The organism is Pseudomonas agarici (assembly GCF_001543125.1).
In the GTDB taxonomy this organism is placed as follows: Bacteria; Pseudomonadota; Gammaproteobacteria; order Pseudomonadales; family Pseudomonadaceae; genus Aquipseudomonas; species Aquipseudomonas agarici.
The window spans coordinates 825,391-883,061 of sequence record NZ_CP014135.1 but is presented as its reverse complement, the minus strand read 5'-3'; the positions used below and the strand labels follow the sequence as shown (position 1 = coordinate 883,061).

At 61.1% G+C, this 57,671-nt stretch carries 49 protein-coding genes (2 of these 49 only partly in view); 20 read left to right on the top strand and 29 right to left on the bottom strand.

Annotation, left to right across the window (positions count from 1 at the left end; all coding sequences use genetic code 11):
- From AWM79_RS04005 to AWM79_RS03980, 5 genes are all read right to left on the bottom strand, one after another.
- Nucleotides 1-313, bottom strand: the 5' end (the start) of a protein-coding gene (locus tag AWM79_RS04005) for a flavohemoglobin expression-modulating QEGLA motif protein (RefSeq protein WP_060782195.1). It extends 965 nt beyond the left edge of the window; 313 of the gene's 1,278 nt are visible here — the first part of the coding sequence; its start codon is at nt 311-313; the stop codon falls past the left edge of the window.
- Nucleotides 314-347: 34 nt separating this feature from the next.
- Nucleotides 348-1,064 (bottom strand): TetR/AcrR family transcriptional regulator, encoded by a 717-nt coding sequence (locus AWM79_RS04000; protein WP_060782194.1) that lies wholly within the window; start codon nt 1,062-1,064, stop codon nt 348-350.
- Nucleotides 1,065-1,167: 103 nt separating this feature from the next.
- Entirely contained in the window at nt 1,168-2,670 is a 1,503-nt protein-coding gene (gene lysS / locus AWM79_RS03995; RefSeq protein ID WP_017130827.1) for a lysine--tRNA ligase, read from the bottom strand.
- 105 nt (nt 2,671-2,775) lie between these two features.
- Nucleotides 2,776-3,871, bottom strand: a protein-coding gene (gene prfB, locus AWM79_RS03990) for a peptide chain release factor 2 (RefSeq protein WP_143063213.1) whose coding sequence is annotated in 2 segments (ribosomal slippage) — nt 2,776-3,798 and nt 3,800-3,871 — 1,095 coding nt in all. Because the reading frame shifts where the segments join, the coding sequence is not laid out codon by codon here.
- Between the two features lie 142 nt (nt 3,872-4,013).
- Complete coding sequence (locus tag AWM79_RS03980; protein ID WP_017130824.1) at nt 4,014-4,733, bottom strand: tellurite resistance TerB family protein; 720 nt, start codon at nt 4,731-4,733, stop codon at nt 4,014-4,016.
- A gap of 291 nt (nt 4,734-5,024) precedes the next feature.
- On the opposite strand from AWM79_RS03980, the gene ydcS reads away from it, so the two are divergent.
- From ydcS to AWM79_RS03955, 5 genes are all read left to right on the top strand, one after another.
- Nucleotides 5,025-6,176 carry a putative ABC transporter substrate-binding protein YdcS gene (gene ydcS, locus AWM79_RS03975; RefSeq protein ID WP_017130823.1) on the top strand — a complete coding sequence of 384 codons (1,152 nt, stop codon included), beginning with the start codon at nt 5,025-5,027 and terminating at the stop codon, nt 6,174-6,176.
- Nucleotides 6,177-6,377: 201 nt separating this feature from the next.
- Nucleotides 6,378-7,403, top strand: coding sequence for an ABC transporter ATP-binding protein (locus AWM79_RS03970; protein ID WP_026013052.1), 1,026 nt, complete (start codon nt 6,378-6,380; stop codon nt 7,401-7,403).
- Nucleotide 7,404: 1 nt separating this feature from the next.
- A complete protein-coding gene (locus AWM79_RS03965) occupies nt 7,405-8,352 on the top strand; it encodes an ABC transporter permease (protein ID WP_060782193.1) in 948 nt (315 codons plus the stop codon).
- Nucleotides 8,342-9,169, top strand: coding sequence for an ABC transporter permease (locus AWM79_RS03960; protein WP_060782192.1), 828 nt, complete (start codon nt 8,342-8,344; stop codon nt 9,167-9,169). The genes AWM79_RS03965 and AWM79_RS03960 overlap by 11 nt, the downstream gene beginning before the upstream one ends.
- A 166-nt stretch (nt 9,170-9,335) precedes the next feature.
- A complete protein-coding gene (locus AWM79_RS03955; RefSeq protein WP_017130819.1) occupies nt 9,336-10,760 on the top strand; it encodes a gamma-aminobutyraldehyde dehydrogenase in 1,425 nt (474 codons plus the stop codon).
- A gap of 99 nt (nt 10,761-10,859) precedes the next feature.
- On the opposite strand, the gene AWM79_RS03950 is transcribed toward AWM79_RS03955, so the two are convergent.
- From AWM79_RS03950 to AWM79_RS03935, 4 genes are all read right to left on the bottom strand, one after another.
- Nucleotides 10,860-11,051 (bottom strand): hypothetical protein, encoded by a 192-nt coding sequence (locus AWM79_RS03950; RefSeq protein WP_017130818.1) that lies wholly within the window; start codon nt 11,049-11,051, stop codon nt 10,860-10,862.
- A 185-nt stretch (nt 11,052-11,236) separates the two neighbouring features.
- A complete protein-coding gene (locus AWM79_RS03945; protein WP_017130817.1) occupies nt 11,237-12,343 on the bottom strand; it encodes an NADH:flavin oxidoreductase/NADH oxidase in 1,107 nt (368 codons plus the stop codon).
- A gap of 185 nt (nt 12,344-12,528) precedes the next feature.
- Nucleotides 12,529-14,238, bottom strand: coding sequence for a single-stranded-DNA-specific exonuclease RecJ (gene recJ / locus AWM79_RS03940; protein WP_017130816.1), 1,710 nt, complete (start codon nt 14,236-14,238; stop codon nt 12,529-12,531).
- Between the two features lie 54 nt (nt 14,239-14,292).
- Nucleotides 14,293-14,835, bottom strand: a complete 543-nt coding sequence (locus AWM79_RS03935) for a YaeQ family protein (RefSeq protein ID WP_017130815.1) — start codon at nt 14,833-14,835, stop codon at nt 14,293-14,295.
- 139 nt (nt 14,836-14,974) lie between these two features.
- Between AWM79_RS03935 and AWM79_RS03930 the strand changes: the two genes are divergently transcribed.
- Complete coding sequence (locus AWM79_RS03930; RefSeq protein WP_017130814.1) at nt 14,975-16,174, top strand: CaiB/BaiF CoA transferase family protein; 1,200 nt, start codon at nt 14,975-14,977, stop codon at nt 16,172-16,174.
- A gap of 234 nt (nt 16,175-16,408) precedes the next feature.
- Here the strand turns inward: AWM79_RS03930 and AWM79_RS03925 are convergent, their stop codons facing one another.
- Entirely contained in the window at nt 16,409-16,699 is a 291-nt protein-coding gene (locus AWM79_RS03925) for a DUF3509 domain-containing protein (protein WP_026013051.1), read from the bottom strand.
- Between the two features lie 356 nt (nt 16,700-17,055).
- On the opposite strand from AWM79_RS03925, the gene AWM79_RS03920 reads away from it, so the two are divergent.
- Entirely contained in the window at nt 17,056-17,718 is a 663-nt protein-coding gene (locus AWM79_RS03920) for a response regulator (RefSeq protein ID WP_017130812.1), read from the top strand.
- Nucleotides 17,719-17,724: 6 nt separating this feature from the next.
- Here the strand turns inward: AWM79_RS03920 and AWM79_RS03915 are convergent, their stop codons facing one another.
- The 5 genes from AWM79_RS03915 to AWM79_RS03895 all read right to left on the bottom strand — a co-directional run bounded on the left by AWM79_RS03915 (nt 17,725) and on the right by AWM79_RS03895 (nt 26,390).
- Nucleotides 17,725-18,963 carry an EAL domain-containing response regulator gene (locus AWM79_RS03915; protein WP_060782191.1) on the bottom strand — a complete coding sequence of 413 codons (1,239 nt, stop codon included), beginning with the start codon at nt 18,961-18,963 and terminating at the stop codon, nt 17,725-17,727.
- A gap of 88 nt (nt 18,964-19,051) precedes the next feature.
- Nucleotides 19,052-22,579 carry an ATP-binding protein gene (locus AWM79_RS03910; protein ID WP_060783935.1) on the bottom strand — a complete coding sequence of 1,176 codons (3,528 nt, stop codon included), beginning with the start codon at nt 22,577-22,579 and terminating at the stop codon, nt 19,052-19,054.
- Between the two features lie 195 nt (nt 22,580-22,774).
- The gene (gene thrC, locus AWM79_RS03905) at nt 22,775-24,184 is read right to left on the bottom strand and encodes a threonine synthase (RefSeq protein WP_017130809.1); all 1,410 of its coding nucleotides are present in this window, start codon (nt 24,182-24,184) and stop codon (nt 22,775-22,777) included.
- A gap of 31 nt (nt 24,185-24,215) precedes the next feature.
- Nucleotides 24,216-25,520, bottom strand: coding sequence for a homoserine dehydrogenase (locus AWM79_RS03900; RefSeq protein ID WP_017130808.1), 1,305 nt, complete (start codon nt 25,518-25,520; stop codon nt 24,216-24,218).
- A gap of 138 nt (nt 25,521-25,658) precedes the next feature.
- Nucleotides 25,659-26,390: a thioredoxin fold domain-containing protein gene (locus AWM79_RS03895; RefSeq protein ID WP_017130807.1), complete on the bottom strand. Its 732-nt coding sequence runs from the start codon at nt 26,388-26,390 to the stop codon at nt 25,659-25,661.
- A 638-nt stretch (nt 26,391-27,028) separates the two neighbouring features.
- Here AWM79_RS03895 and AWM79_RS03890 point away from each other — a divergent pair.
- Nucleotides 27,029-27,286 (top strand): acyl carrier protein, encoded by a 258-nt coding sequence (locus tag AWM79_RS03890; RefSeq protein ID WP_060782190.1) that lies wholly within the window; start codon nt 27,029-27,031, stop codon nt 27,284-27,286.
- Nucleotides 27,287-27,330: 44 nt separating this feature from the next.
- Here AWM79_RS03890 and xerD read toward each other — a convergent pair whose 3' ends face one another.
- The 6 genes from xerD to ffh form a co-directional block, all read right to left on the bottom strand.
- The gene (gene xerD / locus AWM79_RS03885) at nt 27,331-28,227 is read right to left on the bottom strand and encodes a site-specific tyrosine recombinase XerD (protein ID WP_017130805.1); all 897 of its coding nucleotides are present in this window, start codon (nt 28,225-28,227) and stop codon (nt 27,331-27,333) included.
- A 122-nt stretch (nt 28,228-28,349) separates the two neighbouring features.
- Nucleotides 28,350-28,700 carry a 50S ribosomal protein L19 gene (gene rplS / locus AWM79_RS03880; RefSeq protein ID WP_003175895.1) on the bottom strand — a complete coding sequence of 117 codons (351 nt, stop codon included), beginning with the start codon at nt 28,698-28,700 and terminating at the stop codon, nt 28,350-28,352.
- 45 nt (nt 28,701-28,745) lie between these two features.
- Entirely contained in the window at nt 28,746-29,498 is a 753-nt protein-coding gene (gene trmD / locus AWM79_RS03875; RefSeq protein ID WP_017130804.1) for a tRNA (guanosine(37)-N1)-methyltransferase TrmD, read from the bottom strand.
- 3 nt (nt 29,499-29,501) lie between these two features.
- The gene (gene rimM / locus AWM79_RS03870) at nt 29,502-30,038 is read right to left on the bottom strand and encodes a ribosome maturation factor RimM (protein ID WP_017130803.1); all 537 of its coding nucleotides are present in this window, start codon (nt 30,036-30,038) and stop codon (nt 29,502-29,504) included.
- Between the two features lie 5 nt (nt 30,039-30,043).
- A complete protein-coding gene (gene rpsP, locus AWM79_RS03865; protein ID WP_017130802.1) occupies nt 30,044-30,295 on the bottom strand; it encodes a 30S ribosomal protein S16 in 252 nt (83 codons plus the stop codon).
- Nucleotides 30,296-30,545: 250 nt separating this feature from the next.
- A complete protein-coding gene (gene ffh / locus AWM79_RS03860) occupies nt 30,546-31,922 on the bottom strand; it encodes a signal recognition particle protein (RefSeq protein ID WP_017130801.1) in 1,377 nt (458 codons plus the stop codon).
- Nucleotides 31,923-32,122: 200 nt separating this feature from the next.
- On the opposite strand from ffh, the gene AWM79_RS03855 reads away from it, so the two are divergent.
- The 4 genes from AWM79_RS03855 (at nt 32,123) to AWM79_RS03840 (ending at nt 38,867) form a co-directional block, all read left to right on the top strand.
- Nucleotides 32,123-32,935, top strand: coding sequence for a cytochrome C assembly family protein (locus AWM79_RS03855; RefSeq protein WP_026013049.1), 813 nt, complete (start codon nt 32,123-32,125; stop codon nt 32,933-32,935).
- 12 nt (nt 32,936-32,947) lie between these two features.
- Complete coding sequence (locus AWM79_RS03850; protein WP_060782189.1) at nt 32,948-34,189, top strand: transporter associated domain-containing protein; 1,242 nt, start codon at nt 32,948-32,950, stop codon at nt 34,187-34,189.
- Nucleotides 34,190-34,365: 176 nt separating this feature from the next.
- Nucleotides 34,366-37,326 carry an autotransporter outer membrane beta-barrel domain-containing protein gene (locus tag AWM79_RS03845; RefSeq protein ID WP_060782188.1) on the top strand — a complete coding sequence of 987 codons (2,961 nt, stop codon included), beginning with the start codon at nt 34,366-34,368 and terminating at the stop codon, nt 37,324-37,326.
- 224 nt (nt 37,327-37,550) lie between these two features.
- Nucleotides 37,551-38,867: an MFS transporter gene (locus AWM79_RS03840; protein WP_017130797.1), complete on the top strand. Its 1,317-nt coding sequence runs from the start codon at nt 37,551-37,553 to the stop codon at nt 38,865-38,867.
- A gap of 57 nt (nt 38,868-38,924) precedes the next feature.
- Here AWM79_RS03840 and purT read toward each other — a convergent pair whose 3' ends face one another.
- The 4 genes from purT to AWM79_RS03820 form a co-directional block, all read right to left on the bottom strand.
- A complete protein-coding gene (gene purT, locus AWM79_RS03835; RefSeq protein WP_017130796.1) occupies nt 38,925-40,106 on the bottom strand; it encodes a formate-dependent phosphoribosylglycinamide formyltransferase in 1,182 nt (393 codons plus the stop codon).
- Between the two features lie 219 nt (nt 40,107-40,325).
- Entirely contained in the window at nt 40,326-40,535 is a 210-nt protein-coding gene (locus AWM79_RS03830) for a DUF1289 domain-containing protein (RefSeq protein WP_017130795.1), read from the bottom strand.
- The gene (locus AWM79_RS03825; protein ID WP_017130794.1) at nt 40,532-41,056 is read right to left on the bottom strand and encodes a gamma carbonic anhydrase family protein; all 525 of its coding nucleotides are present in this window, start codon (nt 41,054-41,056) and stop codon (nt 40,532-40,534) included. The genes AWM79_RS03830 and AWM79_RS03825 overlap by 4 nt, the downstream gene beginning before the upstream one ends.
- A gap of 57 nt (nt 41,057-41,113) precedes the next feature.
- Nucleotides 41,114-41,713: a CoA pyrophosphatase gene (locus AWM79_RS03820; protein ID WP_060782187.1), complete on the bottom strand. Its 600-nt coding sequence runs from the start codon at nt 41,711-41,713 to the stop codon at nt 41,114-41,116.
- Nucleotides 41,714-41,859: 146 nt separating this feature from the next.
- Here AWM79_RS03820 and AWM79_RS03815 point away from each other — a divergent pair, with 146 nt between their 5' ends.
- From AWM79_RS03815 to nagE, 7 genes are all read left to right on the top strand, one after another.
- Nucleotides 41,860-42,417 (top strand): NUDIX hydrolase, encoded by a 558-nt coding sequence (locus AWM79_RS03815; protein WP_060782186.1) that lies wholly within the window; start codon nt 41,860-41,862, stop codon nt 42,415-42,417.
- A 33-nt stretch (nt 42,418-42,450) separates the two neighbouring features.
- Nucleotides 42,451-42,951 (top strand): L,D-transpeptidase family protein, encoded by a 501-nt coding sequence (locus AWM79_RS03810; protein ID WP_060782185.1) that lies wholly within the window; start codon nt 42,451-42,453, stop codon nt 42,949-42,951.
- Nucleotides 42,952-43,123: 172 nt separating this feature from the next.
- The gene (locus tag AWM79_RS03805; RefSeq protein WP_017130790.1) at nt 43,124-43,855 is read left to right on the top strand and encodes a GntR family transcriptional regulator; all 732 of its coding nucleotides are present in this window, start codon (nt 43,124-43,126) and stop codon (nt 43,853-43,855) included.
- Nucleotides 43,856-43,875: 20 nt separating this feature from the next.
- Nucleotides 43,876-44,982, top strand: a complete 1,107-nt coding sequence (gene nagA / locus AWM79_RS03800; RefSeq protein ID WP_017130789.1) for an N-acetylglucosamine-6-phosphate deacetylase — start codon at nt 43,876-43,878, stop codon at nt 44,980-44,982.
- Complete coding sequence (locus AWM79_RS03795; protein ID WP_026013048.1) at nt 44,963-45,985, top strand: SIS domain-containing protein; 1,023 nt, start codon at nt 44,963-44,965, stop codon at nt 45,983-45,985. The genes nagA and AWM79_RS03795 overlap by 20 nt, the downstream gene beginning before the upstream one ends.
- A 13-nt stretch (nt 45,986-45,998) precedes the next feature.
- A complete protein-coding gene (ptsP, locus tag AWM79_RS03790) occupies nt 45,999-48,515 on the top strand; it encodes a phosphoenolpyruvate--protein phosphotransferase (protein ID WP_060782184.1) in 2,517 nt (838 codons plus the stop codon).
- A gap of 23 nt (nt 48,516-48,538) precedes the next feature.
- Nucleotides 48,539-50,251 carry an N-acetylglucosamine-specific PTS transporter subunit IIBC gene (gene nagE, locus AWM79_RS03785; protein WP_060782183.1) on the top strand — a complete coding sequence of 571 codons (1,713 nt, stop codon included), beginning with the start codon at nt 48,539-48,541 and terminating at the stop codon, nt 50,249-50,251.
- Nucleotides 50,252-50,389: 138 nt separating this feature from the next.
- Here the strand turns inward: nagE and AWM79_RS03780 are convergent, their stop codons facing one another.
- Nucleotides 50,390-50,701 carry a YqfO family protein gene (locus AWM79_RS03780; RefSeq protein ID WP_017130785.1) on the bottom strand — a complete coding sequence of 104 codons (312 nt, stop codon included), beginning with the start codon at nt 50,699-50,701 and terminating at the stop codon, nt 50,390-50,392.
- A gap of 8 nt (nt 50,702-50,709) precedes the next feature.
- Nucleotides 50,710-54,606, bottom strand: coding sequence for a phosphoribosylformylglycinamidine synthase (gene purL / locus AWM79_RS03775; protein ID WP_060782182.1), 3,897 nt, complete (start codon nt 54,604-54,606; stop codon nt 50,710-50,712).
- 288 nt (nt 54,607-54,894) lie between these two features.
- Between purL and mltF the strand changes: the two genes are divergently transcribed.
- On the top strand, nt 54,895-56,355 hold the full coding sequence (mltF, locus tag AWM79_RS03770; protein WP_017130783.1) for a membrane-bound lytic murein transglycosylase MltF: 1,461 nt from the start codon (nt 54,895-54,897) through the stop codon (nt 56,353-56,355).
- Between the two features lie 38 nt (nt 56,356-56,393).
- Here mltF and pdxJ read toward each other — a convergent pair whose 3' ends face one another.
- Together pdxJ and recO are read right to left on the bottom strand one after the other, a co-directional pair.
- Nucleotides 56,394-57,140, bottom strand: coding sequence for a pyridoxine 5'-phosphate synthase (gene pdxJ, locus AWM79_RS03765; protein ID WP_017130782.1), 747 nt, complete (start codon nt 57,138-57,140; stop codon nt 56,394-56,396).
- Nucleotides 57,141-57,191: 51 nt separating this feature from the next.
- Nucleotides 57,192-57,671, bottom strand: the 3' portion of a protein-coding gene (recO, locus tag AWM79_RS03760) for a DNA repair protein RecO (RefSeq protein WP_017130781.1). 210 nt of this gene lie beyond the right edge of the window; only the last 480 of its 690 coding nucleotides appear in the window; its start codon lies beyond the right edge, outside the window; it ends in the stop codon at nt 57,192-57,194.

Below are 57,671 nucleotides of genomic sequence, written 5' to 3'. Positions count from 1 at the left end.
GCATGCGCACGACCATGCGGTATTCCTTGCACATGCGTCGCATAATCTGCCCGACCGGGTTGAACTGCCCGAGCTGACGGGTGATGTCCCGCTCAATATTTTGGAACTCCAGCTTCACCGCGTTGGCGTCGAACGACAAAGGTCGCGAGGTGTAATATTCGCGGTCCACCGCCGGCATTTCTTTGCCCTTGGCCTTGAGAAAACCGTGGCGGATGTTCTCGTCCCACTTCACCGCATCGAGTACACGAATCGGTGTCTGTGCCAGCACAATGCGGTCGGACAGGCTGCGTATCGTCAGTTGGTAATCGTCCAAGGAAAACTCCTGATCGTTGCTTCGGTGACTGCCACTAGACGGACGCCAACACCAGATGCAGATAACGTGTGAGGATCCCGAGCCTGTCTTGTTCCGCCTCGGGCTGCGCTTCGCTGAGAAGGCCTTGATATTCCATCCGTCCGATAATCGCCGTCAACACCTTGGCATCCTGTTCTGGCTCCCTGGAGCCCAGGACCTGGAAAAACTGGCAAGTACCCTGCAGCAGAATCTGCTGATGGGAACGCACCAGCATCGCCAGGCGCGGATTGAGCAAGGCCTCCTGGCGAAACGCCTGCTCGGCCATCAGGTGTTCCCGACGGTTGTGCAATTGGCGCTGGATATAATCGGCGGTCATCTGGGCAATATCATCGGCCAATTGGCCCCGCGAAGCCAGACTGCCATCACCGTGGGCCAGCATCTGGCGCAGCACTCCTTCGGTGTTTTCCCACAGCTTGGCCATGAAAGCCGCGCTGCGTTCGACATATTGGGCGAAGGTATCGGTCAGCAGGTCATCGATATCCTTGAAGTAATAGGTGGTAGCGGACAACGGCACACACGCCTCGGCAGCCACCGCACGATGGCGCACACCCCGCACGCCCTCACGCACGACAATGCGCATGGCCGCATCGAGAATATCCTGTCGCCGTTGCTCACTGCCATGTCGGCTGGCCTTGCGCCCTTGGTATTGGACGCTTTCAGCTACCGCAGTGGCGATGCCAGCGGCGCCCTTTTGAGCTATTGCGCGGTTCACGACAGGTCTCCCTCAGCGATCAAAGAAAGATGAAATAAGAATCAGTAGCATCCTACCACTAATAAAAAGCCGCCTGGTCAAGGCGGCTTTCTGTTCGGCACAATCAGGCTTGAGGCCGCATATGCGGGAACAGGATAACGTCGCGGATCGACGGGGCGTTGGTGAGCAACATCACCAGACGGTCGATGCCGATCCCTTCGCCGGCCGTGGGCGGCATGCCATACTCCAGGGCGCGCACGAAGTCGGCGTCGTAGTGCATGGCTTCGTCGTCACCCGCATCTTTCTCAGCCACCTGGGCCTGGAAGCGCTCAGCCTGGTCTTGCGCGTCGTTCAACTCAGAATAGGCGTTGGCGATTTCACGACCACCGATAAACAGCTCGAAACGATCGGTGACATTCGGGTTTTGGTCGTTGCGCCGAGCCAGTGGCGAGACTTCGAACGGGTATTGGGTAATGAAGTGCGGCTGCTCCAGTTTGTGCTCGACCAATTCTTCGAAAATCATCACCTGCAGCTTGCCCAGGCCTTCGAAGCCGAGCACTTTGGCACCCGCTTGCTTGGCGATCGAGCGCGCCTTGTCGATGTCCAGCAGGTCTTCGGCGGTGAGTTGCGGGTTGTACTTGAGAATCGAGTCGAACACCGACAGACGCGCGAAGGGCTCGCCGAAGTGGAACACCTTATCGCCGTATGGCACATCGGTGCTGCCCAAGACAGCCTGGGCCAATTCACGGAACAGCTCTTCGGTCAGGTCCATGTTGTCTTCGTAGTCGGCGTAGGCCTGGTAGAACTCCAACATGGTGAATTCAGGGTTGTGCCGGGTCGACACGCCTTCGTTGCGGAAGTTGCGGTTGATCTCGAACACACGCTCGAAGCCTCCGACCACCAGACGCTTGAGGTACAGCTCCGGTGCGATGCGCAGGTACATGCCCATGTCCAGTGCGTTGTGGTGGGTTTCGAACGGCTTGGCCGCAGCGCCGCCAGGAATGGTCTGCAGCATCGGCGTTTCCACTTCCATGAAGTCGCGCTTGATCATGAAGTGACGGATATGGGCGATGACTTGCGAACGCACGCGGAAGGTCTGGCGGACCTCTTCGTTGACGATCAGGTCGACGTAGCGCTGGCGATAGCGGGTTTCGGTATCGGTCAGGCCATGGTGTTTGTCCGGCAGCGGGCGCAGCGATTTGGTCAACAGGCGCACATCGCTCATTTCAACGTACAGGTCGCCCTTGCCGGAACGAGCCAGGGTGCCAACGGCTGCAATGATGTCACCGAGGTCCCAGGTTTTCACCGCCGCCAGGGTTTCTTCCGACAAGGTCTTGCGGTTGACGTAGACCTGGATGCGCCCGGACATGTCCTGGATCACCATGAAGGAGCCACGGTTGAGCATGATGCGACCGGCAACCTTGACCGGGATCGCCGCCTCTGCCAGCTCTTCCTTGGTCTTGTCCGCGTACTGTTTCTGCAAGTCTTCACAGTAGGCGTCGCGGCGGAAGTCGTTCGGGAAGGCGTTGCCCTTGGCACGCTCGGCGACAAGCTTTTCCTTGCGCAGGGCGATCAGGGCGTTTTCTTCCTGTTGCAGGGCTTGCGGGTCGAGTTGTTGGTCGCTCATGTCTTCAGATTTTCCATCACAGGTTCGTTGCCCCGGGCATTCGCCGGGGTTCGCGGGCGGGTCACGCTGCACCAGCGCGACCTCCCGCCAGGCCGGTGGTCCGGCTTACAGCCCTTGCTTGAGGCTGGCCACCAGGTATTCGTCGATGTCGCCGTCCAGCACCTTGTCGCAATCGCTACGCTCGATGTTGGTCCGCAGATCCTTGATCCGCGAGGCATCGAGTACGTAGGAGCGGATCTGGTGACCCCAGCCGATGTCCGACTTGGTGTCTTCCAGGGCCTGGGAAGCGGCGTTGCGCTTCTGCACTTCTTGTTCATACAAGCGTGCCCGCAACATCTTCATCGCGGTGTCTTTGTTCGCGTGCTGGGAACGTTCGTTCTGGCAACTGACCACGGTGTTGGTCGGTACGTGGGTGATACGCACCGCCGAGTCAGTGGTGTTCACGTGCTGACCACCGGCACCGGAGGAACGATAGGTATCGATCCGCAGGTCGGCCGGATTGATGTCGATTTCGATGTTGTCATCGATTTCCGGCGACACGAATACCGCCGAGAACGAGGTGTGACGACGGTTGCCGGAGTCGAACGGACTCTTGCGCACCAGACGGTGTACGCCGATCTCGGTGCGCAGCCAACCAAAGGCATACTCGCCCTTGATATGCACGGTTGCGCCCTTGATTCCGGCCACTTCGCCGGCGGACAGTTCCATGATGGTCGCATCGAAACCTCGCTTGTCAGCCCAACGCAGGTACATGCGCAGCAGGATGTTGGCCCAGTCCTGGGCTTCGGTGCCGCCGGAACCGGCCTGGATATCCAGGTAGGCGTGATTCTGGTCCATTTCGCCGCTGAACATGCGACGAAACTCCAGCTTTTCCAAGGCTTCGCGCAGACGTTCCACTTCAGCGGCTACGTCATCGACGGCCCCCTGGTCTTCTTCCGCGGCAGCCATTTCCAGCAAGTCCCGGGCATCGGCCAGGCCAGCGGACATTTCATCCAGGGTTTCGACGATCTGGGCCAGCGCAGAGCGCTCGCGGCCCAGGTTCTGGGCGTATTCGGGGTTGTTCCAGACAGCCGGATCTTCAAGCTCGCGATTGACTTCGGTCAGGCGCTCATGCTTTTGATCGTAGTCAAAGATACCCCCGAATAGTTTCGGAGCGCTCGGACAGGTCCTTGATACTGTTAAGGATCGGGTTGATTTCCATGGCGGGCAGCACTCGTCGGTGAACTTTTGAAAGCCGGCGAGTATACCCCAACTGTCACCATCCCGGCAGCCCGCTTGGCGGGGTGGAGAGCAAAGTCTGCTTCGGCATCAGACCTGGCCGACAGCATTTTTACAAACGCCGCTTACAGCGACGCCTGCCGCACCTGCCGTTCCAGCTCCAGCTTCAATCCTGGTTCCAGTCGCAGTTGTCGCGACAACTCGTCCAGATACGCCTTCTCCATGAAGTTTTCTTGGTCCACCAGCAGCACGCTGGCGATATACATTTGCGCGGCTATCTCCGGCGTTGCCGCAGCCTGGGCCACATCGGCGGGGTCCAGGGGTTTGTTCAATTCGTCATGCAACCACTGTTGCAGCTCTCGGTCGCAGCCCAGCTTGCTGAACTCGGCTTCGATCAACTCCCGCTCGCGGGCATCGACATGCCCATCGGCCTTGGCCGCAGCCACCAGTGCCTGGAGAATCGCCTGGCTGTGCTGCTCGACCTGCGCCGGCGGCAGGCGGTCGAGAGTTTGCGGTTCGCCCTGAGGCGCACTCGCCTGTTGCGCCTGCCAGGTGCCATAGGCCTTGTAGGCCAACACCCCCAGCGCCGCCAGGCCACCGTAGGTCAGCGCCTTGCCACCGAACTTGCGGGCCTTCTTGTTGCCGAGCAGCACGCCCATGGCTCCCGCCGCCAACGCACCGCCACCCGCCCCGGAAAGCAGGCTGCCCAAACCACTTGAGCCGCCACCGAGTAGACCGCCAAGCGCGCCTTTATCAGCGGATTTGTCCTGTCTGTCGCCGGTCCGGTTCTGCAGCAGATCCTGGCCGGACTTGAGTAATTGATCGAGCAACCCACGGGTATTCATCGGTAGCCTGCGCAAACGGCGAATGGACCCACAGAGTAAAACGACCGGTCAGATGGTTGTCGGCAAGAGTGCTTCCAAATGTTGCGCGGCTTGTTGCCTGAATCCTGACTCGTCAATCAAGCCATCGATTAAAAAGATCTACACTGGCGTACATCCATAAAAACCGCGTGTCGGAAAAAACGGCAAGGTATTTCACCCATGAACCTGCCGAGCCTAAACAAGCAGCCACAACCGACATGTATCACCTGTTCGACTACTGTCCCGGCCCTAATTAAAAGAGAGGGAAACCCCATGTTCGCGCACAAGACCGCGCTACTCAGCGCACTCACCACCGCCGTGCTGGCCAGCGTCAGCCTCCAGGCCGCCGAACCGCTGAAAGCTGTCGGCGCCGCTGAAGGCCAACTCGATATCGTCGCCTGGCCGGGTTATATCGAACGTGGTGAAAGTGACAAGGCTTATGACTGGGTCACCGGTTTCGAGAAGGAAACCGGCTGCAAGGTCAGCGTGAAGACCGCCGCCACCTCCGATGAGATGGTCAGTCTGATGGCCAAAGGCGGCTATGACCTGGTCACCGCTTCAGGCGACGCCTCGTTGCGCTTGATCGCCGGCAAACGGGTGCAGCCGATCAACCCCGAGTTGATCCCGAACTGGAAGAACCTCGATTCGCGCCTCAAGAATGCCCCGTGGTACGTGGTCGACAAACAGACCTACGGCACCCCTTACCAGTGGGGCCCGAATGTGCTGATGTACAACACTCACGTGTTCAAGCAGGCGCCAACCAGTTGGGCGGTGATCTTCGACGCGCAGAACCTGCCGGACGGCAAGCCGAACAAGGGGCGCGTGCAAGCCTATGACGGCCCGATCTATATCGCCGACGCGGCGCTGTATCTCAAGTCCGCCAAGCCGGAGCTGGGAATCCAGAGCCCCTATGAATTAACCGAGACCCAATACCAGGCGGTCCTCGAATTGTTGCGCGCCCAACAACCGCTGGTGCACCGCTATTGGCACGATGCGACCGTGCAAATGAGTGACTTCAAGAACGAAGGCCTCGCCGCCTCCAGCTCCTGGGGCTACATGGTCAATGGCCTGCAAGCCGACAAACAACCCGTGGCCTCGACCATTCCAAAGGAGGGCGTCACCGGTTGGGCCGACACCACCATGTTGCACGCCGATGCCAAACACCCCAACTGCGCCTACAAATGGATGGACTGGTCGCTGCAGCCCAAGGTCCAGGGTGACGTAGCGGCATGGTTCGGTTCGCTGCCGGCCGTTCCGGCGGCGTGCAAGGGAAGCGAACTACTCGGCGCCGAAGGCTGCAAGACCAACGGTTTCGACTCCTTCGACAAGATTGCCTTCTGGAAAACCCCGCAGGCCCAGGGTGGCCAGTTTGTCCCCTACAGCCGCTGGACCCAGGACTATATTGCGATCATGGGCGGTCGCTAAGGCCGGTGACGCCGCTCGCGCCCGTGGCGAGCAGGCGGGTTCGCGCCGGGCTGCGCGGCGGCGCTGAAATCAGAGATTGCGCTGTGCCGGACAGGGCGCGGGGCGCCCCCGCCACATAGGCCCTATCGTTATTCAATTCAGACTTTCCAGAAGTCCAGGACAGGTCCCCTCGCCACACAGACTTTTTTGGAGCACCGCATGATGACGCCAGCAGTCCAATTCACTGATGTTTCCCGTCAATTCGGCGAAGTAAAAGCCGTTGACCGGGTTTCCATCGACATTCAGGACGGCGAATTCTTTTCCATGCTCGGCCCCTCCGGCTCGGGCAAGACCACCTGCCTGCGCCTGATTGCCGGCTTCGAACAACCCAGCGCCGGCTCGATTCGCCTCCACGGCGAAGAAGCCGCCGGGCAGCCTCCGTACCAGCGTGACGTGAACACCGTGTTCCAGGATTATGCGCTGTTCCCTCACATGAACGTGCGCGACAACGTCGCCTACGGCCTGAAAGTCAAAGGCGTCGGCAAGCGCGAACGCCTGAAGCGCGCCGAGGAATCCCTGGACATGGTCGCCCTCGCAGGCTACGGCGATCGCAAACCGGTGCAACTGTCCGGCGGCCAGCGCCAACGCGTGGCTCTGGCCCGAGCCCTGGTCAATCGCCCACGGGTGCTGCTGCTCGATGAACCCCTGGGCGCGCTGGATCTCAAGCTGCGCGAGCAGATGCAGGGCGAACTGAAAAAACTGCAACGACAGTTGGGCATCACGTTTATCTTCGTTACCCACGACCAGACCGAAGCGCTGTCGATGTCCGACCGCGTAGCGGTGTTCAATAAGGGTCGCATCGAACAGGTCGACACACCGCGCGATCTCTACATGAAACCGGCCACCGCCTTCGTCGCCGAATTCGTCGGCACCTCCAACGTGATTCGCGGCGAGTTGGCCAGGCAGTTGAGCGGCAGCGACCTGCCCTTCTCGATCCGCCCGGAACACGTGCGCTTCGCCGAAGGCCCGGCACAGGCTCATGAAGTCGAGGTCAGCGGCCTACTCCACGATATCCAGTACCAGGGCAGCGCCACCCGCTATGAGCTGAAACTGGAAAACGGCCAGACCCTGAATATCAGCCAGGCCAACACCCAGTGGCCGGATACCCGCTTCCAACACCAGACTGGCCAGCGCATCACCGCGCGCTGGGCGCAGGAGGCCATGACCGTGCTGGCAAGTGAGGTGTGACATGAGCACTCTGGCTCTGACACCCACGACGGCCAGCCCATCGCTGATGCGGCGGCTCTGCAACCTGCTCTACCGCCGCCCCAACTTCTACCTGACGCTGCTGCTGGTGCCGCCACTGATCTGGTTTGGCGCGATCTATCTCGGCTCGCTGCTGACCCTGCTCTGGCAAGGGTTCTACACCTTCGACGATTTCACCATGGCGGTCACTGCGGACCCGACCCTGGCAAACTTCGCCGCGCTGTTCAATCCGGCTAACTTCGACATCATCCTGCGGACCCTGACTATGGCGGTGACGGTCTCGATCGCCGCCGCGATCATCGCCTTTCCCATCGCCTACTACATGGCGCGCCACACCAGCGGCAAGACCAAAGCGTTCTTCTACATCGCGGTGATGCTGCCGATGTGGGCCAGCTACATCGTCAAGGCCTATGCCTGGACCCTGTTGCTGGCCAAGGGCGGCGTGGTCCAGTGGTTTGTCCAGCACCTTGGGCTGGAACCGCTGCTGCAAGGGGTTCTGGGCATCCCCGGGATCGGCGGCAGCACGCTGTCGACCTCGCACCTGGGCCGGTTCATGGTGTTCGTCTATATCTGGCTACCGTTTATGATCCTGCCAATCCAGGCGGCCTTGGAACGCCTGCCGCCCTCTCTGCTGCAAGCCTCCGCCGACCTCGGGGCGAAGCCACGCCAGACCTTTATGCAGGTGATCCTGCCGCTCTCGATCCCAGGCATTGCCGCCGGCTCCATCTTCACCTTCTCGCTGACCCTGGGCGACTTTATCGTGCCGCGACTGATCGGCCCACCCGGCTACTTCGTGGGCGGCATGGTCTACGCCCAGCAGGGGGCTATCGGCAATATGCCGATGGCGGCCGCCTTCACCCTGGCGCCGATCGTGCTGATTGCCGTGTACCTGTCCATCGTCAAACGCCTGGGGGCCTTCGATGCACTCTAAGTCGCAAGAGCACGGGGAGAGCGCTTCCCTGGGGCTGCGTATCGCCGCGTGGGGCGGGTTGCTGTTCCTGCACATCCCGATCATGATCATCTTCATATACGCCTTCAACACCGAGGACGCAGCGTTCAGCTTTCCGCCCCAGGGCTTCACCTTGAAATGGTTCAGCGTGGCCTTCGCACGTCCAGACGTGCTGGAAGCGATCAAGCTGTCGCTGAAGATCGCCGCCATCGCCACTCTGATCGCCATGCTGCTCGGCACCCTCGCCTCGGCCGCGTGGTATCGCCGGGAGTTCTTCGGCAAGCAGGGTATCTCGCTGATGCTGATCCTGCCGATTGCCTTGCCGGGGATCATCACCGGGATCGCCCTGCTGGCGACCTTCAAGACGCTGGGGATCGAGCCAGGGATGTTCACCATCATCGTCGGCCACGCAACCTTCTGCGTAGTGATTGTCTACAACAACGTCATTGCCCGGCTGCGGCGTATCTCCCACAGCCTGATCGAAGCCTCAATGGATCTCGGTGCCGATGGCTGGCAAACCTTGCGCTACATCGTCCTGCCCAATCTGGTCTCGGCGCTGCTGGCCGGTGGCATGCTGGCGTTCGCCCTATCGTTCGACGAGATCATTGTCACCACCTTTACCGCGGGGCATGAACGCACCTTGCCGATCTGGCTGCTCAACCAGCTCGGTCGACCACGAGATGTACCCGTCACCAACGTGATCGCCTTGCTGGTGATGATGATTACCATGTTGCCGATTCTCGGCGCCTACTACTTGACCCGTGGCGGTGAAAGTGTGGCCGGCAGCGGCGGCCCATAACCGACTACCTGAGGTAAATGGCGAATCCCGGCCTATGCTCCGACAACGCTTTTAACGCTCTTGAGGGCCTCTTCGGGGCAAGCTTCGCTGCCATAAGAAGGTTTCCTCAAACACCTGAAAACTCGCTGCCCACAGAATCACCTGATCGCTCCATGAGGACATAACCATGCAAACCAAACTGCTGATCAATGGTCAACTCGTTGCTGGCGAAGGCCCTGCCCAAGCCGTCTTCAATCCCGCGCTGGGCCGTGTGCTGGTGGAAATCAACGAAGCCAGCGAAGCCCAGGTGGACGCCGCCGTGCGCGCCGCCGATGCTGCCTTCGACAGTTGGTCGCAGACCGCGCCGAAAGACCGCTCGTTGTTGCTACTCAAGCTCGCCGATGCCATCGAGGCCCACGGCGCGGAACTGGCCAAGCTGGAGTCGGACAACTGCGGCAAACCCCTGAGCGCCGCGCTCAACGACGAAATCCCGGCCATTGCCGATGTGTTCCGTTTCTTCGCCGGCGCCAGCCGCTGCATGAACGGCTTGGCCGGCGGCGAATACCTGCCGGGCCATACCTCGATGATCCGCCGCGACCCGGTGGGCGTAATTGCCTCCATCGCCCCGTGGAACTACCCGCTGATGATGGCCGCCTGGAAAATTGCACCGGCTCTGGCCGCCGGCAACACCGTGGTGCTCAAACCTTCGGAGCAGACCCCGCTGACCGCGTTGCGCCTGGCCGAACTAGCGGCGCAAATCTTCCCGGCGGGCGTGCTCAACCTGGTGTTCGGTCGCGGCCCGACCGTCGGCAGCCCGCTGGTGAGCCATCCAAAAGTGCGCATGGTGTCACTGACCGGCGCCATTGCCACCGGCTCGATCATCATTTCCAGTACTGCCGACAGCGTCAAGCGCATGCATATGGAATTAGGCGGCAAGGCCCCGGTGATCATCTTCGACGACGCCGATATCGACGCCGCCGTGGCAGGTATCCGCACCTTCGGGTTCTACAACGCAGGCCAGGACTGCACCGCCGCCTGCCGCGTGTACGCACAGGCCGGTATCTACGAGCAGTTCGTCGAGCAACTGGGCGCCGCGGTGAGTACCATCAAGTACGGCCTGCAGGACGATCAGACCACCGAACTCGGCCCGCTAATCACCGCCAAGCACCGTGATCGTGTCGCCGGTTTTGTCGAGCGTGCCGTGGCACAGTCGCATATCCGCCTGGTGACCGGTGGCAAGGCCGTGGACGGCAACGGTTTCTTCTTCGAACCCACGGTGCTGGCGGACGCCCAACAGGACGACGAGATCGTGCGGCGCGAAGTGTTCGGCCCGGTGGTCTCGGTCACCCGCTTCAACGACGAAGCCCAGGTACTGGGCTGGGCCAATGACTCGGACTATGGCCTGGCATCCTCGGTGTGGACCGCCGATGTCGGTCGCGCCCACCGCCTGGCGGCTCGCTTGCAGTACGGCTGCACCTGGGTCAACACTCACTTTATGCTGGTCAACGAGATGCCCCATGGCGGTCAGAAGCTGTCCGGCTATGGCAAGGACATGTCCATGTACGGCCTGGAGGACTACACCACCGTGCGCCATGTGATGTTCAAGCACTGATGACGGATCCCTCACAAAACTACCGGACCGGGCCGTCATGGCCCGGTCCGGCCGATGGAAGAACAAGCGCCACTGATTCGTCAATCAAGATCAAACGGCTCAAAACCGCGAAACACTCTCCATCGCATTCAAGAGGCAGCGCAGGGCATTACGATCTTCCGCCGACAAACTCCGGTAATGCTCCACCAATTGCCGCTCTTCATCGCTGAGCTTGCACACCCGATGCGGGGGTGGCGCCCTGAATGTCCAGAGAAACAGCATGAACCCAAGAATGCCTCGTTCCTTTGACATGGGTGACTTCCTTCTGTGACTGCACAGGAACGCCTGGACAGGTCGTCTCAGACTTAGCATAAGGGTAGGAAGAATCTGCATTAAGCTAAGATCATTTCGGAATTTACAGAAGGAAATCACTCAACATACAGAAAACCCGCCTGGTCGACGGGTCTCGGTGTTTTCACACAAGTCAGGTCAATCGCTCACTCGCGCAGATCCGCCTCATGGATCGGTTGGTCGCGATGGGTAGCGCGCTGGTACTGCGCCGGCCAGGTGGCCTTGTGCCCACCCAAGTCATCGTCGGCATGCAGCGGCCAATACGGATCGCGTAGCAACTCACGGGCGAGCAGGATGATGTCGGCCTGGCAGGTGCGCAGGATATGCTCGGCCTGGGCCGGCTCGGTGATCAGCCCGACGGTGCCGGTGGCAATCCCGGACTCCTTACGCACGCGCTCGGCGAAACGAGTCTGGTAACCGGGCCCCGTGGGGATTTCCGCGTTGGCGGCGGTACCGCCCGAAGACACGTCGATCAGGTCGACGCCAAGGTCTTTCAGACGCCGTGCCAGCTCCACGGTTTCGTCCGGGTTCCAGCCGTCTTCCACCCAGTCGGTGGCCGAGACACGCACGAACAACGGCAACTCCTCGGGCCAGACCGCCCGCACCGCTTCTGTGACCTGCAGGACCAGGCGAATACGGTTATCGAACGAGCCGCCGTACTGGTCACGGCGCTGATTGCTCAAGGGTGAGAGAAACTGGTGCAGCAGATAACCGTGGGCGGCATGCACCTCGACCACCTTGAAACCGGCGACCAGGGCGCGTCGGGCGGCCGCGACAAACGCCTCGATCACCTCGGCGATCTGCCCTTCATCCAGCTGTGCCGGGGCCGTGTGCTGCGGGTCGAAGGCAATGGGCGAGGGCCCGACCGGGATCCAGCCGCCCTCCTCCGGCTTGACGCTGCCAGGCTTGCCCAGCCAGGGTCGATGGGTGCTGGCTTTGCGTCCGGCATGGGCCAGTTGGATCCCGGCGACGGCACCCTGGGCCGCGATAAACCGGGTGATGCGTTGCAGGGGTTCGATCTGTTCGTCATTCCACAGGCCCAGATCCTGGGCGGTGATACGGCCATCGGCGGTCACTGCCGTGGCTTCGGTAAAAATCAGTCCGGCACCGCCTACCGCACGGCTACCAAGGTGGACCAGATGCCAGTCATTGGCCAGGCCATCGACGCTGGAGTACTGGCACATTGGCGAGACCGCGATGCGATTGAGCAGGGTCAATTGACGAAGGGTATAGGGTTCAAGCAGCAGACTCATGGGGCACCTCTCAAATCAAGTGGGCTGGCTCCAGGGTTCTGTGAGAACGTCGACGCGTGACAGGAAAAATAGGCCGTCCGCCCCCCGGCGGATGAATAAGGAAGATAACGTCACAAGACCATTCAGACAGTGCTTAGAGCCTAGTCGACAATGAAGGACGCCGAAGGGTTCAGCCGATATAAAGCTCAGCGCGGTTCGATGTGGGCAATCATCAGTTGCACGCTTTCTTTGCCGCGGAACTCGTTGAGATCGAGCTTGTAGGCCAGCTCGACCCAATCGACCCGTGCGTTTGCCCAGATTTGCGGGTCGATGCCAAAGGCAATGCCATCGAGCTTCACCGAGCCACACTCGCTTTTGAGCACCACTTTCAGATGCCGCTCGCCGACGATGCGCTTTTCCACCAGTTGAAACACCCCGTGGAACAACGGCTCGGGGAAGTGCTGGCCCCAGGGGCCGGCGTTGCGTAGTGCCCGGGCCAATTCCAGGTTGAACTCTTCCAGGGCCAGGGTGCCGTCGGTCTGCAAGCGTCCGGTCAGGTCATCTTCATTGAGCTGACGGCGTACTTCGGCATCGAAGGCTTGGGCAAACAACGGAAAATTTTCCTGGGGCAGACTCAGGCCGGCGGCCATGGCATGGCCACCGTACTTGCCCATCAAGTCCGGGTGCCGCGCCGCGACCACGCTCAAGGCATCGCGAATATGGAACCCGGCGACCGAACGACCGGAGCCCTTGAGCATGCCGTCGCCAGCATCGGCGAAGGCGATGGTCGGGCGGTGATAACGCTCTTTCATCCGTGAGGCAAGAATACCGATCACCCCTTGGTGCCAGTCCGGATCGAACAGACACAGGCCGAACGGCATTGACTCCACCGGCAAATCCTTGAGCTGGGCCAGGGCTTCGCGTTGCATGCCCTGCTCGATGGACTTACGGTCCTTGTTCATTTCATCCAGCTGGGTGGCCATTTCCTGGGCCAATGCCGGGTCTTCGCAGAGCAGGCATTCAATGCCCAGGCTCATGTCGTCCAGGCGACCCGCCGCGTTCAGGCGCGGCCCGAGGATAAACCCCAGGTCGCTTGAGGTCAGCCGCGAGTGATCGCGTTTGGCCACTTCGAGAATTGCCTTCAGCCCCGGTCGGGCGCGCCCGGCGCGGATGCGCTCCAGGCCCTGATGTACCAGAATTCGATTGTTGGCATCCAGCGGCACCACATCGGCCACGCTGCCCAACGCCACCAGGTCGAGCAGTTCGCCGATATTCGGTTGCGGCTGATGTTCATACCGGCCCAGGCCGCGCAAGCGCGCACGCAGGGCCATCAACACATAAAAGATCACGCCGACCCCGGCCAGCGCCTTGCTCGGAAACTCGCAGCCCGGCTGATTCGGGTTGACGATGGCATCGGCCACCGGCAGTTCGTTACCCGGCAAGTGGTGATCGGTAACCAACACCTTCAGGCCAGCCGCCTTGGCCGCCAGTACACCTTCGATACTGGAGATGCCGTTGTCGACGGTGATCAGCAATTGCGGCTCACGCTGCAACGCCACAGCAACGATTTCCGGGGTCAGGCCGTAGCCGTACTCGAAACGATTCGGCACCAGGTAATCGACATGCGCCGCCCCCAGCAGGCGCAGACCCAACAGCCCCACGGTACTGGCGGTCGCACCATCGGCGTCGAAGTCGCCGACAATCAGGATCCGCTGGCGCTGCTCCAGCGCCACCACCAACAGGTCCACCGCAGCGTCGATCCCCTTGAGTTGCTGGAAGGGAATCAAGCGCGCCAGGCTTTTATCCAGCTCTGCAGCCGATTCGACCCCCCGCGCCGCGTACAAGCGGGTCAGCAGCGGCGGCAGGTCGCCGAGAAAAGGCAAGGTGGCGGGCAGTGGACGGGGTTCGATACGCATGGCGTTGGTGGGTTTTCTCTTCAATACACAGGAGTTGAAACGGCGGAACCGTGGTTAACCGCGCTCGCCCATCAGCCATTCGAGCTGGACTTCATGCTGACCACGATCGTCGGTGACGAAGATCGTGCCTTCGCTGATCATCACGTCCCACTTGATAACGCGTGGCATGTCCTTGGCGAGGGTCTCCAGGACTTCCTGCGGAACCGCGGCGATATTGACGTTTTTCAGGTTCTTGACCGCCGGGATCACCTTGGTTTCCCAGACCCGCAGGCTGCCGTAGGCCAGCAGGCTAGTGCGCTCGGTACGACGCGAGCACCAGGTCAGGCGGTCGGCATCTGGCTGACCCACTTCGATCCAGTGCAGGACGCGATCATCCAGGCTTTTTTCCCATAGCGCCGGTTCGTCTACTTCCGACAGGCCACGACCAAAAGCCAGCAGTTCGTTGTACCAGAGTGCATAAGCCAGCAAACGCACGGTCATTCGCTCTTCGGTTTCCGAAGGATGGCGGGCAATGGTCTGCTTGACGCTTTCGTAGACGCTGCGATCCAGGTCGGTGAGGTTGAGTTCGAACTTGTAGGTCGTGGACGGCTGGGCCATGAACGGGACTTCTAGAGACGAGGAAAGGCGCCAAGTCTAACCGATACGCAGGCCAATCCACGACTGCCGATGGTTATGAAGATGGTTCGCGTCATGTTAAAAAGCTCTACCGCCCTCGCCTTGTCCTACAGGATCGCCCATGCCGCTCACCGCCAAACCCCTCTCCGGCCTGAAAGTCATCGAACTCGGAACCCTGATCGCCGGCCCTTTCGCCTCGCGGATCTGCGCCGAATTCGGGGCCGAGGTGATCAAGGTCGAATCGCCGGACGGCGGCGACCCGCTGCGCAAATGGCGCAAGCTGTACGAAGGCACATCGCTGTGGTGGTTTGTCCAAGCCCGTAACAAGAAATCCCTGACGCTGAACCTGAAAAACCCGGACGGCCTGGCGATTCTCAAGCAGTTGCTCGGCGACGCCGACATCCTCATCGAGAACTTTCGCCCCGGCGTCCTGGAAAAACTCGGACTGGGCTGGGAAACCCTGCAGGCGCTGAACCCAAAGCTGGTCATGGTGCGCCTGTCCGGATTCGGCCAGAGCGGACCGATGAAGGACCAGCCGGGGTTTGGCGCGGTGGGCGAGTCCATGGGCGGGTTGCGCTATATCACCGGTTTCGAAGACCGTCCGCCAGTGCGTACCGGGATTTCCATCGGCGATTCGATTGCCGCACTGTGGGGCGTGATTGGCGCCCTGATGGCACTGCGTCATCGCGAGGTCAATGGCGGTCAGGGGCAGGTGGTGGATGTCGCGCTATATGAAGCCATCTTCGCGATGATGGAAAGCATGGTGCCGGAGTTCGATGTGTTCGGTTTCATCCGCGAACGCACCGGCAATATCATGCCCGGCATCACCCCTTCGTCGATCCACACCACAGCCGATGGTCGACACGTGCAGATCGGCGCCAATGGCGATGCGATCTTCAAGCGCTTGATGCGGGCCATCGGCCATGAGGACCTGGCGAACGACCCGCTGTTGGCCAGTAACGACGGACGCGACAGCCGGCGTGACGAGATCTATGGAGTGATCGAGCGCTGGGTCAACTCATTGCCCCTGGATACGGTGATCGCCACCCTGAATGAAGCCGAGGTTCCCGCCAGTCGCATCTACAGCGCCGAAGACATGTTCAGCGATCCGCAATTCCTCGCTCGCGAGATGTTCTTGCAAGCCAAGCTGCCTGACGGCAAGGACTTCAAAATGCCCGGCATCGTGCCAAAACTCTCAGAAACACCGGGCTCCAGCGAATGGGTCGGCCCACAGTTGGGCGAACACAACGGCGAGGTGCTTGGCAGCCTCGGTTATGACAAGGCACAAATTGCCCGACTACGCGAAAGTGGTGCCATTTAACCCCCCGGGCCTAAGCAGGACAAATACCGGGAAAACGCCAAGGAATTTTTCCTCGCCCCCGATGAACAGTGACAAATTCCAGGCAAAAAGAAACCCCGAGAAGTGGGGAGACGACTCGGGGTTAAACGTGGCCTACAAAGACCAGTACGGCAAGCCACAAGTATCGGAGCACAATGCCTGCTCTTGCCGTTCTGGATATGACACGCCCCTGGAAGGGAAGGTTCAAAAAAATCTCTATCGGCTGGCGGCTCGGAACATTCGGTGTTCGGTGGCGTTGCGCCAGGCGGCAAGCATACAGGGCTCCAGGCGCCCCTCGACGATTCGCAGATCACGATGCAAACCATCGACCACGTCCGTCAGCAGACGCTTGTCCGTCAGTTGCGCCTGATTGACCCTACGCTCCAGCAGAATCAGGCCAGTGACGCCTTTCACACTCACCACGCACTCCCCATGTCCACCTGATGGCGTTAGGGTAACGGCATACGGACTCAATGCCTCATTGAGCAACAAGCTGATACTTTCCATCTCGATCATCACTCAGTAGTCAAAAACCGCAAAGTCGAAAACAAAGGTGCCTGGAGTCAATGACCGCCAGTCAGAGAGGAAAGTTCGTTGGCCCCGGCAGGGCCTTACGAGCTAATCGACGTCTATCGAGGATGAACGAGAAAGATGACAGAAAAAAAACGGCCAGGGCCGCCACTGGCTAGAATCAGCTCACAAGTGGCCTGTACGGTTAGTTGGTTAGCTCAAGCTCTCAGGCCACTAACCTTTCAGTCTTTTACTACAGGTTGCGTCGACTTCGCTCACAGACATGAGCCCAGGCATCTGGTTTGTTGCTCTGCTTTCGTGCGCATCATCATCGCGCTTACTGGAGACCCATCTTGAATTCATCCGCACGCACGCCGCTACGGATTGTCCTGGCGGATGATCACCCGATTTTCCTGATTGGCATGCGGGCCGTACTGGAGCGCGATCCAGGCTTGAGCGTGGTCGGTGAAGCCAGCACCCCGCAGGCACTCTTCGACCTGCTGGACCAGTGCCCGTGCGACATGCTGATCACCGACTTCATGATGCCGACGGCGGATCAGAACGACGGTCTGCGAATGATCGAGACTCTGGTCCGGCACTACCCGGCCCCACTGATCCTGGTAGTCACCATGCTCAACAATGCCGGTCTGTTCCGCTACATCCTGGACCTGGGGGTCCTGGGGTTGTTGAGCAAGGCCAGCCTGGCGGCCGAGTTGCCTTTGGCGATCGGTCATGTGCGACAACGCAAGACGTTCCTCGCCCAATCGGTACGTCAGACCCTGGCGCAGGCTGGGGAAACCGCCACGCTTCGACTGGGCGATCAGGAGCAGCTTTCACCGCGGGAACTGGAAGTCACCCGCCTGCTGGCGGCAGGTCGAACGGTGGGCGAGATTGCGGCCCGGCTGTGTCGCAGCAAACAGACCGTCAGCGCCCAAAAAGTCAGTGCCATGCGCAAGCTCGGCCTGTCCAATGATGCCGCCTTGTTTCTCTACCTGCAGGAACACGGGCTGTCCTGATCATCGTCAGCCAGGTTGTTGTTCATGCTCCGCGACACTCACGCGACCGGCGATGCTCAACCACGGCAGCAGCTCGACACGGCTCATGGGCGCGGCAATGAATCGCCCTTGGACAAGCAGATCGCCCAATTCTTGAATCAATCGATACTCTTGATCGGTTTCGATCCCAGTGATCACCACCCGCAGGTTCATGCCCTTGGCCATGCTCAGGATTCCCGCGACAATCGAGCGCTTGCGCGAATCCTCGGCCATGCCGGTGACTAACTGCGGGGCGATCTTCAACTCCGAAAAAGGCAGTTCGAGCAGTCTCTGCAAGCCGGCGCCGGCAACGCCAAAATTGCCGATCGACAGTTGGCAACCTAGCATCCGTAGGCGCAACATGCCTTCAAGCTGGGCCGCTTCGGTGTGGCGTTCCCCGTTGTCGACCACCTCCAGCGTCAGCCATTGAGCGGGCAGGTGAAAACCTCCCAATAGTTCGTTCAAGCGCTCGGCGAAGTCCGCTTGTTGGACCATCAGCCCTGGAATATTCACCGCCACCGGCAAATACTCGCCCGTGCCCAGGTGCACTTCGACCGATAACCGGACGGCCTGTTCGAGCATCTGCCAAACCAAGGTCTGCCAGAGCCCCGCATACTCGAGCACTGGCATAAAGGCAGCAGGCAACAATATGCCCTGTTCTGGATGCTGCCAGCGAGCCAGCGCCTCGACGCCGTGCACCAGGCCGTCACACGTCACCTTGGGTTGAAAGTAGGCGCGGCAGTAATGCCGGATGGCCTGGGACCCGGCTCCCGCTTGAAGGTCATGCAACGAGAGTAATTCATGGACCTGAGCCAACGGCAACTCAGGGCGCCGTCGGCCGAAGCGTTGCTGGTAGGTCGCCAGCAACTCACCCAGGATCGCTGCCGATGCCGGCTTCAGCAGGCAACCCAGTACATGCAACCCCTGCTGCCGAGCAACGCATGCCGCACCCTCGCGCACCTCCTGGTCGAGACTGCTGAGGATAATCAGAGCCTGGGCCTCGCGCGCTTGCGCCAGGTGCCGGATCAGTTGCAGGCCGTCACCGTCCTCCAGGGAGAGATCGCAGAGGGCAATATCGACCGGTCCGCGATTGGCCAGGGACTGACGGGCACTCTCGACGTTTTCAGCCGTCAGCACATCGAAGACACCGTTGGCATTGAGCATCTGGTGCAACGCCATCAGTTGAAAGGGGTTGTCTTCAAGAACCAGGATCTTGAGCGCGCGCATCGATGATCTCCGCAGGTTGAAGCGATCGTTATCCGCATGGGGCTGTCCACCTTAACCAGGGAAGACAGCGTTACCCATAGGACAAGTCCTAAAATATCGCTCCTTGCTGCAGACTCGGTTCAATGTCGCCGATGACTTGATCGATCGCCGCCTTGAGTACCCGCCAATCAGGTTGCAGTCGCTCGGTCGCCTGCAGGCGCAGGCAACTTTCCATATCGACACAGGCCCGTGCCAGGGCAATTGCATCGACAAGGGAGGCAATACCCTTGAGGCGATGCACGGACATCGCCACGCCTTCCCAATCAGTGCGACTTACCGTGGTTTCCAGCTCGCTACGCTCCTCCCGCAGGTTCTTCCAGAGCTCCAGCAGCATGCGCTGAAGCACTTCGGTATCGGCAAGCGTCATGTTGCGCAGCGTCTGGATATTGAAGGATTTTTCCCTCGGCGCAATATCCGCCAGCAGGCGAGCCAGGTCCGCGAGGACAACGGGCTTGACCAACAGGTCGTTCATGCCGGCCTGCAGGCAGCGTCGACGTTCATCGCTCATGGCGTTGGCCGTGCACCCGACAATCAGGCACGCCGGGCGCTGCTCCTCGGTCTCCATCCGGCGCAGCGCCTCAGCCAATTCATAGCCTGTCATGCCGGGCATATTGCAGTCGCTGATCACCAGGTCGAAGTGCCCACTCTGCCACGCCTGCAGCGCTGCTTGCGCCGTCTGGAACGATTCGACACGCTGACCGAGTACGCCGAGCTGCTGATGCAACACTAGGCGATTGGCGGAAAGGTCATCGACGATCATGACGTTCAAGGACGGCAGCTCGGCTCCGCCATTGTTCAGCGGTATCGATACCGGTGCCGAGCAGCGGGCCTCGCGCCTGAGCGGCAGCTCCAGGCGCACCTGGGTACCTTGTCCCACATGACTTTGCAGCTCGATGCTACCGCCCATCAGCTCCACCAGTTGCTTGCAGATACTCAAGCCCAGGCCCGTTCCGCGATATTGCTCAGCGGTTTCGTCGCGGACCTGCGCGAAGGGTGTGAACAGCCTCTCCTGTTGCTCCGGGCCGATACCCTTGCCACTGTCTTCGATAGCGATACAGAGACGGTCGATTTCCGCCAACTGCGAAAGCTGGACAACTCGAACGCGAACGAACCCCTCGTGCGTAAACTTCAGGGCATTACCGATCAGGTTGTGCAGTACTTGGCGCAAGCGCAGCGGGTCGAGCCGATGGTCGTCCACGAACAAGGCGTCGATCTCCAGGCTCAGCTCGATCCCCTTTTCTCTCGCCTGGGCCTCGAACAAGCGCACGACGCCTTCGAGGAAATGCTTCAAATCGGTGGGTTGCAGGTCCAGACACATGCGTCCGGCCTCTATTTTTGCCAGGTCGAGGCTGTCTCCGATCAGCACCGTCAGATCCCGCGCCGATTGATAGGCTACCTGTAAACCCGGCGAGAATGCCTCTCCCCTGGCCCGCGCCTGCTCACGCTCCACTTCGAGCAAGCCGATGATTGCGCCCATGGGCGTGCGAATTTCATGACTCATGGTTGCCAGGAAGGCACTCTTGGCCTGGCTGGCCTGCTCGGCCTGCCGACGGGCCTCCGTCAGTTGTGCCTCGAGTCGTTTTCTTTCGGTAATATCGATCCATCCGCCCAACAGCCCCTGCAACTGTGCTCCGGCCGAGTAGAAGGGCACCATCCATTGATAGACATCGATACTGCCATTGAGAAACTCAAGCCGCAGATCCTTGAAGACGGGTTGCTGCTCCTCCAGCAACTGCATGAACTCATCATGCAGTTGCCGGGCGATCTCCTGCGACAGCAGGCCGGTTTCGGTAACGCGCCGCCCTTGCACCTGCTCCAGTGTTGTCGACAGGCTCTGCTCGTAACTGCGATTGCAGGTGATCAGCCGTCCCTGCAGGTCACGCACGAAAATGGGATTGGGGATGCCGTCCAGCAGCGCCCGCTGGAAGGCCAATCGATCATTGAGTTCCCGCTCGGCCTGGCGTCGCTGGCGAATTTGGATATTCAGGCGACGGTTCCAGGCGAGGGAGACGCCCCCTAGCAGCAACAGGGCTCCGGTCAGTCCGTAGACCCAGCGTGGCACCCGCTTCCACACCGACGGCGGCGGCGCCACGGGCACCGCGCCGAGCCATTTGATCCGCAACGCCCGCAGCTCCGCGACGGGAAATGCCTCCAACGACTTGTTAAGAATGCTGAGCAACTCGGGAGAAGTCTTGACCACCGAGAAACTGTCGGCCGACCAAAGCCCTTCCACGCTACGTCCGACCTTCAGCCTACCAGGTGGATACAAGTAAGCCCGGGCGTCACTCTGGATGGTCGCGGCGGCCTCGCCATTCTCCACCATGGCCCTGGCTTCCTCGGGAGTCCCGACGCTGCGCACCACGATATCCGGGTGCTCACGGCGAATCATCGCTTGCAGCGCATGCCCTTCGGGTAACGCTAGAACACGCCCGGACAGTTGCTTGAACGAGCCGAGCGGGGAGTCGTGGACCGGTACGACAAACACCCAGGAACTGCCGCCGAAGGCATAGGTAAAATTCAGAAACGTCTTGCGCTCGGGACTCTCCGCCAGCGAGCCGTTCATCAAGGCCTTGCCTGCCTTGAGCATGCCAATGGTCTGCATCGTGGAGAAACTTTCCTCGAAGGCGAACTGCAGTCCGGTCATGCGCGAGATACGCGCCAGCAGGTCGACATTGAGACCCACCCAGCGGTTATGGCCATCCTTGTAGATATGTGGCGGATACTGCTGAGAGGCGACCACCACCCGTGGATGCTTGTCGATCCAGGCAAGCTCCGTGGGGGTCAGGTTCACCCGTGGCTGGGTGATATCCGAGCCAAAGCCGGTGGTCCAGCGCGCCAGGATCTCCCGCCGGGTAGCTTCGTCGATACTGTCCAGCGCGCGCTGGATCAAGCCGCTGAGCAGCGGCTGCGACTTGCGCGAGGCGAAGGCGAATCCGATGGGAGGCAGCGCACTCTGTCCACGGATCTGCAAACCCATGTAAGGCCGTATGGTCTTGTGGGCCCGGACAATCACTTCATTGCCGATAAAGGCGTCGACCTCCCCCTGGGCCAATGCCTCCAATGCACTGTAGAGGGTGGGCGCGAGGATGATCTTGCTCTCGGGATAGGTGGCATGCACCACCTGCGCGTCGGCATAACCTTCCAGCAAGACCACCTTACGGTCCTTGAGGTCATCCAGGTCGAGGGTTTCATCGCGACTGACGATCACCGACCGGTCGGGCATGTAGTCGCTGGAGAACACCAGTTCGGGCACTCCTCGCTCGAATCCGTTGGCACTGGTGAGGAAATCGATCTGCCCGTCACGCAGCGCTTCCACCGCCTGGTCGCGCTCGGCAAAGCCGATGACCTCCACCGCCACCCCGAGCCGATCCCGGATCAGTCCCACATAGTCGGCGCTGATACCCTGGTAGCGATTGCGATCGTTGGTAATATCCACCGGCTCGTAGTCGGCCACAGAAATACCCACCCGCAACGTGCGATCGGCTCCCAGCCAACGTTGTTCGTCCGCACTCAGGGGCAACTGGTCGAGTTCGACAAACGATGCAGGCAGGCTAAATAGCAGGCCCTGGGCCGCCATCGACCGGCCCGGCAGGCTTGCAAACAGCGCCAATAGCAGCCACACCAGAGTGGAATGTAGCGATCTCCCCTGAAACACCATGACGAAGTACCTGCTCCCTTTTTTGGAACATGAAAAAACCAGGCGCAAGTTTGGCACGCAAAAACGATAAAGCCCGCCAAGGGGCGGGCTCTAAAGTGTGACCTTTCTAGTCGGTCAGAGCGGCTTGCCGCGGTTGCCATGCTGGCTGACAAAGGCCTGGACAGCTTTCAGGTCGTTGGCCAGGACCGTGCAACGCTCATCTCTTTCAAACAAATCGGAAAGATGTGCCGGCAGCTCAAGATCTTTTCCTACACCAGCTTTCTCCACTGCTTCAGGGAATTTGACCGGATGCGCCGTGCCCAGGATCACCATCGGAATATCCAGGCTACGGCGGCACTCACGGGCGGCCTTGACACCGATGGCGGTATGCGGATCGAGCACCTCGCCGGTCTGGGCGAAGACTTGGGCGATGGTCTCGCAAGTCTGCGTGTCATCCACGGCCAGGGAGTCGAACAGCTTGCGCGCCTCGCTCCAGCGATCCTGGTCGACGCTGAAACCGCTGCCTTGCTTGAAGGTCTCCATCAGGCCTGCGATAGCCGCGCCATTGCGACCGTGCAGGTCAAACAGCAGGCGTTCGAAGTTCGACGAGACCATGATGTCCATGGACGGCGACAAGGTAGCGTGCAGGGTTTCCTTGACGTACTGATTGCCGCTCATGAAACGGTGCAAGATATCGTTGCGGTTGGTAGCGACAATCAGTTGGCTGATCGGCAGCCCCATGTTGCGCGCCAGGTAGCCGGCGAAAATGTCGCCAAAGTTACCGGTCGGCACCGAGAACGCCACCGAACGGGCTGGGCCACCCAATTGCAGGGACGCGTGGAAGTAGTAGACGATCTGGGCCATGATCCGCGCCCAGTTGATCGAATTCACCGCGACCAGGCGCGTGCCCTTGAGGAAGCTCTGGTCGGCGAAGCTGTTCTTGACCATTTCCTGGCAGTCATCGAAGTTGCCTTCGATAGCGATGTTGTGAATGTTGTCGCCGAACAGGGTGGTCATCTGCCGCCGCTGCACCTCGGACACCCGGTTGTGCGGATGAAGGATGAAGATGTCGACATTCTCGCAGTGCTTGCAGCCTTCGATGGCAGCCGAGCCGGTATCGCCGGAGGTGGCGCCGACGATCACCACGCGCTCGCCGCGCTTTTTCAGCACATAGTCGAGCAGGCGACCGAGCAGTTGCAGAGCGAAGTCCTTGAAGGCCAGGGTCGGGCCGTGGAACAGCTCGAGCACCCATTCGTTGCCATTGAGCTGGCGCAGCGGCGCGACCGCGTTATGGGCAAAGACGCTGTAGGTTTCCTCAAGGATTTTCTTGAAGTCGGCGTCCGGGATGCTCCCGGTGACGAACGGGCGCATGACTCGAAACGCCAGCTCGTGGTACGGCAGGCCAGCCCAGGAAGCGATTTCTTCTTGGGTGAAACGGGGCAGGTTTTCCGGCACGTACAGGCCACCGTCACTGGCTAGGCCAGCCAGCAGCACGTCTTCGAAATTCAGGGCCGGTGCCTGGCCACGGGTACTGATGTAACGCATGAACAATTCCTCTCCAATCGGCAGCGCCGGCTTAGTTCAAGTGCTCGACGCGGATCCGCACGACAGGGCCAACCACACCTTGCAGGGCCTCCAGCGCGGCGATAGCGTCGTTAATATGCTGTTCCAGCACGCGGTGGGTCAGTAGGATCATCGGCACCAGGCCATCATGCTCTTCGACCTCCTTCTGCATGATCGATTCGATGTTGATCCCACGCTCCGACAGAATGCTTGCCACTTGGGCCAGGACGCCTGGATGGTCCTTGGCCTGGATACGCAGATAATAGGAACTTTCGCAGGCTTCGATGGGCAAAATCGGATGGGCCGACAGCGAGTCTGGCTGGAAAGCCAGGTGCGGTACCCGATTCTCCGGGTCGGAGGTCATCGCCCGCACCACGTCCACCAGATCGGCGATGACCGACGACGCGGTGGGTTCCATGCCGGCACCGGCCCCGTAGAACAGAGTCGAACCGGCTGCGTCGCCATTGACCATGACGGCGTTCATCACGCCGTTGACGTTGGCGATCAGGCGATCAGCCGGGATCAGGGTCGGGTGGACCCGCAACTCGATACCGGCGGCGGTGCTGCGCGCCACACCCAGGTGCTTGATGCGATAGCCCAGGGCCTCGGCATAGTTGACGTCGGCGGTGGTCAGCTTAGTGATGCCTTCGGTGTAGGCCTTGTCGAACTGCAGCGGAATACCGAACGCGATGGACGCCAGGATGGTCAGCTTGTGCGCGGCATCGATGCCTTCAACGTCGAAGGTCGGATCGGCTTCGGCATAACCCAAAGCCTGGGCCTCGACCAGCACGTCCTCGAAGGTACGACCCTTCTCGCGCATTTCGGTGAGGATAAAGTTGCCGGTGCCGTTGATGATGCCGGCAACCCAGTTGATGCGATTGGCCGACAGGCCTTCGCGGATTGCCTTGATCACCGGGATACCGCCGGCCACCGCCGCTTCGAACGCCACGATCACGCCTTTCTCGCGGGCCTTGGCGAAGATTTCATTGCCGTACACCGCGATCAACGCTTTGTTTGCGGTGACCACGTGCTTGCCGTTCTCGATCGCTTTGAGTACCAGCTCACGGGCCACGGTATAGCCGCCCATCAGCTCTATGACGATGTCGATCTCAGGGTTCGTGACCACTTCGAAGACATCGTTGGTAATCGCAATACCGGTCGTTTGGAACTGAGGCTTTGGCGTGCGAGTGGCGATTTGTGCCACTTCGATTCCACGCCCGGCACGACGAGCAATTTCCTCGGCGTTACGCTGAAGTACGTTGAAGGTGCCACCACCGACGGTACCTAACCCACAGATGCCTACTTTGACCGGTTTCACTCTGAACTCCCCATGAAACGGCCGACGCGAGGTCGGCCGTGGAAAACAGCCGCTGGACCACCAGCGGCTGGCTATTTAGGACCCACGGGACGGATGCCCGGGATCATGCTCGTCAAAGACGACCGCGACGAGCCTGGATTACTTGGCAGCCAGCGCCAGCTTGGCAACTTGTGCCGCCGGCTGGTAGCCTGGTATCACCTTGCCATCAGCCAGGACGATGGCCGGTGTACCGTTGACCCCGATCGACTGACCGAGGGCGAATTGTTTGGAAACCGGGTTGACGCACTGGGCGGCCTTGATTTCCTTGCCATCGACCATTTGGTCCATGGCGGTTTTCTTGTCGCTCGAACACCACACCGCCTGCAACTGCTCGTCACCCGGCGAACCCAGGCCCTGACGCGGGAAGGCGACATAACGCACCTCAATCCCCATCTTGTTCAACGCAGGCACTTCAGCGTGCAGCTTGTGGCAGTACGGGCAGGTGGTGTCGGTGAACACGGTGATATGCGACTTGGTCTCGCCGATGGCCGGATAGACCACGGTCTCGGCCACCGGAATACCGTTGATCAGCTTGGAGATGCCCAGGCGCTCGGTCTTTTCGGTGAGGTTGACCGGCTTGCCGTCCTGGAGCTGGAACAGGTAGCCCTGCATGACGAACTGACCGTCGGCGCTAGCATACAGCACGCGGCTGCCCTTGAGCTTGACTTCGTAAAGGCCGGCCAGGGGACTGGCGGTAATGCTCTCTACGGGAGTGTCCATCTGCAGGCTGTCGAGGCTCTTGCGAATCGCCTGTTCGGCGGCGCCATCGGCCAGGGCGAAGTTGCTGACCAACGCCAGGGCGGCGGCGGCGAAAATATGAGTCAAGCGCATGGGTACTCCTGAAGGCGGGCAACTAATGGGAGGGGGGAAACACTGAGTGTAGTTTCGAGTTCCGGGCGCCCATCGTGCAAACGCGTCAAGCCTATCACATAAGGCCGGCATGACCGACTCCCAGCGATGCGAGGCGTGGTGAAGTTTGATGTTTTTTGTGGGCACCCTGACTCGCGAAGCAAGCGACTCGATTCAAATGAACATGACCGTCGTTTCCCGGCTAATGCCTTGAGAAACATCAGCCCAATCACCGATTTCATCGCCAGACCTGTCGAGCCGCGCGTCAATCTCGCGGATAGGGCGTTAGTGGCGGCGGTGGCTGCTGGCTGCTGGCTGCTGGCTGCTTCCTCGCGACAATGAGCGATCTCATGTGCTTATTTCCAGCCCCTGAATCGCCTTGAAGAAGATTCCGACTCACTTACAGACATTGCCTACAAGCGATTGGCGCTACAGGGATTTAGATTGTGAGCGAGCCAACCGCAGCATATCCACTACAAGGCCGAGTCGATGGCATTGAGCTTTTCACCCATCAGGTAACACTAGAAACCACCCCAACCGGAGGGGGAAGCGCACGCTAGAGCCTGGCCTGGTTGTCTTCGACCGGATCAGACCCGGCCTGTGCGCCTACGAGGCAAGGCATGGAAAATAGACTGAATCGAGATAAAATCACCGAAAAGGTTATCCAACTGTTTGTCGACACCATCGGTTTTCTCGAACGAGAGCAGGTGACGGAGCAAACCGACTTCATTCGCGACTTCAAGATCATTGACGATGACCTTACCTGCTTCGTGATGCAGGTGGAATGGCAGTTCAAATTGCATTCATCCCAGGAAGACCGGAACGCCATTACCACAATCAGGCAAATCGTCGACCTCATCACCCACCCATCCGACTGAGAGCATATGATCGCTCCCATTCACGCAATGCTTGTGCAACCGCTTCAGCCACGCGGGTGATGTTTAGCGTGCATGTCCTGCAGGCGGGCACGGGCGACATGAGTATAGATCTGCGTGGTCGACAGGTCGCTATGCCCCAGCAGCATCTGCACCACCCGCAGGTCCGCGCCGTGGTTGAGCAGATGGGTCGCAAAGGCATGGCGCAGGGTGTGCGGGGACAGCGACTTGCCGATCCCGGCGACCTTGGCCTGGTGCTTGATCCGGTGCCAGAAGGTCTGGCGGGTCATCTGCTCGCCACGCAGACTGGGAAACAGCACGTCGCTCGGCCGCCCGCCGAGCAGTTCGCCACGGGCATCGCGCATGTAGCGTTCAACCCAGACAATCGCTTCCTCGCCCATTGGCACCAGGCGCTCCTTGCTGCCCTTGCCCATGACCCGCAACACGCCCTGGCGCAGGTTGACCTGCTCCAGGGTGAGGCTGATCAACTCCGTCACCCGCAGCCCACAGGCGTAGAGCACTTCCAGCATCGCACGGTCGCGCTGGCCGATGGCTTCGCTCAGGTCCGGCGCTTTCAGCAAGGCCTCGACGTCGGCTTCCGACAACGACTTGGGCAATGGTCGACCCAACTGCGGCATTTCCACCTGCAGGGTCGGATCGACAGCAATCAGCCTCTCGCGCAACAGGTAACGGTAAAATCCACGTAAGCCGGAAAGAAAGCGGGCCGTGGAGCGTGGTTTGTAGGCCTGCTCCAGACGCCAGGCCAGGTGGTCGAGAATCAGCTCGCGACCGGCATGCGCCAGTTCCAGGCCTTTTTCCTGTAACCAGCCGTTGAACAGCGCCAGGTCGCTGCGATAAGCGTTCCGGGTATTGTCGGACAGACCCTTTTCCAGCCACAGGGCGTCGAGAAACTGGTCGATAAGCGGGTGATCGATGGCGGGCATAAGCGCTCGAAAAGCAAAAGGCGATAAGCAGGTCAACTGTGACAGCGCGTCACGATCTTTTCAAAACCCGGAATGCAAAAAAGCAGCCCGTAGGCTGCTTTTTTCTGCATCGGAAGCTGGACTTAAGCCAGTTTTTCCTTGATGCGAGCGGCTTTACCCGACAGATCGCGCAGGTAGTACAGCTTGGCCTTACGTACATCACCGCGACGCTTGACAGCCATGCTGTCGATTTGCGGGCTGTAGGTCTGGAAAGTACGTTCTACGCCAACACCGTTGGAGATTTTACGCACGGTGAACGCGCTGTTTACACCACGGTTACGCTTGGCAATTACCACGCCTTCGAACGCTTGCAGACGCGAACGGTCACCTTCCTTCACTTTCACCTGAACGACGATGGTGTCGCCCGGGGCAAAGGTAGGGATCTCTTTGGTCATCTGCTCTGCTTCGAGTGCAAGGATGATTTTGTTGGTCATGTTGTGCTCCTAAGGCAAATCGTCTGATCTACCATCGATACGTTGTTAACTATCGTCCCGCTCGCGGATGTATTCCTCGAGCAGCTTCTTCTCTTCTCCAGAAAGCGAGCGGCTTTCCAGAAGATCGGCGCGTCGTTCCGAGGTCCTGCCAAGGGACTGCTTCAGACGCCAACGCCGGATATGTGCGTGGTTGCCACTGAGCAACACGTCGGGAACACGCTGATCCGCATACACCTCCGGACGGGTGTAGTGCGGGCAATCCAGCAAACCATCCGTGAAGGAATCTTCCTCCGCGGAGTCCGCATGCCCTAAAGCTCCAGGCAGCAGTCGTGTAACCGCATCTATCAGAACCATCGCCGGCAGCTCGCCACCGGAAAGAACATAGTCCCCAATCGACCACTCTTCATCGACATAAGCCTCTATAAAGCGCTCGTCAATGCCTTCGTAACGACCCGCAATGAGGATCAAGGCCTCCTCGTTCGCCAGATCGCGCACCGCCAACTGATTCAGTTGCCGGCCCTGAGGCGACAGGTAAATCACCTTCGCCGCCTCCCCTGCCGCCGCCTTAGCCTGAACCAGGGCGTCTTCAAGGGGTTTGATCTTCATCACCATGCCCGGACCACCGCCAAATGGGCGATCATCCACAGTGTGATGTCGATCGGTCGTATAGTCCCGCGGATTCCAACAGGTCAACTGCAAGAGCCCCTGTTTCACCGCACGACTGGTGATACCGTAGTCGCTGATGGCGGAAAACATTTCGGGAAACAAACTGATCACTTCTACGCGCAGGCCAGCCATCGCTTAGAAGTCCGCATCCCAATCCACCTTCATCTCGCCAGCGCCAAGGTCGACAGCCAACACGCATTGCTCCGTATAGGGCAACAGGCGTTCGCGATCATCCAGGCTGCCCGGACAAGGCTTGACCACCATGACATCGTTCGAGCCAGTCTCGAGCAGATGATCGATCTTCCCGAACAGTTGTCCGAGGGTGTCGATGACCTTGAGACCTTCCAGTTGGTACCAGTAGTACTCGCCGTCGGTCAGTTCAGGGAATAGGTTGCGCGGCACGCAAATCTCATAACCGGCCAGAAGACGCGCTTCTTCACGATCATCAAGACCCTTGAGCTTCGCGACCAAGAACTTGTCGTTCCCACGCCCACTCACCAGCTCTACCTGTTTCACGCTACCTTCGCGCTTGAGCGTCCAGGTTTTGTAGTCCAACAGGTTTTTGATCGGATCCGTGAAGGAATAAACCTTCACTTCGCCGCGAACGCCATGAACAGAATAGATCTTGCCGATAACGATCAAATCATCGGTAGAAGCAGGCGCCGCGTTCATATTGCTCAGGCCGCAGCCTTAGCAGATTCCTTCAGCAACTGAGCAACGCGCTCAGAAGGTTGTGCACCAACGCTCAGCCAGTAGGCTACGCGCTCTTGGTTCACGGACAGACGAACTTCCTGACCACGAGCAACCGGGTTGAAGAAACCCACTTGTTCTTTGTGCGAACCGTCACGAGCGTTGCGGCTGTCGGTTACGGTCAGGTGGTAAAACGGGCGCTTTTTGGAGCCGCCAAGGGCAAGACGGATTGTTAGCATGTGAACATCGTTCCTGTAGTCGGTGCTGCAAATCTAAATGCACAGCGGGCATAGGTGCCCGAAAGGCCGCATATTCTAAGGAATATCCGGACTTTTGCAAATGACTTTTTCCGGCGCCTGGCGCCATGCAATCAAGATTTGCCATAGAGCCGCAGTAAAAACGGCAGATCAGCTCCTGCATAGCGCAGGTTTGCTGGAGATCCCCGCGTCCGTGCGAGGCAACGCCGACATGACAGCCGGCGCAGATTATTTACATTTTCGGCATGCCGCCGCCGGGCAGCATACCGCCCATGCCGCGCATCATCTTGGCCATACCGCCCTTGGCCGAGAATTTCTTCATCATCTTTTGCATCTGCTTATGCTGCTTGATCAAGCGACCGATGTCCTGTACCTGGGTGCCGGAACCCATGGCAATCCGCCGCTTGCGCGAACCGCTGATCAACTCGGGGTCGCGACGTTCGGCCGGGGTCATGGAGTTGATGATCGCTTCCATCTGCTTGAACTGCTTCTCCGCCGCCCCCTGGGCATTGCCCATCTGCGCGAGATTGACGCCGCCGATGCTCGGCAGCTTGTCCATCAGGCCACCGAGACCGCCCATGTTCTTCATCTGCTGTAGCTGGTCGCGAAAGTCTTCAAGGTCGAAGCCCTTGCCCTTCTTCAGCTTCTTGGCCAGTTTGTCGGCCTTGTCCTTGTCGAGGGTCTGCTCGGCCTGTTCGATCAGGCTGAGCACGTCGCCCATGCCGAGGATGCGCGAGGCGATCCGGTCCGGGTGGAAGGGGTCGAGCGCTTCGCTCTTTTCTCCCATGCCGAGGAACTTGATCGGTTTGCCGGTGATGGCGCGGACCGACAACGCAGCGCCGCCACGGGCATCGCCATCGACCTTGGTCAGGATCACGCCGGTCAGCGGCAGTGCATCGCCAAAGGCCTTGGCGGTGTTGGCGGCGTCCTGGCCGGTCATGGCGTCGACCACGAACAGGGTTTCCACCGGTTTGATCGCCGCGTGCAGTTGCTGGATCTCGCCCATCATTTCGGCGTCGATATGCAGACGACCGGCGGTGTCGACGATAACCACGTCAATGAACTTGAGACGAGCTTCCTTGATAGCCGCTTCGGCAATATCCACCGGTTTCTGGCTGATATCGGACGGGAAGAACGTCACGCCGATGTCGTTGGCCAGGGTTTCCAACTGCTTGATCGCCGCCGGGCGGTATACGTCCGCCGACACCACCATCACGCTTTTCTTCTTGCGCTCCTTAAGGAAGCGCGCCAGCTTGCCCGCCGTGGTGGTCTTGCCCGCGCCCTGCAGGCCGGCCATCAGGATGACCGCCGGCGGCACGGCGCTGAGGTTCAGGTCTTCGTTGGCGGCGCCCATCAGGCTTTCGAGCTCGGCCTGGACGATCTTCACGAACGCCTGACCCGGCGTCAGGCTGCGCGACACTTCAGTGCCGACAGCGCGTTCCCTGACCGAATTGACGAAGTCCTTCACCACCGGCAAGGCGACATCGGCTTCGAGCAACGCCATGCGTACTTCACGCAGGGTGTCTTTGATATTGTCTTCGGTCAGCTTGGCCTTGCCAGTGACATGGCGCAGCGTCTGCGAGAGACGGTCGGTCAGGTTTTCAAACATGCGCGATCCTTTGAGGCCCCTAATAATAGAACCGAGGTAATAGGCAGCCGGCGTGTTCAAAAGCGTGCCTGGCGAGCCTACGGCGTGGGCCGGTCGCGGATTATAGCGAGACTGTGGGCGCGGCACTAGCGCCACGGTCTTTCGTGGACTGGCGGTTGTGTGCCAAACTCAGCGCCTTTCGGGCTTGCTTCACAGGACTTATGCTTTCTTTGTCACCCAGTTTGCTGACCAGCCTCGCCGCCGCCTGTTTATATGCCGCTGCGACTCTCTATCAAGGCACTCGCCTGCGCCAGTCTGCCAAGGCCGACAAGCGCCTGCTGGTCGGGCTCGGCGTCTTCGCCGTGCTGGCCCATGCGATTGCCCTGTTCACCCACTTGGCGACTCCGGTCGGACTGGGCCTGGACTTCTTCAATGCCGCCAGCCTGATCGCCGTCGCCGTGATCGGCCTGACGCTGATCGCCTGCTCGCGGATCCCCGTGGAGAACCTGCTGATCCTGCTGTTCCCGCTGGGCGGGCTGACGGTGCTGCTGGCACAGTTCGCGCCGTCGGGCACGGTGCAGGTCATTGATGAAGAACTGGGCATTCTTGCGCATATCCTGCTGTCGATCCTTGCCTATGGCATGTTTACCATCGCAGTGTTTCAAGCCCTGCTGCTGCTGTTGCAGGACCACCAGCTCAAGCACAAACATCCTTCCGGCCTGATCAGGAACTTCCCGCCGCTGCAAACCATGGAAAGCCTGCTGTTCGGTTTCCTTTGGGGCGGCTGGACACTGCTTTCGCTGTCGCTGATCTCCGGCTGGCTATTCGTCGAAAACCTGTTCGCCCAGCACCTGGTGCACAAGACCCTGCTGGCCTGTCTGGCCTGGGTCGTGTTCAGCGTGTTGCTATGGGGCCGCAACCACCTCGGCTGGCGCGGACACAAGGCAATCCGTTGGACCCTGGCCGGCTTCTGCCTGCTGATGCTGGCCTATTTCGGCAGCAAGCTGGTCCGCGAATACATCCTCCACATCTGACGGGCCGAGATTATGGACAATCTACCCGCCGGGCCGCTGCTCGCCCTATGGGGCCTGCTGATCCTCTGGTCGGCGCTGTTCACCGCTATCGAAGTCGCCCAGCAGTTGCTCACGGCACGGCGTCCGGCCTCGCGCTCGGGCGACAGGTCCGCCGCGCACCTGAGCTTCCCGCACAACAGCCTGATCCTCTGCAACACCCTGTGCCGTATCGTCGCGGTGATCATCGCCACCCTGCTCTCGCTGTTGCTCTGGGGCGAACACGGCCCTTGGCTGGCCTGCCTCGCCAGCACGGTAGCGTTGCTGGTATTGGCCGATTACCTGCCGCGCCTCCTCGCCGCTCGCTACCCCGAAGCCATCCTGGCCATCGGTAATGCCCTGCTCGGTGTCCCGCTGAAAATTCTCTATCCCGTGGCCTGGCTGCTCAACGGCGCCGCCCGTCTTCTGTTGCGACCCTTTATCAGCAAGACCGGCGCGGTCAGGCAGAGCGACGAGGACCTGCCGCCGGTCGACCTCGACACCGAGCCAGGGCAGGATCATTCGAAGCGGTCGACGTCGCTGTCCGGGATTCACGCGCTGGACAACATCACCGTCAACGACATCCTGGTACCACGCAGTGAAGTCGATGGGATCAACCTCGACGACTCGATCGACGAGATCATCACCCAACTGCGAAACAACAAGCGCACGCGCCTGCCGGTGTTCCACAGCGATATCAACCAAGTCGAGGCGGTGCTCAACACCCGCCAGCTAGGCCATTTGCTGGCGGATGCCAGCCTGACCCTGGAAGCCCTGCTCGGCGCCTGTCACGAACCGTATTTCGTCCCCGAGAGCACACCGCTGCAGTTGCAATTGCTGAACTTCCACAAACAGCAACGGCGCCTGGCCATGGTCGTCGACGAGTACGGCGAAGTCCTTGGCATTGTCACCCTGGAAGATATCCTCGAAGAGATCGTCGGCGAATTCAAAAGCGAGCACAGCCTGGCTAACCCGCATATTCACCCACAAGCCGACGGCCGCCTGGTGATCGAAGGCGCCGCATCGATCCGTGAACTGAACAAGAGCCTGGGCTGGCACCTGCCCTGCGATGGCCCAAAGACCCTCAACGGCCTGGTGACCGAAGCCCTGGAGACCATTCCGGAAAGCTCGGTCTGCCTGAAGATCGGTCGTTATCGCCTGGAAATCCTCGAAACCGAGGACAACCGCGTCAGCCGCGTCCTGGTCTGGCATACCAGTTCCCTACCTATCACGCCATAAGCAGCGCACTCGCCGCCATCCACCGGGTTGGCGCGAGACAGCAACAGGCTCAAGTGGCTTGTGGGGTGAGTTCCGTTAGTCAATTTCGGCGCCCTTTCCGTAACCTCTCCGACATAATCTTGTAATCGCCTTTTGCTATATAGGTCGGCCCGCTTATTAATATAAGGTCGCCCAGCATGCCCTCTTCACCTCGTCGCCTGACGCTCACCCTCGCCCTGCTCGCCAGCAGTGGGATGGTTGAACTGGCTCAAGCCCAGACGGTGCAAATCGATACATCGACCGCCACCGCACAAACCTTGAGCAGCAGCGACTCACTGACGGTTTCGGCGCCAGGCAGTCTGAGCACGACGAAAGTCGCGGTGACGTTGAAAGATGGCACCAGTACCAAGGGTGTGGTGATCGATAACGCCGGCACCATCGCCTCCACGGGCGGACGGGCTATCGACAGTTCGGGTGACCTCAATGCTGCGCGCAATTATTCGATCTACAACCGTGTCGGCGGCGTGATCCAGGGCGCCAACGATGCCTTGCGCATCGACAGCAATTTCGCCAGCGGCAGTCTGTTGATCGACAATAGCGGCACCATTCGCTCGGCTACCGGTCAGGCGCTGGACCTGGATGCGATACGCAGCGCCAACGTCACCACCACCCTCATCAACCGTGCGGGCGGGCTGATTCGCGGTGATGCCAGCGACGGCATGAAAACCGGCGGCAACGCGACCATCACCAACTATGGCGAGATTTCCACCGGCGACACTCACTCCTCCGACGAAAAGTACGACGGTGTGGATATCGACTCGGCCACTGGTGTGACGGTGACCAACTACGGCCTGATTTCCGGCGGCCGCCACGGCATCACCACTGACTTGGGCGCGACCCTGACCAACTACGGCACAGTGATCGGTCGCAATGGCTCAGGCTTCGGCTCCGACGGCGACGGCACGGTGATCAACCATGGCACCATCACCGGCGCCTTCTCGGGGCTGCAACCGGATGGTGATGGTGACGGCGTGGACATCGACAAGATCGCCCATATCGAAAACTACGGAATCATTCAGGGCGTAGGCGCTGGCGGCGTCGACAAAAACGGGTTTGCCAACGGCAGTGAAGGTATTGCCCTCGGCGGCGGCTATGTATTCAATGGCATTGGCGCGCTGGTCAGCGGTGCCAACAACGCGGTCCTGGTAGACGATGGTAGCGACGGTCCCGGTGTGGCGGCCACGACCCTGGAAAACCACGGCACCATCCAGGGCCTGGGCGGCTTTGGGGTGAAGTTCGTCGGTGAGTTTGCCGACACGGTGATCAACGCCGGCACCATCAGCGGCAGCAATGGCCTGGCCTTGGACCTGGGTGGCGGCGATGACAAGCTGATCCTGCGCAACGCCAGCCGCTTTATCGGCCTGGTCGACGGCGGCAGCGGCAACGACCGCCTGAGCATGGACGACTCGGCCGGCGGCAGTTTTGGCGAAAGCCGCAACTTCGAATGGCTGGACGTCAAACAAGGCGCCTGGACCCTCACAGGTAGCGGTGATTTCAGCGACGGCGGCGAGATTTTCAGCGGCGCCAAGTTGATCAACCAAGGCGGCATTGCCGGCAACCTGAGCGTCGATGAAGGCGGGACTTATGCTGGCGGTGGCAGCGTCGGCAGCCTGTTGGTCAAAGGCACCTTGCAAACCAATACCGCGCTGGGCACCGCCAGCATTACCCGCGACTTGACCATGACCAGCGGCTCGACCCTGGCCTATGGCGTGAATGCCAACGGCGGCAGCGCGCCCGTGCAGGTCGGTGGCACCGCCTACCTGAATGGCGCGACCCTGGCGCTCACCTCCGATACCTACCCTGGGCAGAATCATTACACCGTGCTGCAGGCCGCCAGCATCAACGGCACCTTTGGCAGGGTCACCAGTGACTACGCCTTCCTCGCGCCTACCCTCGATTACAGTGCCAACCAGGTCGGCCTGACCTACACCCGCAACGATATCGCCTTCAACCAGTTCGCCAGTACCGGCAACGCCGCCAGTGCCGCCAATAGTCTGGCCACCCTGGGCAACAACAATGCGCTGTATAACGCCCTGCTCAGCACCACCACCGGCACCGCTGGCGCGGCCATCGAACAATTGGCCGGCAGCAGCACCGCCAACCTCACCAGCGCCACCCTCGGCGCCAGCGCCCAGGTGGGCAGCAGCATGCTCGCGGCCATGCATCAATTGGGCGGCGGCGCGGGGCTGCTGGTCGGGCTGGATCAAACCGACACGCCGGTACTTGCCGCCACTGGCGTGCCTGCCCAAGCACGCAACCTGAATGACCCCAACGCCCGTGGGCGCCTGTGGCTGCAAGGCATCGGCAGCTACGGCAAGCTCGACGGCGAACACGGCAGCAACGGCTTGACCCAACGCACCAAGGGCACGGTGATCGGTGTCGATTGGGCGCTGGATTCCGACTGGCGCGTGGGTGTACTGGGCGGCTACTCGAAGACCGACCTGGACACCACCGGCGTCGACGGCGACGTCGATAGCTGGCACGCCGGCCTCTATGCCATGCACCAGAGCGGCGCCCTTGCGTTGCGCCTGGGCGCCGCCTACAGCGGGCATCAGGGCGACAGCAAACGTACCGTGTCCTTCAATGGCTTTAGCGACCGCCCCAAGGGTGACTATGATGCCAACAGCCAGCAGGCTTTCGCCGAACTGGGTTACGCCATGGGCAGCGGGCGCCTGAGTGCCGAGCCGTTCGCCACCCTCGGTTACCAGCGCTACCAGCGCGACAGCTACAACGAAAAAGGCGGTGCCGCGGCGCTGCACGTCGACGGACAAACCCAGGACAACTTCACCAGCACCTTCGGTCTGCGCCTGGCGCACCTGAGCCAATTGGAGAACGGTATCAGCCTGACGCCACGGCTCAGCGCCGGCTGGAAACACACCTACGGCGATGTCGACAGCAACACTCGCCAGGCCTTCTTGATGGGCGGTAGCGCATTCAACGTCGAAGGCAGCGCGCTGGACCGCGACAGCCTGCTGCTGGAGGCCGGGCTGGATGTGGGCCTGTCGGCGCGGCACAGCCTGGGCATCGGCTATACCGGCGAAATCGGCAGCAACAGCCGCAATCACGGGCTGATCGGCCAATGGCAGATGAGTTTCTAATCGCAGCAAGCTAGTTTGATAGCCATCTGGCGTTGGATTGCCCAGCGAGCTTGCGATCACGGGGAGCGGACTGCACCGCTACCCCGCAACCTCCGCATGGGCGCGAAAGGCGGCCTGCTGTATCCCGAGAACACGCCAGTGCGTGAACGGTGAGGCCGACCTGGTATAGAGTCTTGTACCCATACTAATAATGCCTACGTGCAAGACTTTCAGGGAAGCTCGCAATGACCTCCAGCAGCACCTTTGACGATGCCACGCCGAACAAACCGCTGAACTCCACCTCGCGAGTGGCAACCGCCAGCTTTATCGGCACCGCCATCGAATTCTACGATTTCTATGTGTATGCCACCGCTGCAGCGCTGGTGATCGGCCCGGTGTTTTTTCCACAGACCGATAGCACCGCGCAGATGCTCTCGGCATTCCTCACCTTCGGCATCGCGTTCCTCGCCCGCCCGCTGGGCTCGATCCTGTTCGGCCACTTCGGCGATCGCATCGGGCGCAAATCGACGCTGGTCGCCTCGTTGCTGCTGATGGGCATCTGCACCACGCTGATCGGCGTGCTGCCCGGTTACGCGACCCTCGGTGCCTGGGCACCGATTCTGCTGTGCCTGCTGCGCTTCGGCCAGGGCCTGGGACTGGGCGGTGAATGGGGTGGGGCCGCGCTACTGGCAACCGAGAACGCCCCCGAAGGCAAGCGCGCCTGGTTCGGCATGTTTCCGCAACTGGGGCCTTCGATCGGCTTTCTCGCCGCCAACGGCCTGTTCCTGATCCTCGCCATGACCTTGAGCGACGAGCAGTTCCGCTCCTGGGGCTGGCGCATTCCGTTCCTGCTCAGTGCCGCGCTGGTGATCGTCGGCCTGTACGTTCGTCTCAAGCTTGAGGAAAGTCCGGTCTTCGCCCATGCCGTGGCACGCCAGGAGCGGGTGAAGATACCGCTGGTCGAGCTGTTCAGCCGCTACTGGGTGCCAGTGTTGCTGGGCTCGGCGGCCATGGTGGTGTGTTACGCGCTGTTCTATATTTCGGCGGTATTTTCCCTGAGCTATGGCGTGGCCAACCTTGGCTATAGCCGCGAGACCTTCCTCGGGCTGCTGTGTTTTGCCGTGCTGTTCATGGCCGCGGCCACACCACTGGCGGCCTGGGCCAGCGACCGCTTCGGACGCAAGCCAGTGCTGATTCTTGGCGGTGTGCTGGCACTGCTGTCCGGTTTCACCATGGAACCACTGCTGGGGCATGGCTCGACCACCGGTGTCGCACTGTTCCTGTGCCTGGAACTGTTCCTGATGGGGATTACCTTCGCGCCGATGGGCGCGTTGCTGCCGGAGCTGTTTCCTACCCACGTGCGTTACACCGGCGCCTCGGCGGCCTATAACCTGGGTGGTATCGTCGGGGCCTCGGCTGCGCCGTTCTTTGCCCAGAAACTGGTGACAATGGGCGGTCTGAGCTGGGTCGGCGGGTATGTATCGGGAGCGGCGGCGTTGAGCCTGATAGCGATTTTCTGCTTGAAGGAAACGCGCTACAGCGATCTGAACAAAGTAGCCTGATCGGACGGTGAGGTCTTGACGGCCTCTTCGCGGGCAAGCCCGCGAAGAGCGCTACGGCTACAGCTCTACCACAACAGCCTGCGCCGCACGGGTCGCCTTGGCCCGCGCGGCTTCGATCGACTCATCACGCGCCAGCGCTACACCCATGCGACGCTGGCCGTTGACTTCTGGCTTGCCGAACAGGCGCAGGGCGGTATCTGGCTCGCTCAACGCCGCGCCAAGGTTGGCGAAAGCAGTCCGGCTCGACTGCCCTTGCACCAGGATCACCGCCGAGGCCGATGGGCCGAACTGACGGATCAACGGGATCGGCAAGCCGAGAATGGCCCGAGCATGCAACGCGAACTGCGACAGATCCTGGGAAATCATGGTGACCATCCCGGTGTCATGAGGACGCGGCGACACTTCGCTGAACCAGACCTGGTCGCCCTTGATGAACAACTCGACGCCAAACATGCCACGCCCGCCCAAGGCTTCGGTCACCGCCTTGGCGACTCGCTCCGACTCGGCCAGGGCCACCGGGCTCATCGCCTGTGGCTGCCAGGACTCCTGGTAGTCGCCCTGCTCCTGACGGTGGCCGACCGGCGCACAGAACGTGGTGCCGCCGACGTGGCGCACAGTCAACAAGGTGATTTCGTAGTCAAAGTCGATAAAGCCCTCGACGATCACCCGGCCTTTACCGGCGCGCCCGCCTTCCTGGGCATAATCCCAGGCCTTGCGCACATCATCGACGCCACGTAGCAGGCTCTGGCCCTTGCCCGAGGAGCTCATCACCGGCTTGACCACGCACGGAAAGCCCAGATCCTCAACGGCCTGGCTGTAGGCCTCGAAGGTGTCGGCGAAGTGGTAAGGCGAGGTCGGCAGTTTCAGTTCTTCAGCGGCCAGGCGCCGGATACCTTCACGGTTCATGGTCAACTGCGCGGCGCGGGCGGTCGGCACCACGGTGAAGCCCTCGGCCTCCAGCTCCACCAGGGTGGCAGTGGCAATGGCCTCAATTTCAGGGACGATAAAGTGCGGCTGCTCGGCTTCGATCACCGCCCGCAGAGCCGCTCCGTCAAGCATGTTGATCACATGGCTGCGATGCGCCACCTGCATGGCCGGCGCATCGGCATAACGGTCAACCGCGATCACTTCGACGCCCAGGCGTTGCAACTCGATGACGACTTCCTTGCCCAACTCACCACAGCCACAGAGCAATACGCGCGTCGCGGTCGGCGACAGTGGAGTTCCGATACGGGTCATTTCAGGTCCTCAAGGAAGCAGATCATCGAAGGTGCCCCATCACCGGCCACCTATTGGGAATTAAAGGCGGGCATTTTACATGAACTGGAGCCAATCGTTTCAGGCCGGATTCCATGGGCGCCGGAGCAGCGGGCGTCGAGTGCCGCTGAAGAGCCGTCGGTCGCTGCATTCGGGCAAGTCCGCTCGCTGCAAGGGGCCACTTTCACACCGTGCCGATAGTCAGGCCCTGGCGTTCGCCATCCACAGCAAGCCGCTAGACTTGGCCCGCTCGTGGCAACGCCCGAGCACTTCGCGACGCTCGACGTTATCCATCCGACTCCAACCGGTGATTTCCTCGACCGTGCGTTGGCAGCCGGTGCAGACATCCTGCTCATCCAACGCACAGATACTGACGCAGGGCGAGGGCACAGGGCGCTCCAGCGGCGTCATTCGAGGTCTTCCCGCAGCTCGCGAGCGTATCGCTGCGAATTATGCACATAGTGCGCGGCACTGGCTTCGAGCATCTTCTTCTGCGGCTCGGTCAGCTCACGCACCACCTTGCCCGGCGATCCCATCACCAGCGAACCATCGGGAATTTCCTTGCCTTCGCCGATCAACGAATTGGCGCCGATAATGCAGTTCTTGCCGATCTTCGCACCATTGAGAATCACCGCGTTGATGCCGATCAGGCTGTAGTCGCCCACGGTACAGCCATGCAGCATGGCGTTATGACCGATGGTCACGCCAGTGCCGATGGTCAGCGGATACCCCATGTCGGTGTGCATCACCGTACCGTCCTGGACGTTACTGTTACGACCGATCAGGATCAACTCGTTATCACCGCGCAACACCGCGTTGAACCAGACGTTGGCACCCTCTTGCAGCTTGACCTTGCCCACCAGCACGGCATTGGGGGCCACCCAGCTCCGCGGGTGGGCTTCGACGCGAAAGTCGCCCAAACGGTATTTCATACGGTAGTCCTCACGGATCGGCTACGACGCCATGCAGATGATGGCCTGTACGCTTCGCTATAGATTGATAAACCGCTCGGGCGGCTTGTGCAGGCTGATCTTGGCGTCATACAGCAGATTGATCAACTCGACGATCATGATCGCCGTGAGCCCCCAAATCTTGTATTCACCATAGCGATAGCTGGGGACGTACCAGCTCTGGCCCTGATAGTCGATGCGGTGGGTGTGTTCACGTGGGTCCTGGCGAAAGAACGCCAGCGGCACATTGAACACGGCGGCGATCTCGGCATCGTTGGCCCGGTATTCGACAAAATCCGGAACCACCCCGACATACGGCGTTACTCTGATCCCATGCAGCGAGATCAGCGGACTGAGCGGACTAACGATTTCCACCAAGCCCGGCGCCAGACCGATCTCCTCCTCGGCTTCACGCAGCGCGGTGAAGACCAGATCGGGATCTTCGGGATCGCGGCGACCACCGGGAAACGCGACTTCGCCACCATGGGTCGAAAGACCGCTGGCCCGCAGGGTCAGCACCAGTTCGGGCTCTTCGCTGCGCGTGATCGGCACCAATACCGCCGCTTCGGGAAAACGTCGATCCGTTTCCAGGGTGCGCGGAGTATGCTCGCTTATACGTCGAAGTAGCTCATCCAGCATGGCTAATCTCAATTTCTGACTTACCCTGCATCATGCACCAAACCGACAGGTCGCCCAACCCCTCAACCGATGCATATCGCGAAAGCACAACTTGCCGACAGGCGACCGACCACGCGAAGATAGACGGGCCATCCAGAGAGTCCAGCATGAAGTTTTGCAGCCAGTGCGGTAAACCGGTCAGTCAACGCATCCCCGAGGGCGACACGCGCCTGCGTTTTGTCTGCGATCATTGTCAGACCATTCATTATCAGAACCCCAATATCGTCGCCGGCTGCCTGCCGGTGTGGGGCAGCCAGGTGCTGCTCTGCAAACGCGCCATCGAGCCGCGCCTGGGCTATTGGACCCTGCCGGCCGGTTTCATGGAGAACGGCGAGACCGTCGAGGACGCCGCGCGTCGGGAAACCTTCGAGGAAGCTTATGCGCGGGTACGTAACTTGAACATCTACACGCTCATCGATGTGCCGCATATCAATCAGGTCCATGTGTTCTACCGCGCTGAATTGGCCGACCTGGATTTCCGTGCCGGCACCGAAAGCCTGGAAGTACGACTGTTCGAAGAACACCAGATCCCCTGGTCCGAACTGGCGTTCAAGACTGTCAGGCGTACCTTGGAATGTTTTTTCGCCGACCGCCCCACGCAACGGTTTCCGGTGCGCAACGAAGCCGTGTCGCCCATGATGCCCAAAGCAGCCGACCCCCAATAATCCACTCCACCATTTTTCAGGGATACCGTTTCAATGCGTTGGTTGCTTGCCGTTTTCTGCCTGTCCTTCGCCGCGCTGACCCAGGCTTCCGCCGACCCGCTGCAAGGTCGGATGATTGAAAAGGTCCTGGTCCTCAAGTCCGCCCACCAGTTGCAACTGGTCAGCGACGGTAAGCCACTGAAAACCTACCGGATTTCTCTGGGCAGGAACCCCAAGGGACAGAAACAGGTTGAAGGCGATCGCCGTACACCGGAGGGGTTCTACTGGATCGACTGGCGTAAGACCAGCGACAAATTCAATCTATCGATGCACATTTCCTATCCCAATATCAGCGATGCCGCACGCGCCCGCCGCGAAGGCGTCAACCCCGGCAGCATGATCATGATCCACGGCACACCGGACTCCGAGGACTACCCGGAGCAGTGGCTGCATACCCTTGACTGGACCGACGGTTGCGTCGGCATGCGCAACGTCGACATGCGCGAAGTGTGGAGCCTGGTCAAGGACGGCACCTTGGTGGAAATTCGCCCCTGAAGCGCCCTCCACCCTGATACCAGCAAAACCCAGAATGCCCGGCATGCTCGTCATACCGGGCATTTTATTGCGCTCGAAGATCACCAGTGGCATTGACATGGTACTCAAGTGGTATTAGTTTGGTGCCACTACCCGAGCGAAAAACCTCCAACAACCGCATCGGAAATCCTACATGAACAATATGCTCGCCCTGCGTCCCGACGAGTCCCAGCCTACGCCGTTGTACCTGCAACTGGCGCGCAACCTGGAAGCCGCCATTCATGCCGGCCAATGGAAAGCCGAGCAGGCATTGCCCTCGGAACGTAACTTGAGCGAACAGTTGGGGATCTCCCGAGTAACGGCCCGCAAGGCCCTGGAGATCCTCTTCGAACAAGGCCTGGTGCGCCGTAACCAGGGTTCGGGAACCTTTATCACCCCGCGCCTGGAGCAACCGCTGTCACGCCTGTCGAGCTTCAGCGAAATGCTCCGCTCCAAGGGTTTTGCGCCCAGCTCGCAATGGCTGGAGCGCCATATCGCCCTGCCCAGCCACGAAGAACTGATCCGCCTGGGCCTGTCCCCCAGTGACAAGGTCGCGCGCCTCAAACGGCTGCGCAAGGCCGACGACACGGTCATGGCCATCGAGATGAGCACCTTGCCCGCCGCGCTGATCCCCGAGCCGGAACAGGTCGGCGACTCGCTCTATGAATACCTGGACAGCATCGGTCGACCCGTGGTCCGCGCCCTGCAACATATCCGCGCGATCAATGCCTCACCGGACTTCGCCGCCCTGGTGAGCATCGAGCCCGGCACCGCGATGCTATTGATGACCCGTATCGGCTACCTCGAGGACAACACCCCCATCGAACTGACCGACACCTATTGCCGTAACGATTATTACGATTTCGTCGCCGAGCTGCGACGTTAGCCTGCCCAGGGGAACCTGCCATGTCCGAAGACAATATCCTTACCCCGCAAGGCTGGATTCGCGGCCGCCTGGTCCATCAGGCGGGCAAAGTGCAACGTATAGAAGGCACCCTCTGCGATCCGGCCGACAACGACCTGCCCTACCTGCTGCCCGGTTTTATCGACTTACATGTCCACGGCGGTGGCGGCAAGGACGTCATGCAGGGTGACGAGGCTTTCGAAACCATCGCCCGCACCCACCTACGCTTCGGCACCACCTCGTTGCTGGCCACGACCATGACCGCACCGCCCGAGGAAATCGGCGAAATCCTCACCCAGCTCGGCCATTACTGCGAACAGCGCCTGCCCGGCACCGCCCGTGTCCTCGGCGTCCACCTCGAAGGCCCGTTCATCAACCCCGGCAAACTGGGCGCCCAACCGAATTTCGCCCACACGGCAATCGCCGCCGAGATCGATGAATACCTGCGCCGCGCACCGATCAGGGTGATCACCATCGCTCCGGAAATTGCCGGTCACGCCCAGTTGATCCGTGCCCTCAGCCAGCGTGGCATACGCATGCAGATCGGGCACACCCTGGGTAGCTACGAAGAAGGCGTCGCCGCCCTCGACGCCGGAGCCACCAGTTTCACCCACTTGTACAACGCCATGAGCCCGCTGCATCACCGCGAGCCGGGCATCGTCGGTGCCGCCCTGGCCCATGCCCGCTACGCCGAACTGATCCCCGATCTGCTGCATGTGCATCCAGGCGCCATGCGCGTGGCCCTGCGCTCGATCCCCTGCCTCTACTGCGTGACCGATTCGACCGCTGCCGCCGGCATGCCGGATGGCGAGTACCGGTTGGGCAGCCATACCGTAACCAAATGCCTGGGCGGCGTGCGCTTAGCCGATGGCACCCTGGCCGGCAGCACCCTGACCATGGATCAGGCCTTGCGCAACTTGGTGAAGATCGGCCTGTCCATCGCCGAAGCCTCGCAACGCCTCTCGCAGTTCCCCGCCGACTACCTCGGCCTGGCACAACGCGGACGCCTGGAGCCTGGAGCCTGGGCCGACTGTGTACGCCTGGATCGCTCACTGACACTGACCTCGGTAAGGGTCGAAGGAGAAGCCGTTGACTTCCAGAATGCTTGAAGAGGCGTTGTCCTCCCATGAAGCGGTCAGCCGCCAGCTGCGCCAACTCGACGACGGTCTGAGCGAGATCGCCGCCCGCCTGCGCCAGCAGCCGCCGCATGTGGCAATGACCGTCGCCCGTGGTAGCTCCGACCACGCCGCCAGTTATTTCGCCTACCTGACCATGCAGAAGACTGGCGTGCCGGTGGCGTCGCTGCCGATGTCGGTGGTCACCCTGCGACATTCGCCCCTGCGGGTCAGCGGGCAGGCCGTATGGGCCTTTTCCCAATCAGGCCAAAGCCCCGACCTGGTCGACAGCCTGCACCTACTGCGCGAGCGCGGCGCCCTGAGCGTGGCCATGGTCAACGCGCTCGACTCGCCGCTGGAGGCCGCCTGTGAATACACCGTACCGCTGCTGGCCGGGGCCGAGCAAAGCGTCGCCGCCACCAAGAGCTTTATTGCCACCCTCAGCGCCAGCGCCCGGCTGCTCGGTCATTGGCAACAGGATCGCGCCCTGCTCGACGCCGGCCAGGCCTTGCCCGCCGGCCTGCGACAGGCTGCTGCCCTGGACTGGAGCAAGGCCATCGAGGTGCTGCGCGGCAGCGAGCGGCTGATGGTGATCGGTCGCGGCGCCGGCTTTGCCATTGCCCAGGAAGCCGCATTGAAGTTGAAGGAAACCTCGGCGATCCAGGCCGAGGCCTTCAGTAGCGCAGAAGTTCGCCACGGCCCGATGGCCCTGATCGGCACCGGTTACCCATTGCTGGTCTTCGCCCCACGGGGCGCGGAACAGGCCGGACTGCTCAAGCTGGCCACCGACATGCGCGAACTCGGTGCCCGCGTGCTGCTCGCCGCGCCGTCCGATATCGCCGAACGCGACCTGGACCTGGACCGCGCCGAACATCCGGCCCTCGACCCGATCCTGGCGATCCAGAGCTTCTATGTGATGGCCGCTCAACTGGCCGAGGCCCGCGGCATGGATCCTGATCAACCGCGTCACCTGAGCAAAGTCACCCGTACCCACTGACGAGTACAGCGCCATGCATAACAATAATGAGATCACCCTCGGCGCTCCGCTGAGCGGCCCCGTACTTCCCCTCACCCGCGTCGAGGATGCGGTCTTCGCCAGCGGGGCCATGGGCGAAGGCATCGCCATCGATCCGCTCAACGACACGCTGCATGCGCCCTGTGCCGGAGTGATCGTGCATATCGCGCGAACGCTGCACGCCTTGACCCTGCGTGCCGACAACGGCGCCGAACTGCTGCTGCACCTGGGCCTGGATACGGTCGAACTGCAAGGCGAAGGTTTTACTCTGTTGATCGAGGAAGGCGCCCAGGTCACTGCCGGCCAGGCCCTGCTGCGCTTCGATCTCGACCGGGTCGCCCGACGCTGCACAAGCCTGGTGAGCCCGCTGGTGCTGACTAACGGCGAACACTATCAACTACGGCTCCTGCCCCTCGACTCGGTAAAGGTCGGTGAGCCGTTACTGCAGATCCTGTCGCGCCAGACTGCCCCTCCACCGGCAACGGTTACCGACACGATGCCCGAAGAAGTCCGTGGCAGTGCCCGGGTCGCCCATCGCGGCGGCCTCTACGCGCGTCCGGCGGCCTTGCTGCGCCAGACCGCACAAGGTTTCAACTGTGAAGCGCGGCTGTGCCTGGGAGACAAATCTGCCTCCCTCACCAGCCTGATCGGCATCATGGGCTTGGGCGTCACCGAACAGGCCCAGGTGGAAATCACCTGCCGTGGCACCGATCGCGAAGCGGCCCTGCGGGCACTGCTGCAGGTCTTGCAAACACCGCTGGCCGAAGGCAAACATCACGCAGCCCCGTCCCACCCAACCACCTCCAGCCAACCGGCCGAGTCCGGCGTGCTGCATGGCGTGTGCGCCGCTCCCGGACTGGTCAGCGGCCCGCTCGCACACCTGCAAGCCATCGAGCTGGCGCCCGATACCCGTGGGCATATCGCCGACGAACAACTGCAGGCCCTGGATATCGCCCTGGAGAAGGTCCGCGCCGAGATCTACGATACCTTGCAACAGGCCCACGGGCGCCAGGATCACGAAGAACAAGCGATCTTCAACGCTCACCTGGCCCTGCTCGAAGACCCGGCCCTGCTTGATGCCGCCAGCCAGGCCATCGAACAGGGCAGCGCGGCGACCCATGCCTGGAGCCAGGCCATCGAAACCCAATGCCAGGTGCTGTTGAACTTGGGCAACCCGTTGCTCGCCGAACGCGCCAACGATTTGCGCGACCTGCGCCAACGGGTATTGCGTGCCCTGCTCGGCAAGGCCTGGCACCCTGAAGTGGCGCAAGGCTCGATTGTCGTCGCCCAAGAGCTGACCCCTTCCGACCTCCTGCTGATCAGCCAGCAGAAAATCGCCGGGCTGTGCATGGCCGAAGGCGGCGCCACTTCCCATGTGGCGATCCTCGCTCGGGGCAAGGGTTTGCCCTGCCTGGTAGCCCTCGGCCCGCGACTGCTGGAAATCGCTCCCGGTCAGCAGCTGGTACTCGATGCCGATCACGGACGCCTCGAACTGACCCCCGATACCACACGCCTCGAAGAAGTCGCCCTGGCCCACTGGCAACATCAGTTGCGGCGCCAGCAGCAACAGGTGCACAGCCACTCACCGGCACGGACCCGTGACGGCCTGTCCATCGAGGTGCTGGTCAATGTCGCCTCGGCCCATGAAGCCAGGGAGGCCAATCAAGGCGGCGCCGACGGTGTCGGCCTGCTGCGCACCGAGTTTCTGTTTGTCGACCGCCAGCACGCGCCCGATGAACAAGAACAGCGCAACGCCTACCAGGGCGTGATCGATGCCATGGGCAACAAGCCCGTCATCATCCGCACCATCGATGTCGGTGGCGATAAGCATCTCGACTACCTGCCACTCCCCGCCGAAGCCAACCCTGTGCTCGGCCTACGTGGCATCCGCCTGGCCCAGGCCCGGCCAGAACTGCTGGATCAGCAACTGCGTGCCCTACTGCAAGTCAGCCCGCTGCAACGCTGTCGGATCCTACTGCCGATGATCAGCGAGGTCGATGAACTGTTGCAAATCCGCCAGCGCCTCGACGAACTGGCCGCCGAGCTGGGCATCAGCCAGCGTCCCGAGCTGGGGGTGATGATCGAGGTCCCATCCGCCGCCCTGCTGGCCGAACAGTTGGCAGAGCACGCCGACTTCCTCTCCATCGGCACCAACGACCTGTCGCAATACACCCTGGCCATGGACCGCGACCATGCGGGCCTGGCCGCCAGGGTGGACGCCCTGCACCCGGCGGTGCTGCGCCTGATTGCCCAGACCTGCGCGGGCGCCGCTCGCCATCAACGCTGCGTCGGCGTCTGTGGTGCCCTGGCCTCGGACCCGTTGGCGACGCCACTGCTGATCGGTCTGGGCGTCAGTGAACTGTCCGTGAGCCCGCCGCAGATCGGCGAGATCAAGGAACGGGTACGCAGTCTCGACGCCGCCGAATGTCGCCGGATCAGCCAGTCGCTGCTCCAGCTCGGCAGTGCCGCCAGCGTCCGCGAGAGCTGCCGCCGACACTGGCCGCTGAGCTGATAACAACAATAAGGAGACACGCCATGTACCAGTTGTTTATCGAGGGTCTGCAACGCCTGGGCCGCGCACTGATGCTGCCCATCGCCATCCTGCCGATTGCCGGCCTGTTGCTGCGCCTGGGTGATACCGACCTGCTAAATATTGCGATCATCCACGATGCCGGCAACACCATTTTCACCCATCTGGCGCTGATCTTCGCCATCGGCATCGCCGTGGGTTTTGCCCGCGACAACAGCGGCACCGCCGGGCTGGCGGGCGCCATCGGCTACCTGGTGATGAGCTCCACGCTCCAGGTGCTCGACAGTAGCATCAACATGGGCATGCTCGCGGGGATCATCAGTGGCCTGCTCGGCGGCGCACTGTATAACCGCTTCAAGGATATCAAGCTGCCGGAATACCTGGCCTTCTTCGGCGGACGGCGATTCGTGCCGATCGTCACCGGCTTTTCGGCGGTGGGCCTGGGGGTGATCTTCGGGCTGATCTGGCCGCCGATCCAAAGCGCCATCAACAGCCTGGGCTTGTTGCTGGTCGAAAGCGGCAGCATTGGCGCGTTTATTTTCGGCGTTTTCAACCGCCTGCTGATCGTCACCGGATTGCACCATATCCTCAACAACATGATGTGGTTTGTCTTCGGCAGCTTCACCGATCTGGAGACCGGTCGCATAATCACTGGCGACCTGGCGCGCTACTTCGCCGGCGACCCGAAAGCCGGCCAGTTCATGACCGGCATGTTCCCGGTGATGATCTTCGGCCTGCCCGCCGCCTGCCTGGCGATGTATCGCAACGCCTTACCCGAGCGCCGCAAGCTGATGGGCGGAATCCTGCTGTCGATGGCCTTGACCTCGTTCCTGACCGGGGTGACCGAACCCATCGAGTTCGCCTTCATGTTCCTCGCGCCGCTGCTCTATGTGCTGCATGCGCTGCTCACCGGACTCTCGATGGCCATCACCAACCTGCTCAACATCCACCTGGGGTTCACCTTTTCCGGTGGCGCCATTGACATGGCACTGGGTTGGGGCAAGTCCACCAACGGCTGGCGGGTGCTGCCGGTAGGGCTGGCCTATGCGCTGGTCTACTATTTCGTGTTCGATTTCTGCATCCGTCGTTTCGACCTGAAGACCCCAGGGCGCGAACCCATCGGCAACACGGTAACGGCCAAGGCACTCAGCGAAAACCAGCGCGCCTTAGCTTACATCCAGGCGCTGGGCGGGGCCGATAACCTGGTGACGGTGGGCGCCTGCACCACACGGTTGCGGGTAGAGCTGCTGGATCGCAATAAGGCTGTGGATGTCGATCTCAAGGCACTCGGCGCTATGGCTGTGGTGCGCCCCGGCCATGCTGGCAGCTTGCAGGTGGTGGTCGGACCGTTGGCGGACAGTATCGCCGATGAGATTCGCCTGGCACTGCCCACCGCGGCGTCGCCAGTACGCGCCGTTGCCGACCAGGCGAGCGCCCAGGAACCGCTGACCGCGCAGCAGGTACGACAATGGCTCGCCGCACTGGGCGGCAAGGCCAATGTGCTGCAATTGGAATGCGTGGCGATGACCCGCCTACGGGTCAGGCTGGAGGAAGATCAGCGCTTGTCGGAAAAGGCGTTGAAGACATTAGGCTGCCAGGGTGTCAGCCAACTGGACAAAGGCGTCTGGCATCTGTTGGTGGGCAATCGCGCTGGCGGGATGAGCGAAGCGCTGGCCCCCGCACTGAATCTCAAGAGACCTTCGGCACTATCGTCCTGATGTCGTACAGCCGTCCCGATTTCCCGAAGACTTTTGCGTGAGTGAGCGCTGGTCCGGCCAACGCTCCCCGCCTCCATTCCGAGGCGGGGGTGCAGCAGCCGTTAAGGCGTAGCCCTGATCGAAGGAACGATCCGGCTATCAAAAATCGGCGAGACGACAGACCTCATAGGCCGGCGTCTCGTAAGGGTGACTGTGCTTGAGGGCCGTGACCACGGTTTCGATCAGCGCATCCTCCACGACCAGCTCAACCTTCCATTCCGCCACCTGCTCGACCACCCCGGTTTGCCCGAGAAACGGCTGGCTGGCGTCCAACGGGCGAAATTGGCCCTGACCCAACACCTGCCAGGCGCAGTGGTCATAGGCGCCGATCCGTCCGCCACCGGCGGCGAATACGGCGCTCTTGACCTGCTCCACATGGCTTGGCGGAACAAAAAAGCTGAGCTTGTACATGACGCGACTCAGTCGACCCAGACGCGAGCGCTACGGAACATACGCAACCAGGGTGCGTCTTCGCTCCAGTCTTGCGAACGCCAGGAGTTCTGCACAGCGCGGAACACCCGCTCAGGGTGCGGCATCATGATCATGACGCGACCGTCACGGCTGGTCAGTCCGGTGATCCCACGCGGCGAACCGTTCGGGTTGGCCGGGTAAGTTTCGGTGACCTTGCCATAGTTGTCGACAAAGCGCATGGCCACGCAACCCGACAAGTCGGCTTGCAGCAGGGCTTCTTCGCTGTCGAATTCGGCATAACCCTCGCCATGGGCGATGGCAATCGGCATGCGCGAACCGGCCATACCCTGCAGAAAGATCGAGTTCGACTCCTGGATCTGCACCATCGCCACCCGCGCCTCGAATTGCTCGGAACGGTTGCGCACGAAGTGCGGCCAGAACTCGCTGCCCGGAATCAATTCGTGCAGGTTGGACAGCATCTGGCAACCGTTGCACACGCCAAGGGTGAAGCTGTCGCTGCGCTCGAAGAAGCCCTGGAAGGCATCACGGGCACGGGCGTTGAACAGCGCCGACTTAGCCCAGCCTTCACCGGCACCCAGGACGTCGCCGTAGGAGAAGCCGCCACAGGCGACCAGGCCCTTGAAGGCGTTCAGGTCGACACGACCGGCGAGGATATCGCTCATGTGCACGTCAATGGCATTGAAGCCGGCACGATCGAACGCCGCCGCCATTTCCACCTGGCCGTTGACACCCTGCTCGCGCAGTATCGCCACCTGCGGGCGAAGGCCCTTCTTGATGTAGGGCGCGGCGATGTCCTGGTTGACGTCGAAGCGCGTCTTGTAGCTCAGCCCAGGGTTGCTCTCGTCGAGCAGCAGGTCGAATTCCTGGTCGGCGCAGTGGGCGTTGTCACGCAGGCGCTGGATCCGGTAACTGGTTTGCGCCCACTGGCGTTGCAGCAGACGACGCTCGCCGGCGAACACCGTGTCGCCGTTGAAGGTGATGCTGACTTCGCCGTTGTTCAATGGCTGGCCGATCACCGCCACGCAATCGCCCAGGCCAGCGGCGCTGAACTGCGCCAGCACGTCCGCAGTCGCATCCTGGCGAACCTGGATCACCGCACCCAGCTCCTCGTTGAACAGGATGGCCGCGATCTCGGCGGCACTTTCCGCCACGCCATCGAGGTTCAGGTTCAGGCCGCAGTGGCCGGCGAAGGCCATTTCCACTGCACTAACCAGCAGGCCACCGTCGGAACGGTCATGGTAGGCCAACAAGTGACCGTCGGCGTTGAGCCCCTGGATCACAGCGAAGAAAGCCTTGAGGTCTTCCGCATCATCGACGTCCGGCGCCTGTTTGCCGAGCTGGCCATGCACTTGGGCGAGAATCGATGCCCCCATGCGGTTCTGGCCGCGCCCCAAGTCGATCAGGATCAGGTCGGTAACGCCCTTATCCATGCGCAGTTCAGGCGTCAGGGTCTGGCGGATATCGAGCACCGGCGCAAAGCCGGTCACGATCAGCGACAACGGCGAGGTGACGCTCTTGTCGACCCCTTCGTCGTTCCAGCGAGTGGCCATGGACATCGAGTCCTTGCCCACTGGAATGGTGATGCCCAGCTCAGGGCACAGTTCCATCCCCACCGCTTTTACCGTGTCATACAGGCGAGCATCTTCACCCGGATGACCGGCCGCCGACATCCAGTTGGCCGAGAGCTTGATATCGGAAATCTTGCCGATGCGCGAGGCCGATAGGTTGGTCAGGGTCTCGCCGATCGCCATGCGACCGGACGCCGGGGCATTGAGCAAGGCCAGCGGGGTACGCTCGCCCATGGCCATGGCTTCACCGGTGTAGACGTCGAAACTGGTGGCGGTGACGGCGACGTCAGCCACCGGGACCTGCCATGGCCCAACCATCTGGTCGCGGGCAACCAGGCCGGTGATGGTGCGGTCGCCGATGGTGATCAGGAAGCTCTTGCTCGCCACGGCTGGATGGTGCAGGACGCGCTCGATGCAGTCGGCAATCGCCAGGCTGCTCGGATCGAAATCGTCGCCCAGCTCGGTTTCGCGAACCGCCGAACGGTGCATGCGCGGAGCCTTGCCCAGCAGCACTTCGAGGGGCATGTCCACCGGGCTGTTGCCGAAGTGGCTATCGGTGACTGTCAGTTGCGGTTCGGCGGTGGCCTCACCGACGACCGCGAACGGGCAGCGCTCGCGTTCGCAGATCGCCTTGAAGCGCTCGAAATCGGCGGCATCGACCGCCAGGACGTAACGCTCCTGGGATTCGTTGCTCCAGATTTCGTGCGGGGCCATGCCAGGCTCGTCGTTGGGAATATTGCGCAGTTCAAAACGGCCACCACGGTTGCCGTCATTGACCAGCTCCGGGAAGGCATTGGACAGGCCGCCCGCGCCGACGTCATGGATAAAGCTGATGGGGTTCTTGTCGCCCAACTGCCAGCAACGGTCGATCACTTCCTGGCAACGGCGCTCCATTTCCGGGTTTTCCCGTTGTACCGAAGCAAAGTCCAGGTCCGCCGAGCTGGTGCCGGTGGCCATTGAGGACGCCGCGCCGCCGCCCAGGCCGATCAGCATCGCCGGGCCACCGAGTACGATCAGTTTGGAGCCGACGCTGATTTCGCTTTTCTGCACGTGCTCGGCGCGGATGTTACCCATGCCGCCAGCGAGCATGATCGGCTTGTGATAGCCGCGCACTTCCTCGCCACGCGGGGTGGTGATGGATTGTTCGAAGGTACGGAAGTAACCGGTCAGGGCCGGACGACCGAACTCGTTGTTGAACGCCGCGCCACCCAGCGGGCCTTCGATCATGATGTCCAGCGCGGTGACGATACGCTCGGGCTTGCCATAAGACACTTCCCAAGGTTGCTCAAAGCCGGGAATGCGCAGGTTGGATACGCTGAAACCGGTGAGGCCGGCTTTCGGCTTGGCGCCGCGTCCGGTGGCACCTTCGTCGCGAATCTCGCCACCGGAGCCGGTGGAGGCGCCCGGAAACGGGGCAATCGCAGTCGGGTGGTTGTGGGTCTCGACTTTCATCAGGATGTGCACCGGCTCCTGCACCGCGCCGTACTGGCGGGTCTCGGGGTCCGGGAAGAAGCGACCGGCGACATGGCCAACGATCACCGAGGCGTTGTCCTTGTAGGCCGACAGAACACCTTCGCTGTGCATCACGTAGGTGTTCTTGATCATGCCAAACAGGCTTTTTTCCTGGCTTTGGCCATCAATATCCCAACTGGCGTTGAAAATTTTATGACGACAGTGCTCGGAGTTAGCCTGGGCGAACATCATCAGTTCGATATCATGCGGATTGCGCTTGAGACCAATGAACGCATTCACCAGGTAATCGATTTCGTCTTCGGCCAAGGCCAGGCCCAACTCGAGGTTGGCCTTTTCCAGCGCGGCACGCCCCCCACCGAGGACATCCACGGCCGTCAGCGGCTTGGGCTCGGCATGGCTGAACAGGCCGGCGGCCTGCTCCAGATTGGTCAGCACCAGTTGGGTCATGCGGTCATGCAGGTTGGCGCTGATCAGCTCGGCTTCGGCGTCGCTGAACTGGCCGGCGACGTAGAAGGCAATACCGCGCTCCAGACGCTGAATTTTCCCCAGGCCGCAGTTGCGAGCAATGTCGCTGGCCTTGCTTGACCATGGCGAAATAGTGCCAAAACGCGGCAACACCAGGAACAAACGGCCGTCAGGCTCCTGAACCGGCACGCTCGGGCCGTATTTCAGAAGACGGGCCAGCACTTGCTGTTCGTCGTCCGTCAGAACACCGGTGACTTCGGCGAAATGGGCGAACTCGGCATACAAGCCACTGACAGCCGGAACGCATCGGCTAAGTTGCTCAAGAAGTTTGCCGTGGCGAAAGGCGGAAAGGGCAGGAGCACCGCGCAGGATCAACATCTTCGGGACAGCCTCGGGAAGGGGGTGTGCTTTGAGGCCGTGCATTCTAGCCTAAACCGCCCGCCACGACACCCGAAACGGCACGTTTGCCGTGCGCCAGACGTCGGTCCGGGTGGGCCTGCTTATTATTAATAGGCATCAAGGACATCCGGAGCGGTTATTTTTGCTCCGTTTCCCCCGGCGCCACGCCCCATTTCCGAGGTCTTCAGCACTATCCGGGTTGCGCTAGCAGACCGACACCCATCTGTCGAGATATGGCGGCCGGGGTCCTTTGCGTATACTGCGCACATGTTTTCCCAAACGACTTTCCGCCCGCGTTGCGCCAAGTGGCTCATCGCAACCGGACTCTTCCTGATGCTCGGTGCCTGTGTTGAAAAACCCAGCACGCTTGAGCGCATAAAGGAGGATGGCGTACTGCGCGTGATCACCCGCAACAGCCCGGCGACCTACTTCCAGGATCGCAACGGCGAAACCGGCTTCGAATACGAGCTGGTCAAGCGCTTCGCCGATGACCTGGGGGTCAAGCTCCAGATCGAAACCGCCGACAATTTTGACGATCTGTTCAAGCAACTGGGCCAACCCAACGGCCCGGTCCTGGCAGCCGCCGGCCTGGTAGGCAGCGATCAACGCAAGCAACAGGCGCGCTTTTCCCACCCTTATCTGGAAGTCACCCCGCAAGTCATCTACCGTAACGGCCAATCCCGCCCCACCACCCCCGCGAATCTGGTGGGCAAACGCATCACAGTATTGAAAGGCAGCCCCCACGCGGAACAGTTGGCCGAACTGAAGAAGCAAAATCCCGCAATAGAATACGAAGAATCCGACGCCGTCGAAGTGATCGACCTATTGCGCATGGTTGATGAGGGCCAGATCGACCTGACCCTGGTGGACTCCAACGAAGTGGCGATGAACCAGGTCTACTTCCCCAACGTGCGGGTCGCCTTCGACCTCGGCGACGTCCGCAACCAACGCTGGGCGGTCGCCCCGGGAGAAGACAATAGCCTGCTCAACGAGATCAACGCCTACCTCGACAAGGTACAGAAGAACGATACTCTGCAACGCTTGAAAGACCGTTATTACGGGCACGTCGACGTCCTCGGCTATGTCGGCGCCTATACCTTCGCTCAGCACCTGCAGCAACGGCTGCCCAAATACGAGAAATACTTCCAGGCCTCGGCCAAGGAAGAAAAGATCGACTGGCGCCTGCTCGCAGCCATCGGCTATCAGGAGTCGCTATGGCAACCGGGCGTCACTTCCAAGACCGGCGTGCGCGGCCTGATGATGCTGACCCAGAGCACCGCCCAGGCCATGGGTGTATCTAACCGCCTGGACGCCAAACAAAGCATCAGTGGCGGCGCCAAGTACCTGGCCTACGTGAAGGACCTGCTCGATGAGAAAATCGAGGAGCCGGATCGCACCTGGTTTGCCTTGGCCGCCTACAACGTCGGCGGCGGTCATCTGGACGATGCCCGCAAACTGGCCGAAAACGAAGGTCTGAACCCGAACAAATGGCTGGATGTGAAGAAAATGCTGCCACGCCTGGCGCAAAAGCAGTGGTACAGCAAGACTCGCTACGGCTACGCCCGCGGCGGCGAGCCGGTGCATTTCGTCGCCAACATCCGTCGCTATTACGACATCCTGACCTGGGTGACCCAACCGCAGTTGGAAGGCAGCCAGGTGACGGAAAGTGCCCTGCATGTGCCAGGCGTCGACAAGACCAAACCAACCGAGCAATCGCCGCAGCTATAAGCTCGCCATGATCATGCGGCAAGAAGCCAGGAATGATCTCAGGCCTTGGCCGCAGCCGCCAGGATCAGCGCCTTCATTTCCGATACCGCGCCCTTGAAACCGACAAACAACGCATGGGCCACCAGCGCGTGGCCGATGTTCAATTCATTGATTCCAGGGATCGCCGCCACTGCCTCGACGTTGTGATAATGCAGGCCGTGCCCGGCGTTCACGATCAACCCCTGGGACACGCCAAAGGCCACTCCATCGGCGATTCGCTTCAGCTCCTCGGCCACCTCGCTTGGGGTTTGGGCATCGGCATAACGCCCGGTGTGCAATTCGATCGCCGGAGCCCCGACCCGCTTGGACGCGGCAATCTGCTGCTCGTCGGCATCGATGAACAAGGAGACTTCACTGCCAATCCTGCTCAAGCGCTCCACCGCCGCCTTGATCCGCGCCTCCTGCCCGGCCACATCCAGGCCGCCTTCGGTCGTCAGTTCCTGACGGGTTTCCGGGACCAGACAGATATGCGCCGGACGAATACGTTCGGCAAACACCATCATTTCTTCGGTCACGCCCATTTCAAAGTTCATGCGGGTTTGCAGCACATCCTTGAGCAGCAGCACATCACGCTCCTGGATATGCCGGCGATCTTCACGCAGGTGTACGGTGATCCCATCGGCCCCCGCCTCTTCGGCATCCAGCGCGGCCTTGACCGGATCGGGGTAACGCGTGCCCCGGGCCTGACGCAAAGTCGCTACGTGGTCGATATTAACGCCAAGAAGAATGCGGGTGCGGGTGGTCACTGGAAGGCTCCTGAACAGTTGAGGATTCGCCCCACAGCATACACGGGGATCTCAGGGCTTTCGAAACAACTCGCGACTAATCAGCGGCTTGCCCCCCAAATGCACCGCCAGCGCCTGGCGCATCAGGCGCTTGGCCGCCGGCAGAGCTCCGACCGCGCTCCAGTCGGCTTCGGCCATCGCCAACAGCTCGGTGCCCTGGAACAATCCGGGTTGCAGCAGGTAGACCCGCTCAAGACCGGCATCGACTTGCAGGCGATACAAACCGTCCGCCGCCAGTGGTTCGCCATGGATATCCACGTCCAGGGCAAAGCCGTAGCCGAGATCGTCCAGCAGTCGCCATTCAAACGAGCGCAACAGCGGTTCCAGCGCACGCCCTTCGGCAAGGGCGAGTAAGGTCGCGGCATAATGGTCGAAGACCGCCGGGTGCGGATCTTCGGCGGGCAGCAGGCGGATCAGCAGTTCATTGAGGTAGAGGCCGCTGAACAGTGCTTCGCCGTTGAGCCAGGTGGAGACGCCTGCGCTTTCCATGCG

Coding starts and splice junctions, on each gene's coding strand:
- lysS (WP_017130827.1), bottom strand. CDS start 2,670: ATGAGCGACCAACAACTCGACCCGCAAGCCCTGCAACAGGAAGAAAAC.
- AWM79_RS03980 (WP_017130824.1), bottom strand. CDS start 4,733: ATGAATACCCGTGGGTTGCTCGATCAATTACTCAAGTCCGGCCAGGAT.
- ydcS (WP_017130823.1), top strand. CDS start 5,025: ATGTTCGCGCACAAGACCGCGCTACTCAGCGCACTCACCACCGCCGTG.
- AWM79_RS03970 (WP_026013052.1), top strand. CDS start 6,378: ATGACGCCAGCAGTCCAATTCACTGATGTTTCCCGTCAATTCGGCGAA.
- AWM79_RS03965 (WP_060782193.1), top strand. CDS start 7,405: ATGAGCACTCTGGCTCTGACACCCACGACGGCCAGCCCATCGCTGATG.
- AWM79_RS03960 (WP_060782192.1), top strand. CDS start 8,342: ATGCACTCTAAGTCGCAAGAGCACGGGGAGAGCGCTTCCCTGGGGCTG.
- AWM79_RS03955 (WP_017130819.1), top strand. CDS start 9,336: ATGCAAACCAAACTGCTGATCAATGGTCAACTCGTTGCTGGCGAAGGC.
- AWM79_RS03950 (WP_017130818.1), bottom strand. CDS start 11,051: ATGTCAAAGGAACGAGGCATTCTTGGGTTCATGCTGTTTCTCTGGACA.
- AWM79_RS03945 (WP_017130817.1), bottom strand. CDS start 12,343: ATGAGTCTGCTGCTTGAACCCTATACCCTTCGTCAATTGACCCTGCTC.
- recJ (WP_017130816.1), bottom strand. CDS start 14,238: ATGCGTATCGAACCCCGTCCACTGCCCGCCACCTTGCCTTTTCTCGGC.
- AWM79_RS03935 (WP_017130815.1), bottom strand. CDS start 14,835: ATGGCCCAGCCGTCCACGACCTACAAGTTCGAACTCAACCTCACCGAC.
- AWM79_RS03930 (WP_017130814.1), top strand. CDS start 14,975: ATGCCGCTCACCGCCAAACCCCTCTCCGGCCTGAAAGTCATCGAACTC.
- AWM79_RS03925 (WP_026013051.1), bottom strand. CDS start 16,699: ATGGAAAGTATCAGCTTGTTGCTCAATGAGGCATTGAGTCCGTATGCC.
- AWM79_RS03915 (WP_060782191.1), bottom strand. CDS start 18,963: ATGCGCGCGCTCAAGATCCTGGTTCTTGAAGACAACCCCTTTCAACTG.
- AWM79_RS03910 (WP_060783935.1), bottom strand. CDS start 22,579: ATGGCGGCCCAGGGCCTGCTATTTAGCCTGCCTGCATCGTTTGTCGAA.
- thrC (WP_017130809.1), bottom strand. CDS start 24,184: ATGCGTTACATCAGTACCCGTGGCCAGGCACCGGCCCTGAATTTCGAA.
- AWM79_RS03895 (WP_017130807.1), bottom strand. CDS start 26,390: ATGCGCTTGACTCATATTTTCGCCGCCGCCGCCCTGGCGTTGGTCAGC.
- AWM79_RS03890 (WP_060782190.1), top strand. CDS start 27,029: ATGGAAAATAGACTGAATCGAGATAAAATCACCGAAAAGGTTATCCAA.
- xerD (WP_017130805.1), bottom strand. CDS start 28,227: ATGCCCGCCATCGATCACCCGCTTATCGACCAGTTTCTCGACGCCCTG.
- rplS (WP_003175895.1), bottom strand. CDS start 28,700: ATGACCAACAAAATCATCCTTGCACTCGAAGCAGAGCAGATGACCAAA.
- trmD (WP_017130804.1), bottom strand. CDS start 29,498: ATGGCTGGCCTGCGCGTAGAAGTGATCAGTTTGTTTCCCGAAATGTTT.
- rimM (WP_017130803.1), bottom strand. CDS start 30,038: ATGAACGCGGCGCCTGCTTCTACCGATGATTTGATCGTTATCGGCAAG.
- rpsP (WP_017130802.1), bottom strand. CDS start 30,295: ATGCTAACAATCCGTCTTGCCCTTGGCGGCTCCAAAAAGCGCCCGTTT.
- ffh (WP_017130801.1), bottom strand. CDS start 31,922: ATGTTTGAAAACCTGACCGACCGTCTCTCGCAGACGCTGCGCCATGTC.
- AWM79_RS03855 (WP_026013049.1), top strand. CDS start 32,123: ATGCTTTCTTTGTCACCCAGTTTGCTGACCAGCCTCGCCGCCGCCTGT.
- AWM79_RS03850 (WP_060782189.1), top strand. CDS start 32,948: ATGGACAATCTACCCGCCGGGCCGCTGCTCGCCCTATGGGGCCTGCTG.
- AWM79_RS03845 (WP_060782188.1), top strand. CDS start 34,366: ATGCCCTCTTCACCTCGTCGCCTGACGCTCACCCTCGCCCTGCTCGCC.
- AWM79_RS03840 (WP_017130797.1), top strand. CDS start 37,551: ATGACCTCCAGCAGCACCTTTGACGATGCCACGCCGAACAAACCGCTG.
- purT (WP_017130796.1), bottom strand. CDS start 40,106: ATGACCCGTATCGGAACTCCACTGTCGCCGACCGCGACGCGCGTATTG.
- AWM79_RS03830 (WP_017130795.1), bottom strand. CDS start 40,535: ATGACGCCGCTGGAGCGCCCTGTGCCCTCGCCCTGCGTCAGTATCTGT.
- AWM79_RS03825 (WP_017130794.1), bottom strand. CDS start 41,056: ATGAAATACCGTTTGGGCGACTTTCGCGTCGAAGCCCACCCGCGGAGC.
- AWM79_RS03820 (WP_060782187.1), bottom strand. CDS start 41,713: ATGCTGGATGAGCTACTTCGACGTATAAGCGAGCATACTCCGCGCACC.
- AWM79_RS03815 (WP_060782186.1), top strand. CDS start 41,860: ATGAAGTTTTGCAGCCAGTGCGGTAAACCGGTCAGTCAACGCATCCCC.
- AWM79_RS03810 (WP_060782185.1), top strand. CDS start 42,451: ATGCGTTGGTTGCTTGCCGTTTTCTGCCTGTCCTTCGCCGCGCTGACC.
- AWM79_RS03805 (WP_017130790.1), top strand. CDS start 43,124: ATGAACAATATGCTCGCCCTGCGTCCCGACGAGTCCCAGCCTACGCCG.
- nagA (WP_017130789.1), top strand. CDS start 43,876: ATGTCCGAAGACAATATCCTTACCCCGCAAGGCTGGATTCGCGGCCGC.
- ptsP (WP_060782184.1), top strand. CDS start 45,999: ATGCATAACAATAATGAGATCACCCTCGGCGCTCCGCTGAGCGGCCCC.
- nagE (WP_060782183.1), top strand. CDS start 48,539: ATGTACCAGTTGTTTATCGAGGGTCTGCAACGCCTGGGCCGCGCACTG.
- AWM79_RS03780 (WP_017130785.1), bottom strand. CDS start 50,701: ATGTACAAGCTCAGCTTTTTTGTTCCGCCAAGCCATGTGGAGCAGGTC.
- purL (WP_060782182.1), bottom strand. CDS start 54,606: ATGTTGATCCTGCGCGGTGCTCCTGCCCTTTCCGCCTTTCGCCACGGC.
- mltF (WP_017130783.1), top strand. CDS start 54,895: ATGTTTTCCCAAACGACTTTCCGCCCGCGTTGCGCCAAGTGGCTCATC.